Genomic DNA, 41,253 nt, shown 5'->3' on the forward strand with positions numbered 1-41,253 from the left:
CTAGAGTTCAGACCGGTGACAAAATCAAGAAAGGACAGCTGCTGGAATTTGATATTTCCGAAATCGAGCAGGCGGGCTTTCCGGTGATCACACCAGTGTTGGTCCCGGACGACCAGGAAATGGTGAAATCGGTGGAGCCGATGGAAGGCGCTGGGGTGGTAGACGGTGTCCCACTGCTTCGCGTTCACTTAAAATGATGGTGTAGCTTGGATTTATCGGAGAACCGGCAAGCTGTTACAGCACATTTGCCAGTTGATTTTTGCTTCTCAAAATAATATAACCACGGCGAAGGGGCATAGAAAGCAGGGCCTGAAATCTCATGATTTCAGGCCCTGCTTTCTGTTGGACTTCTAATTTTTTTGCTTTAATACATTCATTGCTCGTCGATCTTACTAAACCTCCAGAACAGGCTGATAAAATCCCCTTTTATTCTTGGAAGTGTCAAACCGGCGTACATCAGCTCGTCACCTCCGTATATCTTTCCAGTTTCGTGATGGCGGTACAGGTAACGCGAATTCAATCCTTTGCATTTCAGAATAGGCACCCTTTCACCCGGCTGGCTCAGCACTCGGAAGAAAGCAAGTACTGCTTCGCTCTGGTCATCAGAAACAAAGGCCCAGGCCACCTCGTTGCCCTCGAACGGACTTAAAATGCGATAAAATTCTCCGAATTGGATAAGGGGGCGAATTGCTTTATATAGCGCAACTTGGGACTTGATCGCTATCTTTTCCTGCGGCGACATCTTGGTAAGATCGAGTTCGTAGCCAAGGTTTCCCGACATCGCGACATGTCCTCGGGTGTCAAGGGGAGTAACCCGGTTGACTTGATGATTCGGTACGCCCGAAACATGAGCGCCCATAGACACAGCCGGATAGACCATACTGTTGCCGTACTGGATTTTTAGCCGACTGATCGCATCGGTATTGTCGCTTGTCCACGTTTGCGGCATGTAATAGAGCATGCCGGGATCATAGCGCCCTCCCCCGCTGGAACAGTTCTCGAACAGTACATCCGGAAAGACGGAAGTGAGCTCGTCCAATACCCTATACAGACCGAGGATATACCGGTGTCCCGTTTCGCGCTGGCGCTCCGCCGGAAGCAGGGCAGAGCCGATCTCAGTCAAATGGCGGTTCATGTCCCATTTGACATAAGTAATCGGTGCGGAAGACAGAACATCGGACAGCGCTCCAACAATATAGTCGCATACATCCCGCCGCGACAGATCGAGAACAAGCTGATTTCGCCCCACCGTGTGGGGACGATCTGTCACATGAAGACACCAGTCGGGATGGCGCCGGTAGAGTTCGCTGTCCGGTGAGACCATCTCCGGTTCGAACCACAGACCGAACTGCATGCCCATTCCGGTTATCCGCCGGGCCAGATTGTCCAGCCCCTCCGGAAGCTTGCGACGGTCAACGGTCCAGTCGCCCAGGGAACTCAAATCATTGTCCCGCTTGCCGAACCAACCGTCGTCCAGGACAAAGAGCTCCATACCAAGTTCTTTCCCTTCGCGGGCGATCGCTTCGATCTTGTCGGCGTTAAAGTCAAAGTAGGTGGCCTCCCAGTTATTAATTAGAATCGGCCGTTCGGCGTCACGAAATTTGCCGCGACTGAGCCGCGTGCGGTAGAGCCTATTAAAGACGCGGGACATCCCGCCCAAGCCTTGTGCAGAGTATACCATGACGGTCTCGGGCGTTTGAAAGCTTTCTCCGGGAGCCAACTGCCAGGAGAAGCCAAACGGATTGATGCCGATCGACAACCGAGTCGTCCGGTACTGCTGAACCTCGGCCTGGGCTATGAAGTTTCCGCTGTAAACGAGATTGAGCGCGTATACCTCGCCATTGTCTTCATCAGCGCCAGGACGAAGCAGGGCCAGAAACGGATTCTGCTGGGGACTGCTGGCACCTCGCCGGCTTTCCGCATTCTGGATGCCGGGCATAAGGGGTCTCCGCGCAATATTTCGCTCATTGGTATGCGTACCGTAGAAGGTCAACATGTCATACTCGTCATCTCTGAAATCGATACTGGCGCTGAGCGCGCGAAGAAGGACCAGATTGTCGGAGCCGGTATGGTCGAAACGAACCGACCGAGCGATGGCGTCGTATTTGTTAAAGACAGTATAAATTAAGGTAGCACGCAGACCGGTCAGTGCATCTTCAAGCACAAGCTCCAGCGTATCCGCTTCGTCCTCCCTCTCGATGTAAGTGGCAGGAAGACCTGGAAGCTTTGGCTTGCCGGCGAATATCCGATGAGTCTGGTAACGGAAATCACAGATTTCAGATCCATTAGACTGGCCGACCTGATAGGCGGGTATGCCAAAATCGCCGTTCCCGTAACCCGGATACTCCTGCGGAAGGTTGTCCAAGGAGAACCTTCGGTCAGCAGGGTCAGGATTCGGCGAAAAGCCCCGATCGATAAAATCAAAAGGTACAGAATCCTGGTAGATGGCGATTCGTCGTCCCCAGTATAAATGCCCAAGGTAGCCGTCGCGAACAATCTGAATGCAGTAGCTGGAACCGGGGGTTTGCAGGTGAAATACCATGCGTTTCTCATCGTAATGAATGCCCATAAGTGAAATCGTGCTCCTTTTAGTGTTATAATTTAGTAAGCGTATGAAATAACTGATTATAGAAAATTCGTCTTCATCATTAGCATAAAGGTGCAGAAGAACCGAAACAAGAGTAACTTTATAAATTGAGGAGGGTGAAATATTGCTGTGAATCATGGGGAGGGAAACGGGAAAGAGAAGCAGTCCTCGATATCTTTTCACTTTATAACACCTATGCCCTATATCTTGTTAAAAGGTGCTGGATATGAGCTGATTACTTCGCATGATTATATCTGGGATGGACGGAACCGTACCGGAGACCATTGTGTGCTTCAATATACATTGAATGGTCGCGGTGAGATTGAAACGGGGGGGAGGAGACATTCCCTCGAGCCGGGGGATGCTTTTCTGGCTGATGTTCCGGGCGACCATATCTACCGTCTCCCCTCTGATTCTCCCAGATGGGAAGTGCTTTACTTCGAACTGTCACACTTGGCGCTGCATCTCCTCCAGGAATGGCTGGACATAAGCGGCTACATTTTCCGGATTGAGCCGGGGACCGATTTGGAGCATCTCCTGTGGGTGACTTATCGGGAAGCTATTGAGAACAGCTACCGCGATATGTATCAGTGCTCACGGGCTGCTTATTCACTGGCCATGTCACTGGCGAGTCATCTTGTCACTCTTGCCAGCAGCGTCCCATTGCCTCCGGTTGTAGAACGCTGTAAGACCTTCATTGACAGTAATCTGCATCGGAGCATTGGCCTTCAGGACATGGCGGAGGTCTCCGGATGTTCTAAATTTCATCTCACCCGTGAGTTTGAGCGCAAGCTTGGCCTCTCTCCCGGCCGCTATTTAACTCGTATGAGGTTGGAAAGAGCGGCTGCTCTTCTGCTGGAGCCCGCAAATCTGACATTGGAGCAGGTGGCGGAACAGTCCGGTTTCTCGAATGCGAATTATTTCGGCAAAGTGTTCCGAAAGTATACAGGAATGGCTCCAGGCGAATTCCGCATGGAGGGCGATTTGTATCAAATTCGGCGGTTGATCCGGAGCGATCAATGAAAATAGGGTCTTGAAGATAGTAACAGGTTGCCGAAAATTTCGGCAGCCTTGTTTTAAAGCGGCTTAAAAGAAAAAAGAAGGGTCACGCAAACACTACGTTAATGATTAGGGGGGCGATTGACTCAATAGTATCGATGACAAAAAGATCCCCGTCCCGCCGGAATGGAGTTGGTACTCCTCAGCGGTTCGATTGAATCAGGTGGCACGAAACTCAAATGCGGGGTAGCAATGAAGAAAGTTAGAAAAAAAGCGCTTCAAAGATTATTGAAACGTTTCCAACTTCGTGCTATTATAATTCCCATAAGAGATATGGGGGGGTTAAATGCCAAGTATTAGAGATGTAGCTAAGATAGCTGGTGTTGCTGTGGGAACGGTGTCCCGCGTTATTAATAACTCGGGCTCTGTAAAACCAGATACACGAAGGAAAGTGGAGAAAGCTATACAAGAACTGAATTATTTTCCTAATGAAGTCGCTCGAAATTTTAAAATGAGGAAATCCAAGATGGTAGCCTTGCTGCTTCCAAGTATCTGGCATCCTTTTTTTTCTGAACTGGCTTATTACATTGAGGATGAGTTAGATCGGGAAGGCTTTAAGCTCATGTTATGTAATAGCGGCGGCAAGCCAGAAAAGGAACTGTATTACCTGGATATGCTACGTCAAAACAAAGTGGCTGGTATTGTCGGCATTACTTACAATGATATAGAAAATAGCGTAAGCAATGACATTCCGATTCTAAGTATTGACAGACATTTCAACAAAAAAATCACTTGTGTGACCTCAGATAATTATGAGGGAGGCCGTCTAGCTTTGAGGGAACTTGTTAAGGCAGGGGCCCAAAAACCGGCCTTTATAGGAAGTGTAACTTCAATTTTTAGTGAAACCATGAATCGAAGAAAAGGTTTCATTGATGAGGCGAAAAAATTGGGTGTAGACCATGTTGTATACGAGAAACCAGATCCTATTGTGGACGACGAAGCCTATTTTGGCGAATTTCTATCTAAGCATCGGGATGTGGATGGCATTTTCGCTATTACCGATATGTTTGCCGCCAAATATATAGAAAGAGCAGGTAGGCAGGGTATTCGAGTTCCAGAAGATGTAAAGGTCATCGGTTATGACGGCATTCAGGATCATCGTTATTTTCATCCGATATTGTCTACAATTAGGCAGCCAGTGGAGGAGATGGCACGTCTGACAATCAGACTACTGTATCAAAAGATGGATGGTATAACTTTAGATCAGCAAGTGTATCGTCTCCCCGTTATCTTCAGGCAAGGCGAAACGACATGAGTTTTATTGTATAAATATTAGCTCATTCAGTTGGATCTCAGTCTGGATCTGCAAACTCGCCTTTTTTTTATAATAAATTGGAAACGTTTCATTTGACAATCAGACTACTCTGTTAAAAGATCCAAGGAATAAGTTTGGATCAGCAAATGTATCGTCTCCTGTTATCTTAGGCAAGGTTGTTTTTGACTTTGGAAAAACTTCAGCTCATTCGGTGGATTTATGGTATGGATCACCGACTGAAGTTTTTCTTTTAATAAATTGGAAACGTTTCAAAAATGAAAATATTCTTTTACAAGAAAGGGAGTGTAATGATGAATTCAAGAACTAGTGAGTGGGATCATTCTACGATCAAGCCAAATCGCAAAATATGGAACCAGATCAAACGTAACTATGAACTATATCTGTTTTTGCTGCCAATCATTATTATTTATCTCGTATTTAAGTACTATCCAATGTATGGAATACAAATTGCTTTTAAGGATTTTTCACCAAGTCGGGGGATTTGGGGAAGCGAGTGGGTAGGTTTTAAGCACTTTATTGATTTTTTCGATTCCTATAACTTCTGGACGATCATGACCAATACGCTTACACTCAGTGCTCTATCGCTTGTGTTTAGCTTCCCAGCTCCGATTATTATAGCGATTATGCTCAATCAGATGCTGGCCAAGAGATACAAGAAAATTGTACAGACTGTAATTTATGCACCACACTTTATTTCTACCGTAGTGCTCGTCGGTATGCTTAATGTTTTTCTGTCTCCAAACAGCGGAATTGTGAATCACATCATCACTTGGTTTGGAGGGGACCCCATTATGTTCTTAGCCGACGAAGGGTGGTTCCGCCCTTTGTATATTTTATCAGGGGTTTGGCAAGAGACAGGTTTTGCTACCATCATTTACCTTGCTGCGTTGGCAGGGGTCAATCCAGAATTGCATGAAGCCGCGATCATGGATGGAGCAAGCAAATGGAAGCGCGTAATGCATGTGGATATTCCAAGCATTTTGCCGACGATCGTCATCTTATTGATTCTCGCACTCGGTAACATTATGGGTATCGGTTTTGAAAAGGCTTTCCTTATGCAGAACGATTTGAATTATGCCACCTCCAATATCATTCCGACCTATGTTTATGAAATCGGGATTCAAAAAGCACAATACAGCTTTTCTACAGCAGTTGGCCTGTTTAATTCAGTTGTAAATATTATCCTGATAGTCACCGTCAACCGGATCGCAAAAAAATTGACGGAAACCAGCCTGTGGTAAGGGGGAGTTCATTTTGAATCAATTATTAAAGAGAAAAAGCAAGGGAGACATGTGGTTTGACATCGTCAACTACGTCATGCTGACCATAGTTATGTTGCTTGTATTATTCCCGCTGTATTTTGTATTGATTGCTTCACTCAGTGACCCCAATCTCATCTACTCAGGTGAAGTATGGTTCTTTCCAAAGGGTTTTACGCTGGATGGATACGGGCGAATATTCAGCGATTCATCTATATGGATTGGATATGCCAATTCGATCTTATATGCGAGTCTAGGAACATTAATCGGAGTTGCCGTGACCATATGTGCAGCTTACCCGTTAGCTCGTAAAGGACTGGCAGGAAAGTCGGTGATAATGTGGTTTTTACTGATCTCCATGTTTTTTAGTGGGGGGTTGATCCCGACCTATTTGCTGATTAAAGATCTTCACATGCTGAATACGATCTGGGCACTTGTTATTCCTGGAGCGGGAGGTGTGTTCAATGTCATTATCGTAAGGACTTTTTTTCAGTCGACCATCCCGGATGAAATGTGGGAGGCCGCTTCCATTGATGGTTGTTCCAATACCAGATTTTTTTGGAGCATCGTATTACCTTTGTCTAAGTCCGTTATAGCCGTAATGGTACTGTATCATGTTGTCGGGTTCTGGAATGGTTTCTTTGACGCTTTGATTTACTTGAACGATGAAAGCAAGTATCCATTACAACTGGTCCTTCGCAACATTCTTGTCCAGAATCAGGCCAACTCGAGCATGATGATAGACGTGGAATCCTATGCAGCGAAGATGCGCGTTACAGAGCTTATCAAATATGGTGTCATCATGGTATCCAGCCTACCGTTGCTGATTTTGTATCCTTTCCTGCAAAAATACTTTGTTAAAGGCGTGATGATCGGCTCGATCAAAGGCTAACATTGTCATGGTGCCTGAAAGGGGGAATGTGCAACAGAATACCTAAATTCAGCATTCAGACAAGTAAATAACTAGGACAAGGGAAGTTCTCAGCTTGTGGACTGACATAAGGAGGTTATGTACGATGAAATTATTCAAAAGGGCTGGAATTCTAATGCTGGCTGGAGTGTTTGCTCTTAGCGGATGTTCGGGAGGCGGAGGCGAGTCAAAAAATCAGACGGTGAATCCAGATCAGGATGCAAATTTTAATAAAACCGGTCTTCCGATTGTTAAAGAAGCGGTGACATTAAAGATGGTATCCCCAAAAGCTGCTTTAGCGCCAGATTACTCGAAAATGGAAATATTTAAGCGGCTGGAAAAACAAACAAACGTAAAAATTGATTGGGAAAACATTCCAGACACTGACTTTGCAGAGAAGAAAAATTTGTTGTTGGCCAGCGGAGATTTGCCAGATGCCTTTTACGGAGCTGGATTCACAGATTACGATCTAATCAATTACGGTAAAGACGGAACCATTATTCCGCTGGAGAATTTAATTGATAAATATGCGCCTAATTTGAAGACGCTTCTCGATCGACGGCCTGATATTAAACTAGCCATCACAGCGCCAGACGGTCACATCTATGGGCTGCCGTCGTGGGAAGAGAATAAGCTCGATACCAACCCCTTCTTTCACGTCATCAATAAAAATTGGCTCGATAAACTGGGCTTAAAATTACCTCAAACGCTGGACGAATACACGCAGGCTTTGATTGCCTTTAAAACGAAGGATCCGAACGGCAATGGCAAGGCTGATGAAATCCCATTAAGCTTTATGCACATGCAGTGGTGTAGTGACATTGCTGGCATATTCGGAGCTTTCGGTCTTCCGGATAATTTGGAACATCGGATCGTCCGCGAAGGTAAAGTGATCTTTACCGCTACGCAACCTCAATATAAGGAAGCATTAAAATATATTCATGATAACTGGTATAAGCAGGGGCTGATTGACCCTGAATCGTTCACCCAGGATGCCGCTCAGTATTTAGCAAAAGGCAAAACACCAGATGAAACGCTCGGCTCCTACGTTTGGTGGGAAGTCGAAGAAGTTGTCGGACCGGAGCGTAGTAAGGATTATGCTCTGCTGCCCCCGCTTAAAGGCCCAAATGGAGATCAAATGATTGGTCGCAACAACGGCGGCGGTCCGGGACGAGGTAGCTTCGTGATTACAAAGGAGAACCGTTATCCGGCAATGACGATGCGTTGGATCGATCAACAGTATGACCCTTACATGGCGGCTCAAATTCACTGGGGTCCGTTGGATGTCGTATTCAAGAAGGACGAAAAAGGAAAATTGGTGAACCTGCCGCTTCCCAAGGGAGTCTCCGCAGGTGAATTCCGTCAAAAAGTGGCTCCAGGCACAGGAAATCCGGGCGTCATTACTTTCGATGACTTCGGAAAAGTTGTTGATATGGAACCCCGAGCTCAGAAGCGTGCTGAGTATTTGGAGAAATATTACACTCCATATATGAAAAAGGAAAACTATGCGAGCATCTTCTTTGAACCGGATGAACTAGATAAAATCAATCGGATTGAGCCAGAACTTATTAAATATGTAAATACCCAAAGAGGCAAGTTCATCGTCGATGGCGAGGTAGATGAAAAGTGGGACAGCTATGTGAAGACACTCGAGAAGATGGGGCTGAACGAATTAATGGAGATCTATCAAAAAGGGTTGGATCGATATAATGCAAATTTAAAAAATAAATAATCAAACGATAGGTGGGGAGAAAACTGTGCTTGATGTAATAACCATTGGGGAAGTATTGATAGATTTTACGCCATCAGGTCGTACCACGGGAGGCAACGAGCAGTTTGAATGCAATCCTGGAGGGGCTCCGGCTAACGTAGCAGCTGCTCTATCCCGTTTAGGAGCTAGAGCGACATTGATTAGCAAAGTTGGGGATGATCAATTCGGTTCCTTGCTGCACGATACCTTGATGAACGGCGGCATCGACGTGTCTGCGCTTACGTTTACAGATGAAGCCAATACAACGCTGGCATTTGTTCATCTGGATGACAACGGAGACCGATCGTTCAGCTTCTACCGGAAACCAGGAGCGGATACATACTTGCGCACGCAGGATGTCCCATTCGATAGGATTGAAAACTGCCATGCACTGCACTTTGGTTCTTTGTCGATGACCCATGAGCCGGCCCGTACGGCAACAAGAGCGGCAGTTGTGAAGGCTAAAGAGGCAGGAGTCCTGCTTTCATTCGATCCGAATATCCGGTTTGCTTTATGGGAGAGTAAAGAGGAAGCGAAACAGAATATCCTTTGGGGCATGAAGTATGCAGATATCCTGAAAATATCGGAAGATGAGCTCCACTTTATAATGGGTACAACTGATGTGGAAAAAGGCTCGCTAGAGCTGCAACAGCAATTCGGCATCGCCGGGATCTTCGTAACTTTAGCGGAAAAAGGCTGCTATTACCGATTAGCTGATCATGACGGATATGTGCCGGGTTTTCAAGTAGAGGCCACTGATACGACAGGAGCCGGCGACGCTTTTCTGGGCTGCTTGTTATATAAGATACTGAAAGCCGGTGTTTATTTGAATCAGCTGACCAAACAGCAAATCATCGGTATGCTAACTTTTGCTAATGCCGGCGGTGCATTAGTAACCACACGGAAAGGGGCTCTTCAATCTATGCCGACGACAGATGAAATTACCCAGATAATCGAGACAAATAAACAGCACGATGATGATAGATTTAGGCCGGGTTTTCATTTTTCACCTCACTCCCATTGGTTGAATGATCCCAACGGATTAGTCTATTACGAGGGAGTCTATCATCTGTTTTATCAGCACCATCCTTATAGTAACCAATGGGGACCAATGCACTGGGGTCATGCTGTAAGCCAAGACCTGGTTCATTGGGAGCATATGCCTATCGCTCTGTTCCCGGATGAGCATGGCGCTATTTTCTCCGGTTGCTGTGTGGTTGACTGGAATAATAGCAGCGGACTGTTCGATGGTTCCCATGGATTGATCGCACTCTTCACTCATGCAGACAGCTGTCCGGAGACCGAACAACCTCGCCAGCGGCAAAGCCTGGCTTACAGCAGCGATAAAGGCCGAACTTGGCACAAATATGAGGAGAACCCAATACTCGACGAGCATGATCTGGTCGACTTCCGGGACCCCAAGGTGTTCTGGCATTCGCCAAGTGCATCCTGGATTATGGCTCTTGTCGCGGGAGACCACGTTCGGTTTTATCGTTCCGACAATTTGCGTGAATGGTCGTTGTCAGGCGAATTCGGAAAGAGTGAAGGCTCGCATGACGGAGTTTGGGAATGCCCTGATCTCTTTGAATTGCCGGTTGATGACAGCGGACATTCCAAATGGGTACTTATCATAAGCATCGGAGATAATCCCAACTGTCCAGAAGGCTCACGCACGCAATACTTTATCGGAGAGTTCGACGGAAATACGTTCATTAATGACCATCCGGCCGATCATATCCTGTGGCTGGATTATGGCCGGGACAATTATGCGGGGGTCACCTGGTCGGATATAGCTGAGCAGGACGGACGGCGTGTGATCATCGGATGGATGAGCAACTGGAAATATGCTAACCAAACGCCTACCGGGGCCTGGAGAGGCACAATGACTCTGCCTCGCGTCTTGTCATTGACCAGTCGAGACGAGGGCGTAGTTCTGACCCAAATGCCTGTTCGGGAAATAGAGCAGCTGCGGAAAGGAACGCTCTGCTGGAATGAGGTTAAGGTTACGCCAGAGGTGCCGTTTACGCAAAAAACGAATGATGTTCTGCTTGAAATTGAAGCGGATATCGACATTCGTTCCGAAGACGAGGTTCATATTAAAATGAAGTCCTCTGGGCAAAGTGAGACTATTATCGGTTATGACCCTGTGCGCCAATGGCTATTCATCGACCGCTCGAAATCGGGCCTGAGTGATTTCCACCCGTCGTTTGCGTGCAAGCACGGTGCTAGAATGGTTTCGGAGAATGGGAAGATCAAGCTGCATATCTGGCTGGATCGCAACGCGGTTGAAGTGTACGCGAATGAGGGCTTGGTTGCACTGACGGATCAAATATTCCCTGATGCTCCGATGGATCGTATTGAGATAAGTGCGAAATCAGGGGAAGTTGTAGTGAACTCGTTTTATATGCATGCTCTTAACTCCATTCATATTCCTAATGGTCCAACGGAGCAGACATCCAGGAGGGTTGAAGTATGAGCCATGCAACCGATAATCGGGGATTGATTATGTATTGGGCCTTCAATGAAGGAACCGGTACAAGCGCTCTGGAGAGCGTATCCCAAGTCCAGGATAATATCCAGTACGTGTTTAACCAAGCGGAGTTTACTCAACCTTGCCCTCCACGGTGGAGACAGGGGGTAATTGGAAATGGGCTTCTGTTCGATGGTTATTCGACTTACATTGCGCATTCGTTCGATGAGGGAAATCAGAACACCGAGCCAGAGTATCGATCAGCGTTAAGCATAGGAGTATGGGTAGCCCCACGCTCCTATGAATGGGGGGATGATGGCAAATTGTCCGCCATCGTGAACCGCTACAACCTGGATCGCAAGCAGGGTTATCTGCTCGGCATGTTCCGTCACGGTTCCTGGTCCTTCCAAGTCGGGCTGGAAGGAGGAGACTGGAAGGAACTTTGGTCGCCGGACGGCCATGAACTGCCCAAGAATGAATGGTCATACGTGAATGCTGTGTTCGATGGGAACCAAGGGGAAATCAAGCTGTATTTAAACGGCAGTGAAATCGCTTCAGCTGCCGTGCCTCGTGGTTCCCGCCTGGCTGAGGCGGCGGACACGGATCTTCTTATCGGCAAGAATAACCATAGCAGCCTGCTGGCGGAAGTGTTCAGCCTGCACATGTTTAGCGGTATCATTGATGAACTCAAGATTTATAATCGGGCGCTGAGCGCGGAAGAAGTGGCCGCTTCTTATCGGCATGTGCTGGATACCTTTCATGAAGGTATCCGGCCACAATTAAACTATGACGAGATCAAGCTGGACCGAACGCCACTGCTACTTGATCGGCACAGACCGCAATATCATGTTAGCCCGCCGGCCCATTGGATGAACGAACCTCATGCACCGATCTATTTTGACGGGCAATATCATTTGTTCTATCAGCATAACCCGCAGGGGCCGTTCTTTCATCAGATCCATTGGGGACATTGGGTAAGTCAGGATTTGGTGCATTGGCGTGATCTACCCGTGGCCCTGGCGCCCGAAAAGGATCAGCTCGCACCGGACGGGATCTGGTCGGGAAGCGCAACCTATGATGCTGACGGACTTCCTGTCTTGTTCTTTACGGCAGGTAATGACAGCGCTTCTCCGAATCAGAGCGTAGCGCTTGCCCGAAGCACTTATACCCTTGACGGAAACCCGGATCTGGTTCAGTGGGTCAAACATCCAGAGCCGTTGATCGTGCAGAAGAAGGGAATGGGCGCATTTGGGGATTTCCGAGATCCATTCGTATGGAAGGACGATGACGGCTGGTATGCTCTGGTCGGGTCCGGAATTGAAGGTGGAGCAGCACTGGCATTTGCGTCACAGGATATGCTGAATTGGACGTATAAAGGGCCGTTTTTTAAAGCGGATATTCAGAAGTTTCCTTACCTTGGACCCATCTGGGAGCTCCCTGTGCTTCTTCCCCTTGGCAGTGACAAGCAGGGAGTGAACAAACATCTGCTGCTTGTCAGCCCTGTGGGGAAGGGAGCGGATGTCGAGGTGTTCTATTGGATCGGACAACTTGACAAGCAAAATCTTTCGTTCATCCCCGATCAAGAAGAGCCTCAATTGATTGATGTCGGGGATTTCCATTTTACCGGACCGAGCGGAATGGTTGATCCGAAGACCGGCAGAAATATCGTCTTTACGATAGCCCAAGGCGACCGGACCTCCGAGATGGAATATAAGTCGGGTTGGGCTCATAACGGAGGCTTGCCGTTAAGCGTGTATTTGAGGGATGACGGACGTCTGGGAATAGAGCCGATTCAGGAGCTTCAATCGCTGCGTGGCCCTAAGCGGCTATCGCTTCGGGACCAGTCATTGGCTGAAACTAATGTGCAGCTTAGGAATGTTCATGGTGACATGCTTGAGATTCAATTGGAATTGGAGCCCGGCAGCGCCAAAAAATTCGGAATCAAGGTCCGTTGTACGCCGAACGGAGAGGAAGAAACTCTGCTGTATTATGATTGGAATCAAGCGTTGCTCATGGTCGACCGCTCGAAAACGACCCTGCATCCTGGAGAAAAGTGCGGAGGGATTCAAGGCGGTAAGTTGGAGCTGCTTGGGGAGAATCTGAAGCTTCACATTTATTTGGACCGCTCCATGGTCGAAGCTTATGCAAGCGGATTGAAAAGCCTGACAACCCGGGTATATCCGAGCCGTATGGATGCTTTGGGACTCGAGATTTGGGGAGATGGAGAACCGTTTGTTAAATCCTTGGATATATGGGATATGCAGTCCGTTTGGTAAGACGGTTGTTTAGGCGCTCCTTACGAATGGGGTATGCACAAATGATCAAGAAACTTTGCATTCCTCCGTTTGGAAACGTTTCATTCATATTCTCCCTTCTTCATGACTATTCATCTTTGTACAAGGAGAGCATTTCGAAATGAGGTATCGATGTTCGCAAGTATAACAAGTTTCGAAGGAGGCTCGAGAATGAGGAAAGTCAAAAGAGGAAAATGTTGGATATCGGGAATGGTTATATGGGCTATGGTGCTCCAGCTTGTTGTTCCGGGAATCTCTGTCGCGTCCGAAAATAGAACTGTTGCTGGAGAAACGCTCATTCCTAAGAATGATGTGAAATCATCGGTTACGGATGCGATTTATCAAATCAAGAATATTCCTAAGAATGACATGGGATTGTCAGTTACAGATTCAGTCTATCAAATCCGGAATCCTGGATTTGAAACAGGAGATTTGACGGGATGGACCGTTATCAAAGGCGATGCGTTCGGTCCGAATAGCGTAACCGACGAAACGACTTGGTGGGCAGAAAAAATACCGTATAACCAGGAAGGAGCTTATCATTTAAACGGCTGGAAGTATGACGAATCTGCGACAGGTGTACTTCGTTCCAGCACTTTCGAGCTGGGCGGAAGCGGCTGGATCAGCTTCAAGCTTGGCGGTGCAAAGAACCCAGACAAGGTATTTATAAATATTGTGGAAGTCGATACGGGACAAGTTATTGCCCGATACGGAAATAGCGCATTCGCCGACGTTGGCTTCCCGGATCCTGCGCAGGGCATGCGGCTTGCCAATATGGTGCAATACAAGGCGGATCTTTCCACACAATTGGGCAAGAAACTGTATGTGGAGGTCGTCGATAATGCAACCTCGGATTGGGGAGTCATTTTTGCGGACGCATTCTCCATGTACCATGAGTCGGAGCCAGCTGAAGGAATTGTTGCGACGGATATCAAGCCGGATTTCAAGCGCTATGAAATCGATAATCCAAGCTTTGAAACCGGAAATCTCGATGGCTGGACGGTTGAGGAAGATGCTTTTGAAGTGACTGATGAAGCTCATGCGAGCAAAGAAGGGAACTTTTATGCCAAATCCTCCCTGCAAGGAAAGGGCTCCATCACTTCTAATACTTTCACGCTTCAGGGAACAGGAACAATTAATTTTACTGTTTTGGATATCCTCAAACCGGAAAATGCATATGTTGCACTTTTCGATGCGAACAGCAACACATTGCTTATGAAAACCGGGAATGTCAGCGCGAACGAGAAAATCTCATGGAAAGTGCAAGAACACTACAACAAGAAGCTCTATGTAAAGGTTGTCGATCATTCCAATGAAGCCAGCATTGCCGTTGATAGTTTCCAAGCAAGTGGTAGGGGGACTATTTTCTACTTAAACCTTGATGAAGGCGCAGGAAAGAAAGCGTTGGAGAAAGTACACAATCTTAGGCACGATGTGAACTATGTATTTAACAACGCCAGGTATATGGCATCGAAGGATCCGAGATGGACTCCGCGTGGAATAAAAGGCGGCGCCTTATTGTTCGATGGATCCTCGAATTATATTGAGGTCAATGCAAACGTTACTGTGCCTGTAAGCGACGCGTTAACCATCGAAGCTTGGGTTGCACCGCGTAGCTATGAGTGGGGAGACGGAAACAAGCTGTCTGCGATCGTAAACCAATCCGACCAGGATAAAGCGGAAGGCTTTTCTCTTGGTATGTATCGGCACGGTACATGGTCGATGCAAGTAGGCATCGGCGGTCAGTGGATTCAGGTATGGGTAAAGGATCACCCGTTGGAAAAATACAAGTGGAATTATGTGGCCGCTACTTTCAGTAAAGAAGATGGAAAAATTAAGTTATATCTAAACGGTGAGGAAGTGGCTTCCCAAGCAACCCCCGTCAACGTTCCGATCACACCATCTACCGAAAGCCTGATCATCGGGAAAAATAATAAACCTGTAGAGTTAGCAGGGGTGTTCTCCTTCAATATGTTCAGCGGACTCCTAGATGAAGTGAAGCTGCATAATAAAGCCCTTACGAACCAGGAGATACTTGCTGGATATGAGAGCGTGAAGGCGCTTCATGGAGGTTCAATTCCGAAAATTCCGAATGCGGACATTGATGAGGATCCAAGTGTGTTTGACGGAGATCAGCACCGACCCCAGTACCACGCGATGCCTCCGCAAAACTGGATGAATGAAGCACATGCACCGATTTACTATAACGGCAAATACCATTTATTTTATCAACATAACCCGCAAGGTCCATTCTGGCATCAAATCCACTGGGGGCATTGGGTGAGTGACGATATGGTGAACTGGGAAAATGTAAGACCTGCTCTTGCGCCCGAAGCGGGCACCCTAGATCCGGACGGCACGTGGTCAGGCAGTGCAGCGTATGATCGAAACGGCAATCCTGTTCTGTTCTATACCGCTGGCAACGACTCCTTGTCGCCGAACCAAAGAACAGGGTTGGCAACTCCGGCGGATTTGTCCGATCCCTATTTGGAAAAATGGGAGAAATATCTTAAACCGGTAACGGAGCAGAACGGAAAAGGCATCCACAACGAGTTCCGCGATCCGTTTGTATGGTACGACAAAGAGGTGGACAAGTGGTATCAGTTAGTGACATCTGGTCTTCCAGACTTCAGCAGCGGCACAGCTTTGGTGTATGTATCCGATGATATGTACAATTGGAAATATAAGGGGCCGTTATACGTTAGTGACAGAAGCCGTTATCCGGAGTTGGGTACGGTATGGGAGCTACCAGTGTTATTGCCGTTAGGCACGGATAGTACGGGCAAGCAAAAATATATTTTCATGATTAATCCCCATGAAAAGCCGGAGCATGTTCCTCCAGCGAACGATGTGCAAAGAGATGTTGAGGTCTTTTACTGGATCGGGACCTGGGACCGGGATAACTTTAAATTTATTCCTGATCAGGAGGCACCCTCCAAAATGGATGTAGGTGACGGCTATTTAACCGCAGAGAGCGGTCTGGTCACACCCGACGGAAGAACGGTCGTATTCTCTATGGTGCAAAATGTAAGAACACCGCAAGCCGAATATCAATCTGGATGGGCTCATAATTTATCTTTGCCGGTTTCCCTAAGCCTCGATAAGTATGATAAATTGCATATCGAACCGATTAAAGAACTGCAGAGCCTTCGAGGGGAAAAATGGGTTGATTTTTCGGACAAAAATTTGGAGAGTGCCAATCAATTGATTAAGAATGTCAAAGGCGACATGCTAGAGATTGTGATGGAGATTGATCCGCGTGAAGCCCAGAAATTTGGTCTCAAGGTGCGACGCTCGGAAAAAGGCCAAGAAGAGACGCTCATTTACTACGACAAGAAGAACGGGACGTTTAATGTGGATCGAACCAAGAGCAGCATTGATCCGGATGTGCGTGTAGACGGCATTCAAGGAGGATATGTAGATCTTGAAGGAGAGAACTTGAAACTCCATATCTTTCTTGATCGCTCGGTCATTGAAGCCTTTGCAAATTACAAGAAGAAGCTGACAACTCGTGTCTATGTAGGCAGATACGACTCCTTAGGCTTACAGATCTGGGCCGATGGCGATATCAATATCAAATCCATGCAAGTATGGGATATGAATGCCTTAACGGGTAAACCGGCTGCTCCGGTCTATGTACCCGATAAGTGGGATAATTCTGTGTATAAGGATATTACAGAGCTGCCTAACCATGATTTTGCTACGGGCGACTTAACAGGATGGATGACGGAAGGAGACGCCTTCCAGAATGTCCATGTGACCAATACCCAGTTCTTCTGGGACAACATTTTCTTCAACCCGTCGCATAAAATTCCGGGCAGCTACCATTTGTGGGGCTTCAACGAGCAAGCCGGCGGCGACAGCTTAACCGGAGCGCTAAGATCTCAAAATTTCGTCCTTGGTGGGAACGGTAAGATCAACTTCCTTATCAGCGGAGGCCGGGATATAGATCGTCTGTATGTTGCGCTGGTTCGGGCGTCGGACGACAAAGAGTTATTTAAAGAGACAGCGACCAATTATGAGGAATATCAACGTAAGATTTGGGATGCGACGGATTATATCGGGGAGGAGCTTTATATAAAGGTGGTTGACCACTCCAAAGGCGGGTTTGGACATATTAACGTCGATGATTTTAATGTACCTGTTCAGGTAAAGAAGAAAACTAACAACTGACTCTTGTTAATACAGAATACCCGTGAGTCCTGTAGTCACTCCAAGCAAATCGAATAGTCAAATAGCTTATCATTCGAAATGGCATCGGTATTGTATCTGATTCTGGAATTGAGCTTTTGATAAATGGGAAGTAAATAATGTAAATCTCGAAACCCCTTATCTTATCTATGGATAGGGGGTGAATTATTGTTGTCAGAATGCAACGTATTGTGTAGAATTAAAGAAAATTATGGAAACATAATTGAGGTGGGGGTGGTCCCTCTATACTCAACTTATACAGAGGAATGAATAAAAATGCTTGGGAGAGGGGGGGAGTGTGTATATAAAGAGCTTCTGAGCATAGCACAGCTAATGGGGGAAACAATGCGATTGGTTGGGTATGCCCGATACTACAAATCCCTTAACATTGATGGTTTACATTACATACATCAAGTAGAAGGTACCCAAGTGATCGCTATTGTTAAACCAAATCATAGTACTCATCATGAAGCTACAACATTTTTAATGAATCTATTATTAACGGAAAAGCTAAAAATGAATACGGTTACAGGGCATGCCCAGAATCTGAAAAAGTTCTTGGATTACATGATGTTCTGGAGGCTAGAGGAAGATTTTGAACATATCCATAATATCGAAGTAAAAGCAGGTAAGACCGTATCCTATTGAAGTAATATTACTGGGATTTGCGGATTACCTTCGATGTATTCCAAAAGGTTACAAGCCATTTGAAGATTTAAAGGTGGCGACTCACGGGATTCATTGGTCTATGTTAAAGAATATCCCCCTTAACAAACATGCAATGGCAGAAGGGAAGCTATCAACCGTAATTCGAAGCAGTCATAACGATTTAAAGAAAACCAACTGGTGTGAGTACCCGTCTGGTGCACTTGCTCCGATCATCTATACTGCATGTGCATATCTGAAGTTCTTGCGTGATAGAACAACAAGATTTAAATACCTGCCATTAGAGCAGGTTCCGAGAAAAGAAATAAGAGATAATCATTCATTAATAGCGGGTACTGCGGGTAGTAGGGTGCGGATAGTGTTTGATGTGGAAAATATTGCTCGAGATTCCGGTACTGCAGGACCTGGAGGAGGGAAGAGCAGGCAAGCCTCTCCCATTAACCACGACAAGGTCTTTAGTGAGACCGAAGCAGACATGTTCTTTGAATTGATCGATCCGTATGAAAATGCTTTGGATCTTCTTCTCTTTGCGATATTGCGTTACTTTGGATTACGCCCTGGTGAAGCAGCTGAGATTCGAATTGAGCCGTCAACAATTCCTTCCAACTTAAACGTGTATCATACAGCAAGAGAGGAATTAACCGAGTCTCTTTCCGGGAACTTGCAGTTTATAAAAGAACGCGGGTTGCGGGGGAATTGGGTCATTGATACGGGATGGAAAACGAAGGCTTCCTGCAGGGACGTGGCGTTGATAACTCACAAAACAATTGATCCATTTAGCAGGAAAAATATCCGATTTCCAACACAAGAGGAGTTCACTGATCTTCTGTATTGGGCACTTCTTCAGCGGCGGGAACTTTTGTCTTATTACACAAGTGAAGATCATGGCTATCTATTTGTATCAGAGTCAAACAATTCAAAAGGGAAGCCATTAAGTAAGAAAGGCGTTTACAGTAAGTATAATAATTTGGCTGATGACTTATTTCAACGAACTGGGGGAAGCGTAGACCTACGTTCCTACTATCCACACACCTTCCGACACTTATTCGCGACATCACTTCTCCTAAGATATCGCAGACCATTCGAAGAGATCAGCAAGTGGTTGGGGCATTCTTCTGTCGTGATTACGCGCGATACATATATTCATTAGATACCTGAGTCAAATAATGACACAGAAAAAGGTAAAGTAGATCATTTAGGGAGGGTATTTATGCGACAGGCGGAGATCTCAGAGGGAATCCACGCGCATGAGGAGGACTCGGAATGACACTAGAATGGACTCCATTATCGGAATTTCGCAAATTTTTAAAAAACACGCTGCGTTTGAATCATGTGAATCAAGTATTTTCTTCTATAAAAAATCCCGTCCTTCAATTATTTACTACATTTCCGGCCCCGGATAACTGGTTAGCTGTACCGCCTGAAGAGAGACCAACCTTTCGGCATCGCGACAGTCGAGACCTATGGTATGTCATTTTCTGGGCTTGGCATACAGGTTTTTGCAAGGGAAATGATGTAGTAGCACAATATCGTCGAAACGACTTGGTTTGTTACCTGTCAACCAGAGGTCGTGTTAATCTGTCGGATTTCCCCGTCAAAATGGGCCTCCTCAAAAATTCAGAAGCAGAAAACATCCGCAAAAAAGACTCAAACCGTATAGGTTTGTTCAACAAACTATCTATACACCTTCTAGGTGTTATGAAACCGCTGGGCGATTTCACGGAAGAAGATATAGCGTTAGTGGATGTAATGCGTCCGAACGACAAACGTTATAACGCCAAGTGTTTAAAGGACATTCTTTTTGAGCTTGGATATTCGGATGAACCAGGAAGACGTAGGCAAAGAATACTGTTTGACGATTGCTGTGAGCATCCAAAGTGGGGGGATATCGCACGTGAGTTTCGCGAGCATTTAAAACGAAGTAATTCGCTAGACTATTATATTCGTAAAGCGGGCAGTGCTTTGCATAAATTTTTCAAATGGCTTGACCAGCACGGGGAGTCGGATGCTTCATCTCTCGAGTATGAAGATTTTCTCGATTTGTTTGATTACATTTCAAAGAATAACGATGGAGAGGAGTTTTCAGCTAAGTATACCGGGAACAATCTTCTACACATAAAGTTATTCTTTGATTGGGGGAAAGGTTCTCATACATTTTTTCCAACATACGTTGACTGGCCCAGTGATTTATATTCTGGAATTCATCGTGAGGCCCAAGAAGAAACATATTCCGGTGATGGCCTCGCTTTTGATGACCCAAACTTCCCGATGCTCATGAAGGAAGCAATTGAAAATTATCATCCCGAAGATGATGTTGAAGTTTTATGTCGCGCTTTTTGGTTAATTATTGCCTCATCACCGGTGCGTAAAACGTATCTGCTCAATCTTCAGGCTGAAGAATGTATGCTGCCATTGCCTAATGCTCCATCAGCGGTAGGATTATACAGCCCATATTCAGGTATTGAGAAAGCTAAACATCGTAACGGCCAATTTCCTATAATTGATTCTGCAGGTCTTAGAGCGGTCGAATTTTTACAGAAAAGATCGAGCGATAAAGCCTTCCGACCGATACGGAACGAAAGAGCGGATGCATCGTATGTGCATCTTTTTCAATTGGAGAAATATCCCTGTATTTTGAATGTAAGACAAATATATAGGTTTTTTGACAAGATAGCAGAATTTATTGGACATGGAGATAAAAAAGGGAAGGCTCATGGTTACAGACACTATCTCATAACTCACATTGCAATCGAAACCGGGAACAGTGAGTTAGCACGACTTGCTGCAGGTCATGAAAATCAAACCATGCTGAATCGATACTTACGAAGTAATCTCTCCCGTCAAGCATTGTTATTTGCTACTATTAAGAAATATCAGGATGGTGAGATTGCGGGACGGTTTATTTGGCGAATCTTCGAAGCACTTGCCAGCGAACAAACTGAGCCTGACGAATTGATAAAAGCTTTGGGATCTGAAGAGCTATCTTTAGATGAATTCTTTGCAAAATTCGGGCTTCCAGCTCCTACAGGTGTAGGAAGATGTTTAATACAGGGGGCTTGCCTTTTTGAGGCAAAGTGTTTTTCCTGTCATCATTTCGCCATACGAAAAAGTGAAGCAGCACAGGCATTTCATACTTTGGCCAGATTAACCAAGGACATGTGGAACATGATGCGAGGCAGTCGGGATTTTACAACCAAAAACGCCAAGGCGGCCGGATTAGCTACGCAAATAGCGTTGCTTGGGGATATGATTCGGCATTTCGGCTATAGTGACGAACAGATTCAAATAGAGGTTATCAGTCGACTAGTCTGAGCTTAGATTGGAAAGAGGTGAAATCGTGTCGCAAATATTAGCTTGGCAATCCCTGAGATTTGGACCCATTACTGTAAGGCGAAAGGGACAATTCGAGAGTAGAGAGCATCTGACAAGATCGGAGTATGAACAATACAGATCGGCAGAGACTTGGGGACGGGTTGAACCTATTTTATCAAGCTCCTTAACGGATTTGGTACAACCCACAATATTTTTCAAGTTACCCGGCACCCAAAGAGATTACGTATTACTGCTTGCCATTTTACAACGGATCAGTTTGCCTTTAGAGATCGTATTTCCAACCAAGACCGAATTCAATAAATTTCCTTTTCCCGAGTTACCGAATTTTGAGTACTTTGATGCGCTTTACGATAAATACTATCCGGTATTGTATCCGATGGATAGCGAAAAACAACTACAAAAGGCAAAGAAAAGGATTCCTTTGCTTCGAACTGTAGTTTGCTTATGGTTCGCAGGTTACGCCCTTAAGGAAGGGTTAGAGGGTAATCATATTATTACTTCCTCTGTATTAGCAAAAGCAAGTAAGATCGCTAAAATATCATAGAAGTAGTTTAACCCTCCTAGGTAAGATGTTAGCTAAAGAAACAGATTCCTTGATTGAAAATAAACCGGTCATACCTTGCGATGAAGCGGAAAGAAGTCTCTGGATAGCCGCGGGAATATATCCAACCCAAACGCCGTTTGAGGAGAGTCTCTATACCTTTGCATTTTCTTACTTGAGGCAACGTGTGAATGATTCAATAACTGATGATTATTACGACGATGAAGGAAATTTACTTTTCAGATACGGTAAAAAAACTATAAGCATAAATTATTGGAAAGCGATAGTCAAGTACATCCGGTATTTTGCAATCAAATGTCGATCAAAAGGTCTTACTGACATAAGCGAGAATTCAATATCAGAAGTATACACAGAGATTTTTGGCCAGATGAAGGGACAAGAAGATAAGACGTTTTTCCGAGTGGCGCTTCGACATTGGCTTAGGTGGCTTATAAGAACTACAAATGCTTCATACAACATAGAACGGATTATGCCAAGACCTAGACGTGTTATGTCAAAAGATCATGGACGAGTATTTAGTATGTCCAAAGCTTATATTCTTGTGCAGACCTTAATGAACGATCAAACTCCTTTAATTAACGAGAACATTCTGATGGACTTTCGTCATAGGCGGGCTTGCCTGTTGATGTTATCAACTGCAGCAAGGCCTCATGAAATAGTTAATTTGCTTCAGAATGCTTTATTTATAGATTCGCAGGATAATTCCTGGATTCGTTTTCACAAAACCAAGACCATTCGCAATCAACCCGATCGAAACGGCTATGAATGGGTTCATCACGCTCTAGTGAAGAGCGATGCTACAAGATGGTTTAACGAATTGATTCATTTTGCCCCATCAGAACCTATATTTTTTCCAAGAGAGTGGGGTGGGGATGGCCTTACGGAACTTCGTTTACTGGCTTCAAAACATAATGATGGCCCTATACGAACTAGCGGACTGTATAATTTTTTAACTCGCATTCAATCGAAGTTATGGCCTGAACTTAGGAAGCCATATTTCACACCCCATAATCTAAGAGCGCTCCATCTTACTTATCGGCGTATCTTAGGAGACAATGATGAGCTACTAGAGAGGCAGGCCGGACATAGTCATCCTTCCTCAAAAAAGCCTTATACGGAAACAATGCCTGCAGAAGAAGTTGCAAAGTTTGGTCATCTACTTCAAAAAGGCGTTTGGAGAAAGAAACCGGAAGGGGAGGATGCTGATAAGACAGAAGGGGCTGGAATTTCGTCTACTGAATATGTAGCCATTGATGAGATAACCGAAATTTCATCTAAGTTTGAGGTCACGCCTCAAAAGCTAGATGAAGCATATAAATTAACCCAGAAAATTATAGAGGAATCACCACGTTTCCAAGGTAAAGTTATTGATTTGGAAGATGAGTTACACGAGGTTAACGTAGGTGGTTATACGCATAATTGTAATGCACATGTCTTGCTAAACTGTGGTCATACACCCGGGCATTGTAGAGCATGTGATGATTATAGTCCTGATGAGGGTACAGAAGATGCGCACAAGGCCGACATATTTCGTGAAATGTTGCATTATTACTATTGTCTCGATGCAGAGAAAAATTTCAAGTCCACAGGACAACGAAAAATGGTTTTTCAGAAGGCTGAGGATATAAAGGAACGGTTGAACAAAACAGAAAGAAGTCTCTGGGTAAATAAATTTAAAATGCCGCCAAATGAGGCGAAAAAACTGCATTCATTGCTCTTTAAGAAAGCAAAGGCATACTTTCGTGAACAGTCTAAAGAGAAGCCTAATCCAACTAATGCAGAAGTGCTTTGTTATATTTTAAGTGGGGAGGTAAAGTAAATTGGCTCGTCCGGTTTCTTTCAGTAGCAGCGACTTGGCATGGGAATGTGCACAAGTAAAAAGAAAGCTTTTAAATGATGTCAAAAAGGGGTGATTATCGCGTCTTTCAAAATCAGATGTGTACGATATGATTGCAAAACGCCCGCGAATCAGATTGAAAAGCTCGCGAATGTTGTGGACGGGTTCCTATAAGGAATATTTGGGAAAATGGTTCACCAAATTGAATGAGGAAATACAATTAATCCTAGACTCGGCCTCTGAAGGAGAACCAACGATTACAAGTCCTGAGATTGTAGCCCAGGAGCACCGGGAATTGCAAGCCAAGCTTACTCATTTAACACAGCTTATAAGTACGTATAAAGATGCTTTGGACGAATTACGCATAGAGAACGAACAGTACCGAGAATTAATCAGCCAGCGTTTCGGAGATATTGACTTATTCTAATGATCCTGAATGTCCCGTGTACTGATACCCTTCGCATACATATGTGCTCCTCAATGCCGGTCACATTCGTTTGATTTTTCTTCACGACTACAGGTTCAAATTCTACATCACCGTATTCGGAGGTTACGGTTTTCTTACTGTTGTAGCCGTCGCGGCTGTTTCTCGTTTGTTTGTTTTTACATCATGTTTCTCATAACCGGGATGCGTATCCAGTTCGGCTTCTAATGCTTCTTGAAGTACATCTGCAAATAATTCCTTTAATGTCCATTGAATATCTTCTGCCGATTGAAAATTATGCTCTTTTACGAATTGACGTAATTCTTGTTTTGACAATAATCCGCTTCAGGTCACCATGTGCTTATTCCTCCAACTTTGATCTAGTAGTCAGTATTGACAAATTTACCTCAGTTGAAGTAAAGATTATGTCCAAACTAAATTGTTACTTCAATCCTTGTACGGAATTGAATTACAAATGGGTGAATCTCTCCCGGAGCGACTATTCTTTGGTGTGACGGTTCACTCGCAATTAATGAAAGCAGGCCGCGTGATAGATTTGAGGGCTGAACGCATTCTTATCATTGGAAATAAAACTGTATTTCATGAATATATCCAATCGTTATCGAGAATTGGTAATTTGTTAGAGAAGAAGATCATTGTTGTTTATCTTGGAAGTTTTCCAGGACCGGATAAACGATTTTTTCTTCGGCAAATCCAAGATAAATTTGATAAAAATGGTCTTCAAATTGAAGTTCAGTTTTGGGGCGACATCGATTGGGGAGGGTTCCAAATATTCCGGCATTTGCAAAAATCAGTGTTTCCACAACTACGACCCTATCGTATGGATAAGACTACTTTCCATCAGCATTTGGATTGGGCAGAAACCTTCACTGCAGATTATCAAGTCAAATTGGAGCAGCTACTGGAAAACACGGATAATTCCTAGTTTCACGGATTAATTCGAGAGATGTTGTGTACGGGCAAGCGTTTAGAGCAAGAAGCTATACTATTATAAACTGTATTTCAGCCACTGGTTGTTGCCGAATTCTATAAGATTCGTGGTAATACTTTGTATTGACAGTGTATTTCACAATAGCCGCGACTTTTGCGGCTTTTTTCATTTATTGTTATTAGTTGTTTTCTTGGACTGGGACAAAAATCAAAATTGAGCCTTCTATTTTTACCATAAAAATGCAAGTAAATCCGTAACTGGCCGATCAAGGAAACAAGGTTGTTACCAGGTTGGTGTAGAGCAAGGTAACGTCTGGGTATCTTGGCGGCTTATTTAAATGGGGGATGAAGAGCCAGTTGCAGACTACATTCTCAGTTCCCGGCTACAGCAAGCGATCAAAGCGTGATCGTGTGCTGACACCGGCGGTTACTCCTATTCGTGGTCGGTGGAAATTTCTCTTACGGGGTCACCGCTTGCGGCATGTTGTTAATCGGGGTCGGGACCGGTTTATTCCTTACCCCCAATACGACGGAGATCATGTCAAGCGTTCCGGAGCAAAGCCGCGGGGTGGCGAATGGACTGCGGTCCATGCTATATAACTTGGGTCAAGTGCTGAGTACGGCTCTTTCTTTAACCATCGTCGGCGCAGCGCTGCCAGCCCACCTGAAGAACGTGCTGTATTCCGGAAAGAATAATGTGATTTCTGCCGTTGATTTTGCTTTCGTCATTCACGGTTACCGCTGGGTCATCATCGCACTAATAGGGACTTCTCTACTCGCTCTTGCTGCCTCGTGGTTCCGTCCGCAACAGAAAAAAGCTTACGAAAGCTCTTCAGCGGCCTCTTGACTTTGACGCATTGATGCCGCGTCAATCCGTCCGATCCTCATCGATCGGTCCTGCGGCTGCCGCCATAACCCCAGCGCGTCCGGTAAGCCCAAACTTCTGGAGCTAGCGATATATATCCGGCGGGTAGTGGAGCGTTGACGATAATATTGCTTACCAACCTGTAACTAAAGAAGTTTTTATTAGAAGGATACCTTTTTACTTCTACAAACCCGATACACGCTCAAAAAATGTAGGTGGCTTCCTTGCTATAATACGTTGCTCTCATTTTAAGATTTCCAGCCTGATAAAAATTTCAAGTAAAGTAGAACTTATGACCTATTGGAATTATTTTCATATTACTGTATTATCATTGAGTGTAAACATGATCGATCAGGACTTTTTAAAAGAACACATAAAGGATAAATACGGATACGAAAGACTCATCACTTATTTCTCAAGACATGAAGTAATTGGGGAAGAAATTTTTCCGTATCTTGGTACTGCCATTCACTAAACGGACTGGTATATTTGCGTTTATGGGAGGATTTCACGGAATGTCGCTGGGGAGTCTGGCTGTTACCAGCAACATTCAGAAAAGATCTTCCTCCGGCATAGCATTATCCGATGTTACCTTTTTCCCATACTCCGAGAGTCCAATTGACTCATTCGATACTATTGAATACATGGAAGCCGTTCTAAACGACGGTCACTCGGGAATCGAAAAACCGGCGGCTATTATATTTGAAACCATTCAGGCGGAAGGCGGCGTAAATATAGCTTCACCCGAATGGATGCTCAGGCTGAGGGAACTTAGCGACAGACACGGTATTCTACTGATTTGCGATGACATTCAGGTTGGCTGCGGACGCACCGGACCGTTCTTTTCATTTGAACGTGCCGGGATGATCCCTGATATTGTACTGCTTTCCAAGTCAATCAGCGGGTATGGCCTTCCCATGTCTATTCTGCTGATGAAACCGGAACTTGATGTCTGGAAGCCTGGTGAGCATAACGGTACGTTCCGGGGAAACCAGCTTGCTTTCATTGGAGCTACAGCTGCGTTGGAATATTGGGAAATGAATAATTTGGAACAGTCTGTGAAATATAAGGAAGCATTTGTAAGAGAATATTTAACCAAGCAGATTTTGTCATTACATAAGGGCCTGACCATTCGGGGTGCAGGTTTGATTTGGGGTATTGATTTTTCCAATGTGGAGGATGAGCGAATCACGCAAAAAGTAGTAGAGGAATGTTACCAAAACGGTTTAATCATCGAAAGCGCAGGAAGAAAAGACAGTGTTATAAAACTTATGCCTCCGTTAACCATCGAGCTTGAACTTTTGCAGCAGGGTTGTTCAATTATCAGACAAGCTATTCAAGAGAATATAAATAAAGTATTGGAGGTCGAAAGTTATGGATAAAATCGCCATTATAGGAATAGGATGCCGTTTGCCAGGAGGAATAAGGGGGCCTGAGGAGTTCTGGGAAGCATTGACTGCGGGAAAAGATATGACTTCCGATTTACCCGAAGGCCGCTGGGATTTAGAAAAGTTTTATGATCCTGACAAATCAAAGCCAGGCAAGCATTACACCTGTCATGGTGGATTTTTAGATAAAATAGATGAGTTTGACCCTTTGTTTTTTGGTATTTCTCCAAGGGAAGCGGCCTTTCTTGATCCACAGCAAAGACTGATGCTGGAGACATCATGGGAAGCAATGGAAGATGGAGGCTTGGATCCGGCCAAGCTAGCAGGAACCAATACCGGTGTCTTTGTAGCGGGCTTCACCCTTGACTATCAAGCAATACAATTTAAAAACGAATCGGTTGAAAGTTTAGATACACATTCGGCAACGGGTATGATGATGACAATGTTGTCCAACAGGATTTCATATATATATGATTTCAGAGGTCCAAGTTTGTCTGTAGATACAGCGTGTTCGGGCTCTTTGGTTGCAACACACCTTGCATGCGGGAGTTTATTGAATAATGAATGTAATCTCGCAATAGCAGGCGGAGTAAGTGTTATAGCTACACCTGAGTATACCATAGCGGAAAGTAAGGGTGGTTTTTTATCTCCCGATGGACGGTGCAAAACTTTCGATTCCAGTGCAAACGGTTATGCAAGAGGAGAAGGAGCCGGCGTTGTGGTTTTAAAACGCCTGTCAGATGCTATCGAAGACGGAGATAGGATTTATGCCGTAATAAGTGGATCGGGTGTAAACCAGGACGGCCACACAGACGGGATTACTGTTCCAAACGGGCAGGCTCAGGAAAACTTAATGAAGGAGGTATACAAAAAGGCAGGAATATCACCTTCAGATATAACATATATTGAAGCTCACGGCACCGGCACTCCGGTTGGAGACCCTATTGAGGCTAATGCAATAGCACGAGTGGTTTCAACAGACAGGCCAAAAGATAAAAAGTGTATTGTCGGATCTGTTAAGACAAACATTGCCCACCTTGAGGCCGCTGCAGGAGTTGCCGCACTGATAAAAGCTTCACTAATCATAAAGCATAAGCAAATACCTCCACATCTGCACTTTAAGAATCCAAACCCTAAAATTCCCTTTGACGATTTATGTATACGAATTCCTCAGACCCTGGAGCCTTTGCCGCAACCCGCATTGGTTGGCATAAATTCATTCGGTTTTGGAGGAACAAATGCCCATATCCTCTTGGAGGAAGCTAAAGATCTCCAAAAACAGGGTACTCCTGAAGTTAATGTAAATACCGGATGGCCATATATGATTCCCATATCTGCGCGCTCAGAAAAGGCGCTAAAAAACTATGCGCAAAAGTATGTTGATTTTATTAATGGAAGTGGAGAAAGTATTACTTTATATGATATTGGAAGCATGATGAGCAAAAAGCGCACCCATCATGACTATAGACTAGCGGTTTCGGCATCTTCAAAGGAAGAACTTGCAGGAAACCTGGAAGCGTATATTAAAGGACAAGCACGCCAGGGGATGTCTGGCGGAAATGTTGAGGCAGGAAAGTACAATAAAGCTGTTTTTGTATATACAGGTATGGGGCCCATATGGTGGGCTATGGGCAGACAGCTCCTTGAAAAAGACCCTGTGTTTAGAAATATGATAGAAAAATGCGATAAACTTACACGTCAGTATGCTGGATGGTCTCTACTGGAGGAACTTCTCGCCGATGAGGAGAATTCACGTCTGGACCAGCCCCAGTTTGCTCAACCTGCCAATTTTGCTGTTCAGGTGGGTTTGACTGAAGTATGGAAATCCTTGGGTATTATACCCCATGCGGTGGTAGGACACAGTGTTGGAGAAGTGGCTTCTACATATGTTGCAGGAATTTACAGCCTTGAAGATGCCATGTTGGTAAGTATTCACAGAAGCCGTGCACAGCAAAAAGCAGTAAACAAGGGCACAATGCTGGCGGTAGGTTTACCAGAAAAAGAAGTTGTGGCCCTGCTGGATGAGAACATAAAAGGTGTTTCAATGGCAGCAATCAATAGCCCAAATTCGGTAACTTTGTCAGGTGATCCTGATGCCCTTGAGCAGATCCAAAAACAGTTGCAGGATAAGGGGGTTTTTGCGCGGCTTTTAAAGGTCAATGTAGCGTATCACAGTTACCAAATGGAACCATATGAGCAGGAGCTATTGGAGGCATTAAAAGGAATAAAGCCCCAGCCTGCCGGGATACCGATATATTCCACGGTTACAGGGAAAATGCTGACGGGTACAGAGTGTGATGGACATTACTGGTATAAAAATGTAAGAGAGCCGGTACGTTTTGAAGCAGCAATGTATGAAATGATTTCGTTGAATTATAACTTATTTATTGAGGTGGGCCCTCACCCTGTTTTAGCAGCTTCTATTTCTGATTGTCTGTCAGCTAAAAACGTTGAAGGTAAGAAGTTGTTCTCTATAAAAAGAAATGAAAACGAACAGGTTTCAATACTGGAGAACTTAGGGAATCTATATGCACTGGGATACCCTATAGATTGGAACAAGATTTACCGGTACCAAGGTGAGTTTGTAAGTCTCCCTCTTTATCCATGGCAATGGGATAAATACTGGATGGAAACGCAGGAATCAAGTGAATTTAGGCAGGGAAAAAATAAGCACAAGTTTTTAGGACGCCGTTTGAAAACTTCCAGCCCTATATGGGAGATTGAACTTAATACTACCTATATGACGTATCTTTCTGATCATAAAATACAAGGTATAGAAGTTTTCCCCGGAGCAGGGTATGTAGAGCTGGGAATGGCTTGTGCCAGAAGCTATTTTGGAGAGGGTTTTTATACAGTTGAAGATATAAAGTTTGAAAATGCTTTATTTTTAAATCAAGGAGTATCACCTGTGGTGCAGGTGGTTTTGGATCCAAAAACCGCGAAATTCGAGATTTCAAGCAGGATACCGGGACAAGATAAGACTTGGACATGCAATGCATCCGGCACAATAAGAAAACGGCAAAACATAAAGATCACTGCTAAAGATGAGTTGATTCAAATACTTGGCAATTGTACCAAAGAATACGGAAAAGAAGTATGTTATAAAACCTTCTATCAAATGGGTTTCCATTATGGTCCTTATTTCCAAGGTATAGACAAGATATGGAAAGGTGATAACGAAGCTCTTGGCAGGATCGAGATCCCTAAAATACTGGAGATTGATAGCTCTATCTACGGTCTTCACCCGGCGGTATTGGACGCCTGTTTCCAGGTTACCATTGCGGCAGTTGCACCACTTAATGAAGATGAAAATAACGAAGGCCAATCATTCCTACCTGTAGGAATAGACAGGGTGCAGCTTTATGGAAGGCCGGAGCCTGTCATGCTTTGTCATACGCAGATGGTAGATAGGAAAGATAATAATTTGAACGCCAACATCCGTCTATATAGTGAGGACGGAAATCTAATCGCCGAAATACTGGGCATAAGAACTAAGGAACTTGGAAATAGTGGAGGGTCTGATGCTGGAAGAGTTAAGGATTATCTTTATGAGATAAACTGGGAGCTTCTAAAAAGTGAAGAAGTTGATACCCGCACAGCTGCTGCTAACTCTGGAGCATGGCTTATTTTTGTGGATCATAAAGCAGCAGGAAAAGAACTGGCAAATCTCCTTGAAAAAAGGGGAGAAGAATGCTTTATGGTATATCCTGGTGAGAATTTTGGTTGGCAGTATGAAGAGCGTGAGATATATATAAACCCTCGAAGCATTGAGGATCTTAGAGCGTTGTTTGGTGAATTCTCAAAAATTAAAACGAAGCTAACAGGTATTGTATATATGTGGAGCCTCAATATCCTTGAGATCCAGGAAGTTAGCAATACAGCTATAGAAAAAGCTTGTTTTGAAAACCTGTTTGTATTAAAACACCTGGTACAAGCAACCACAAATCTGGGATTAAATTTTAAGCTGTGGGTTATTACAAGAGGAGCCCAAATGATCAACAGGGCTACTCCAAATTCTGCATTCTTACAGTCGTTGGTATGGGGCCTTGGCACCGTCATAGGTTACCATGAGTTGCCTTCAAATTGGGGAGGCCTTGTAGACCTTGACATAGAGGCCAATGCGGGTGAAATGGAAATGCTGTTAAAAGAAGTCTTAGGTAATGGAGAGAACCAAATTGCTTTCCGTAATGGGAATAGACTTGCAGCAAGAATCGATAAACTGCGGATTGATATGCAGCATCAAGTACCCGTACATCTTCGCCCCGATGGAAGTTATGTTATTACAGGTGCTTTTGGTGGCATAGGTATGATTACAGCCCAGTGGATGGTTGCCAAGGGAGCAAGACATCTGGTACTGCTTGGACGCGGAGAATTTCCAAAACGTTCTGAATGGAACAATGTAGAGCCAGGCAGCAGCCTTGCAGAGAGGATTGAGTTTGTTCGTAAGCTGGAGTCCCAGGGGGCAACAGTATATATTGGATCAGTGGATGTAACTGATGAGGAAAAGCTTGCTGGATTTTTTAAAGATTTTGATAAGGAAGAAAGGCCTCCTATTCGAGGTGTTGTACATTCTGCTGGTATTACGGATGATCAATTTCTTGAGGTTAGTAAAGATGAGACTTTTTATAGGGTCCTTTCGCCTAAGGTAAATGGTGCATGGAACCTTCACCGTATGACAGAGGGACGGCCTATTGACTTCTTTATTTTATTTTCTTCAGTTGCTTCTGTATTTGGTTCACCAGGCCAGGGAGCATATGCAACTGGGAATGCCTTTTTGGACTCACTTGCACATTACCGTTTATCGAGAGGACTTCCTGCACTGAGTATCAATTGGGGACCATGGTCAGAGGTTGGAATGGCTGCAAGGTTTATGGAACGTGATCCGGAGTATTATATACAAAAATCCATAGAATCTGTAACGGTAGAAAAGGGAATTAGGGCTATGGAGCACCTTGTTGGAGAAGCTGTTGCACAGTCTGTGGTTCTACCTATACTCTCGTGGCAAACGTTTGGGGAAAAATGGTTCTCACCCATGAGTTCTCCACATGTGCTTAAAACTCTTTTGCAAGATGAGTCAGGACAACAAGAGAATATAAATAAATCAAAGGTGGATGTTGATATCCTGGAGGATATTATTTCATCTCCAATACAGAGCAGGCAGAATATCGTTGAAATGCATATTAAAACAATAGTAGCGAAGGTTTTGCGTTATAATCCTGAGGATCTAAGTACCAAACAACCACTAACTGTTTTTGGGATGGATTCATTAATGGCCACCGAAATAAAAAACAGGATGGAGGTTGCCTTTAAAACACCTGTTTCCATAGTAGAACTTCTTAAGGGTTCCAGCATATACGATCTCTCCGAGCAAATGATATCAAAGCTATACGAATCGGGAAAGATTTCAGAACAGGGTTCCCTAAATATGGGTAAGGCTGAGCTTGAAAGAATACCTAAAGTTTCTGAAAAAGAGTACTATGAAACCTCATCTGCACAAAAGATGATGTATATCATTAATAATCTTGAGGGTAACAACATTGGGTATAACATACCTGTGGGAATTTTATTTGAAGGTGGGATTGAAAGGGTTGCCCTTGGGGAAGCATTAAAAACATTGATACAAAGGCATGAAGCATTTAGGACATCCTTTGAGATGATTGATGGGGAGCTTGTGCAAAGGATACAAGATGAAGTTGATTTTACTATAGAATATTTTGAGTCTGAGGAAGACGGAGTAGAGAAAATAATCGATGAATTTGTAAGACCGTTCGATTTAAGCAAAGCACCCTTAATAAGAGTAGGTCTTATAGAAATCCATGCTAGCAGGCAAATACTTTTGCTTGATGTACATCATATAGTCTCGGATGGAACTTCAATAATCAGGACTTTTGATGAAATAGTTTCTATATTAAGTGGTGAAAGCCTTCCGGCAATGGAGGTGCAATATAAGGATTTTGCCCAGTGGCAGAATGGCTTGTTTAGCACTGAGGTTTACAAAAAGCAGGAAGAATACTGGCTTAATAGGTTCAAGGGTGAAATTCCTATCCTTGATATGCCTACAGATTATCCTAGGCCTGTCCTTCAAAGCTTTGAAGGAAATAGGTTGCTATTTGATTTAGACAGTCATTTGATGGATAAATTAAATGTACTTTCCTCCCAAACAGGAGCCACCGTGTATATGATACTTCTTGCGGCATTAAATACACTAATGTATAAATACTCAGGACAGGAAGACATAATTATTGGTACTCCTATAGCGGCAAGAACTCATTTTGATACTGAAAGAATACTGGGGATGTTTATAAATACCCTGGCATTAAGGAATTTCCCAGAGGGAAATAAGGCCTTTACTGAGTTCTTGGAAGAAGTAAAAGAAAGCTCCTTAGAAGCATATGAAAATCAGGAATACAGGTTTGATCAGTTTGTGACAAAACTTAACGTAAAGAGAGATTCAAGCAGAAATCCTTTATTTACTGTTATGTTTAATATTGTTCCTTCTGATGAGCATATTATGGAACATCGTGGTGAATTAAAGTATTCCAAATATCCGGTTGAAAGTAAAACATCAAAATTTGACCTAACATTCCAGTTGATACCAGATGGTCATAATATAATATTATGGATGGAATATGCTACACGTCTGTTTAAGAAGGAGACGGTAGAAAGGCTTGTTCAGCATTACTTTAATATCCTTGAAGAGATAACCTCAAACCCTGAAAAAAAACTATCAGAAATCAATATGTTATCCCAAGAAGAAAAGGAGCGAATAATATACGGCTTTAACGATACGAAGGTTGAATTTGAACATCACCTGACGGTACACCACCTGTTTGAGCAGCAGACGAAAGTACGTCCAGACAATATAGCAGTAGCGTATGAAGGCCGTAGATTTACATATGGCCAGATCAACCAAAGGGCAAACAGGATAGCAAGGTACATGCTAAAGGCTGGCACTGGTAGAGAAGAAGCCGTAGTTGTCATGCTGGAGAGGGGACCCTTATTTGTAGAATCGGTACTTGGTATATGGAAAGCAGGGGGGGCTTACATACCTGTAAATCCAAAATACCCTACACAAAGGGTGCTTGATATATTTAAGGAATCTAAAGCTGCCTATGTGTTGACCTTATCAGATTATGTGACCCAGCAGCTTAGTGAGAACTATAAAGGCCGAATTATATACCTTGACCAGTGTGAAAAAGAGATTGAGGCTGAAAGTGGCGAAAACCTAGATCTAGATATAGACATAAATAGTTTGGCCTATGTTATATATACATCTGGTTCAACTGGTGTACCAAAGGGAGCTATGATAGAGCATCTTGGCATGATAAACCACATCCATGCGGAAATAAAGGAACTTTGTATAACTAACAACAGCATAATATCCCAGAACTCGCCTCAATACTTTGATGTATCTGTATGGCAGTTCTTTGCAGCCCTAACCATAGGAGCTCAAATTATCATCTATCCAGATGAAATAGTAAAGGATGTTGCAAGGTTTACGAATCGGATCATAGAAGATGGCATAACGGTCCTTGAGGTGGTACCTTCATACCTTGCTTTAATGCTTGAGTATGTGGAAAATACAGGGAATAAACCTGAAAAACTTCATTACTTGCTGATAACGGGAGAAACCGTAAAATCCGGCATAGTAAGGAAATGGTTTGACCTATGTCCAAATACTAAAGTAGTTAATGCCTACGGACCTGCAGAGGCAGCGGACGATATTACTCTATATACTATGGAAGCTGCTCATGAAGGAGAGAACATTCCTGTAGGCAAGCCTATACAAAATATGAATCTATATATAACAGATAAAAACATGAACCTGTGCCCTATCGGAGTAAAAGGAGAGATCTGCGTCTCTGGAACAGGTGTAGGAAGGGGTTATTTAAATGACCCTGAAAAAACAGCCCATGTATTCCTTGAAGATCCTTTCAGAGAAGAAAAGGGGATAAGGCTGTACAAAACAGGAGACCTGGGAAGATGGCTGCCTGACGGGAATATCGAATTCCTGGGCAGAATAGACCATCAGGTTAAGATCCGCGGATACCGAATAGAGCTTGGAGAAATAGAAGCTCAGCTTCTAAAACATTCTTCAATAAAAGAAGTTGTGGCAGCAACAAGGGAAGACCCCCAAGGGAACAAGTACATCTGTGCATATATAGTTGGAGAAAGTGAATTGACAATACCGGAATTAAGGGAGTATCTCTCCAAAGATCTGCCAGACTACATGATCCCTTCATATTTTGTACAGTTGGAAAAACTGCCTTTATCAGCGAATGGCAAGGTAGATAGAAATGCCCTGCCTGCCCCTGATGGAAATATTAATACAGGGGTAGACTATGCTGCACCATTCGGTGAAATTGAGGAGAAGCTTGTACTGATATGGAGCCAAATCCTTGGAGTCCAGAAGATTGGAGTAAATGATAACTTCTTTGAATTAGGAGGAGACTCATTAAAGGCAACCAATCTTGTATCAAGGGTTCATAAAGAATTTGACATAGAATTTGCATTAAAAGAAGTGTTTATGGGTCCTACAATTTCGGCAATAGCAAAAAGTATTAAAAATAGACTTAACGATACAGTGGAAATCGAAGAAATTTTAAGCATGATTGAAAATCTATAAATAGGAATTAAAAGAGATGAAATAGAGAAGAGGGACGAAGTTATGGATAATTTGATGAAAAGAATAGAATCTCTTTCTCCAGAAAAAAGAAAGCTATTTGAGACGATGCTAAAAGAAAAAGGAAAAGATGTTTCAAAATATACGCCAAATGCCTTTTCTGGAATACCTTCTGCCAGAGAGCAGGAATTTTACCCTATGTCATCTGCCCAGAAAAGGCTGTATATACTAAACGAGCTTGAAGGAGCAGGTACTGCATATAACATGCCAGGCGTCGTACTGCTGGAAGGAAACATTGATGCAGTACGCTTCGAACAGGCATTCAAGGAGCTAGTAAAAAGACATGAGGCTCTGCGCACATCATTTCATATGGTTGAGGGTGAACCAGTACAAAAGGTTCATGATTACGTGGATTTCAGTATTACGTACCTGGAACTGGATGAAGAAAAAGCAGCAGAAATAGTCAAAGAATTCATAACGCCCTTTGATCTTAGCCAAGTTCCATTACTGAGAGTAGGACTTGTAAAAACGAACGAAGACAGGCGTGTTATGATGTTTGACATGCACCACATAGTATCAGATGGTATATCAGTCAATATACTTATGAGTGAGTTTTTGGATTTGTACCAAGGGAAGACCCTTTTGCCACTACGGATACAGTACAAGGATTTTTCTGTATGGCAGAAGGAGATGTTTGCCGGAGACTCAATAAAGAAGCAGGAAGAATACTGGCTCCAGACATTTAAGGGTGATATACCGGTACTGGATATGCCTACTGACTATCCAAGACCGGCGGTACAAAGTTTTGAAGGAGATGCTGTAAGCTTTGAAATAAACCCTGAACTTTCAGTCAAACTAAATAAGCTTGCAACAGATAATGGAGCTACCTTATACATGGTACTGATGGCTGCATATAACGTACTCCTGTCCAGATACACTGGACAGGAAGACATCATAGTTGGAAGTCCTGTAGCCGGAAGGCCCCATGCTGACCTGCAGGGTATCATTGGTATGTTTATAAATACCTTGGCCATAAGGAACTATCCTGAGGGAGAAAAGACCTTCGTCCAATTCTTGCAGGAAGTAAGGGAAAATGCGTTTTTGGCTTTTGAAAATCAGAACTACCAGTTTGAAGAACTTGTAGAAAAACTTAATCTCATGAGGGACATGAGCAGGAATCCTCTTTTTGACACTATGTTTGCACTGCGCACTTCAAACAAGACAGAATTTGCAGCATCGGGTATAAACTTCAAACAATACAACAACTGGCTGGAAGGCAGAAAGGCAAAATTTGACCTTATGCTTGAAGTGGTAGAGGGTCCAGAAGGTATAACATTTAACCTTGAATATTGTACCAGGCTGTTTAAGAAGGAGACAATAAAAAGGTTTGGTACCCATTACATTTCCGTTCTTGAAGAGATAACGGCATGCCCTGAAAAAAGGTTGTGGGAAATTGATGTACTGTTACAGGAAGAAAAACAGCAAATCCTATATACCTTTAACGCTACAGAGGCACAGTATCCTAAAAACAAGACTATCCATCAGCTTTTTGAAGAGCAGGCAGAGAAGAACCCTGATCATGTAGCTGTGGTATTTGAGGGTAAAAAGCTTACATATAGTGAACTCAATAAAAAATCAAATGGGTTGGCCCATGTATTAAGGGCTAAAGGAGTCAAACCGGACAGTATCGTAGGTATTCTGGCAGAACGCTCACTTGAGATGATAGTAGCAATCCTAGGGGTATTAAAAGCAGGAGGGGCATATCTTCCCATAGATCCAGATTATCCTGAGGAAAGAATAAGTCATATGCTGGAAGACAGCCGGGCAGTGATCCTGTTGACCCAATCACATTTTATAGACAAATATACATCAATAGGTACAGTAATAAATTTAGAAGATGAGCAGGAATATTCAGATGAACAATATAACTTATCGGAGGTAAATAAACCTTCCGATCTAGCTTACTTAATATATACCTCAGGCTCTACAGGTAAACCCAAAGGGGCAATGATAGAGCATAGAAACATAGTAAGGCTGTTATTTAACAGTAAAATGCAGTTTGATTTTAACGAAAATGATGTATGGACTATGTTTCATTCTATGAGTTTCGATTTTTCCGTATGGGAGATGTACGGGGCGTTGTTATATGGGGGCAGATTGGTGGTAGTTCCTAAAATGACAGCACGCAGCAATGTAGAGTATCTGAGACTTCTAAGGAATGAGAAGGTGACCGTATTAAATCAGACACCTTCAGCCTTCTATAATATAGCCAATGAAGAAGTATCATATGAAGAAAAAGAACTTAAGATAAGATATGTCATATTCGGAGGGGAAGCATTAAAGCCTGCATTGTTGAAGGAATGGAGAAAGAAGTACCCGCAGACTAGACTCATCAATATGTATGGAATAACCGAGACAACAGTGCATGTCACATATAAAGAGATAGAAGAGGAAGAAATTAGATCTAATGTGAGCAGCATAGGAAGGCCTATACCAACCCTTACAACATATGTAATGGATAAGAACATGAAAGTTGTTCCCATTGGAGTAGCCGGAGAGCTTTGTGTAGGAGGAGACGGAGTTTGCAGAGGATATCTTGGAAGACCGGAGCTTACAAAGGAAAAGTTCGTTCAAAATCCGTACAAGCCGGAAGAGAGGTTATATAGATCTGGAGACCTGGTCCGGTTATTATCTGATGGAGAAATGGAATACCTGGGTAGAATAGACCACCAGGTAAAGATAAGAGGCTTTAGGATAGAGCTTGGTGAAATAGAAGCACAACTGCTAAAGCATCCTTCAATTGAGGAATCTTTGGTGATTGCAAAGGAAGACCATCAGGGCAGTAAATACCTGTGTGCATATATAGCGGGAGAAAATGAGCTGACAATATCAGAACTAAGGGAGCATCTCTTAAAAGAACTGCCCGAATACATGGTACCATCATACTTTGTGCAGCTTGAAAAAATGCCATTGACAGCTAATGGCAAGATAGACAGGAAGGCATTGCCTGAACCCGAAGGTAATATAAATACGGGAATAGAGTATGAAGCGCCTATAGGCGAATTTGAAGAGAAGCTTGCACTGATTTGGCAAGACATCCTTGGAATTAAGAAGATAGGAAGAAATGACAACTTCTTTATGTTAGGTGGACACTCTTTAAAGGCTACAAGCCTTGTAGCGAGAATTCACAAAGAGTTCAATATAGACATGCCTCTTAAGGAAATATTTAAGGCTCCAATTATAGCGGAAATAGCAAGGTATATGAAGGAAGCAAAGGAGAGTATATATCAATCCATCCAAACTGCTAAAGAGATGGAATACTACCCTATGTCATCAGCCCAAAGAAGGCTGTATATATTAAATCAGTTTGAAGGAGCAGGGACAGCATACAATATGCCAGGCAGCTTGCTGGTTGAAGGCAGTATTGATCTGGAGCTTTTTCAGAAGACCTTCCAACAGCTTATAAATAGGCATGAGACCCTTCGAACATCTTTCCATTTCATAGAGGGTGAACCCGTCCAGAAGATCAATGATCCTGTGGGTTTTAGTGTAGTGTATCTAGAATCTGACGAAGAAAAAGTGGGGGAAATCGTAAAAGAATTTATAAAGCCGTTTGATCTTGGAATTGCTCCGCTGCTAAGAGTAGGCCTTGTGAAAACGGGAAAAGACAAGCATGTCATGATGTTTGACATGCACCATATCATATCTGACGGTACGTCCATGGATATACTGGTACATGAGTTCATGGATATGTATGGAGGAAATAACCCTTCTTCCCTCCGTATACAGTACAAGGACTATTCTGTTTGGCAGAAGGAACTATTTGCTGGGGACAAAATAAAGAAGCAGGAGGAATACTGGCTCCAGGAATTTAATGGAGAAATTCCTGTGCTGAATATGCCAGTAGATTACCAAAGGCCTGCGGTTCAAAGCTTTGACGGAGGTTTTATCCGTTTTGAAGCAGGCAGTGAGCTTACGGGAAAACTTATTAAGCTTGCAAGGGATAATGGGGCTACTCTTTACATGACATTGCTTGCTTCATACAACATACTGCTGTCTAAGTATACGGGGCAGGAAGATATTATAGTGGGAAGCCCTATAGCTGGAAGACCTCATACAGATTTACAAGACATAATAGGTATGTTTGTAAATACTTTAGCCATGAGGAACTATCCCCAGGGAGAAAAGACCTTTGCTGAGTTTCTAAAGGAAGTAAGGGAAAACTCTATAAGGGCTTATGAAAATCAGGACTACCAGTTTGAAGAACTGGTGGAAAAGCTTAATGTAAAGAGGGATATGAGCAGGAATCCTCTTTTTGATACTATGTTTGTATTGCAAAATACCGGCTCATCAGAATTGAAGATAGATAGGCTTAAGTTTATACCCTATACAAATGAATTTAGAATATCCAAATTTGACTTGACATTAAATGCTCGGGAAACCCAGGAAGGTATTGCATTTGATTTGGAATATGCCACAAGGCTGTTCAAGAAAGAGACTGTAGAAAGGTTTGCAGCCCATTACCTTAATGTTCTGGAAGAGATAACGGTTTATCCTGGAAAAAGGTTGTCAGAAATTGATATGCTTTCACAGGAAGAAAAGCAGAAAATACTATATGACTTTAACGATACAAAGGTCCGGTATCCTAAGGATAAGACTATACATCAACTGTTTGAAGAGCAGGTAGAAAAGACACCCAATAATATTGCTGTAGTGTTTGAAGATAAACAGCTGACTTATAAGGAAGTAAACGAAAAGGCAAACCAACTGGCCAGAAAATTAAGAGAAAAGGGAATAAAACCTGATAG

Annotated in this window: 19 protein-coding genes and 2 pseudogenes; 19 read left to right on the top strand and 2 right to left on the bottom strand. The window is 43.7% G+C overall.

Translation table 11 applies throughout. The features are described 5' to 3' along the window. Positions 1–373 precede the first annotated feature (373 nt). Positions 374–2,569, bottom strand: coding sequence for an alpha-galactosidase (locus G9G53_RS23720; protein ID WP_165150657.1), 2,196 nt, complete (start codon positions 2,567–2,569; stop codon positions 374–376). Between the two features lie 147 nt (positions 2,570–2,716). Here G9G53_RS23720 and G9G53_RS23725 point away from each other — a divergent pair, with 147 nt between their 5' ends. From G9G53_RS23725 to G9G53_RS23790, 14 genes are all read left to right on the top strand, one after another. Then, positions 2,717–3,610 (top strand): helix-turn-helix transcriptional regulator, encoded by an 894-nt coding sequence (locus G9G53_RS23725; protein WP_165150659.1) that lies wholly within the window; start codon positions 2,717–2,719, stop codon positions 3,608–3,610. 322 nt (positions 3,611–3,932) lie between these two features. Beyond that, a complete protein-coding gene (locus G9G53_RS23730; protein WP_029515279.1) occupies positions 3,933–4,901 on the top strand; it encodes a LacI family DNA-binding transcriptional regulator in 969 nt (322 codons plus the stop codon). A gap of 311 nt (positions 4,902–5,212) precedes the next feature. Continuing rightward, positions 5,213–6,163, top strand: coding sequence for an ABC transporter permease (locus G9G53_RS23735; protein ID WP_185156377.1), 951 nt, complete (start codon positions 5,213–5,215; stop codon positions 6,161–6,163). A 13-nt stretch (positions 6,164–6,176) separates the two neighbouring features. After that, positions 6,177–7,073: a carbohydrate ABC transporter permease gene (locus tag G9G53_RS23740; protein WP_069012408.1), complete on the top strand. Its 897-nt coding sequence runs from the start codon at positions 6,177–6,179 to the stop codon at positions 7,071–7,073. A gap of 124 nt (positions 7,074–7,197) precedes the next feature. Then, a complete protein-coding gene (locus G9G53_RS23745) occupies positions 7,198–8,823 on the top strand; it encodes an ABC transporter substrate-binding protein (protein ID WP_165150663.1) in 1,626 nt (541 codons plus the stop codon). A gap of 25 nt (positions 8,824–8,848) precedes the next feature. After that, a complete protein-coding gene (locus G9G53_RS23750; RefSeq protein WP_029515272.1) occupies positions 8,849–11,317 on the top strand; it encodes a PfkB family carbohydrate kinase in 2,469 nt (822 codons plus the stop codon). After that, complete coding sequence (locus G9G53_RS23755) at positions 11,314–13,587, top strand: GH32 C-terminal domain-containing protein (RefSeq protein WP_165150665.1); 2,274 nt, start codon at positions 11,314–11,316, stop codon at positions 13,585–13,587. The genes G9G53_RS23750 and G9G53_RS23755 overlap by 4 nt, the downstream gene beginning before the upstream one ends. A gap of 189 nt (positions 13,588–13,776) precedes the next feature. Continuing rightward, a complete protein-coding gene (locus G9G53_RS23760; RefSeq protein ID WP_165150667.1) occupies positions 13,777–17,778 on the top strand; it encodes a GH32 C-terminal domain-containing protein in 4,002 nt (1,333 codons plus the stop codon). Between the two features lie 447 nt (positions 17,779–18,225). Next, positions 18,226–18,444, top strand: a complete 219-nt coding sequence (locus tag G9G53_RS23765) for a hypothetical protein (RefSeq protein WP_165150669.1) — start codon at positions 18,226–18,228, stop codon at positions 18,442–18,444. Between the two features lie 100 nt (positions 18,445–18,544). After that, a complete protein-coding gene (locus G9G53_RS23770; RefSeq protein WP_165150671.1) occupies positions 18,545–19,612 on the top strand; it encodes a tyrosine-type recombinase/integrase in 1,068 nt (355 codons plus the stop codon). Positions 19,613–19,725: 113 nt separating this feature from the next. Beyond that, positions 19,726–21,774 (top strand): site-specific integrase, encoded by a 2,049-nt coding sequence (locus G9G53_RS23775; protein WP_165150673.1) that lies wholly within the window; start codon positions 19,726–19,728, stop codon positions 21,772–21,774. Positions 21,775–21,799: 25 nt separating this feature from the next. Then, positions 21,800–22,339, top strand: a complete 540-nt coding sequence (locus tag G9G53_RS23780) for a hypothetical protein (RefSeq protein ID WP_165150675.1) — start codon at positions 21,800–21,802, stop codon at positions 22,337–22,339. A gap of 49 nt (positions 22,340–22,388) precedes the next feature. Continuing rightward, positions 22,389–24,176, top strand: coding sequence for a site-specific integrase (locus G9G53_RS23785; RefSeq protein WP_165150677.1), 1,788 nt, complete (start codon positions 22,389–22,391; stop codon positions 24,174–24,176). Between the two features lie 127 nt (positions 24,177–24,303). Continuing rightward, positions 24,304–24,621, top strand: coding sequence for a hypothetical protein (locus G9G53_RS23790; RefSeq protein ID WP_165150679.1), 318 nt, complete (start codon positions 24,304–24,306; stop codon positions 24,619–24,621). Here the strand turns inward: G9G53_RS23790 and G9G53_RS23795 are convergent. Then, a pseudogene (locus G9G53_RS23795) lies at positions 24,621–24,954 on the bottom strand (transposase); the annotation flags it as partial. The gene G9G53_RS23790 and the pseudogene G9G53_RS23795 sit on opposite strands and share 1 nt — an antisense overlap. A 139-nt stretch (positions 24,955–25,093) precedes the next feature. Between G9G53_RS23795 and G9G53_RS23800 the strand changes: the two are divergent. The 5 genes and pseudogenes from G9G53_RS23800 to G9G53_RS23820 form a co-directional block, all read left to right on the top strand. After that, the gene (locus tag G9G53_RS23800; RefSeq protein ID WP_029515261.1) at positions 25,094–25,564 is read left to right on the top strand and encodes a Wadjet anti-phage system protein JetD domain-containing protein; all 471 of its coding nucleotides are present in this window, start codon (positions 25,094–25,096) and stop codon (positions 25,562–25,564) included. Between the two features lie 543 nt (positions 25,565–26,107). Then, complete coding sequence (locus tag G9G53_RS23805) at positions 26,108–26,416, top strand: hypothetical protein (protein WP_185156378.1); 309 nt, start codon at positions 26,108–26,110, stop codon at positions 26,414–26,416. 491 nt (positions 26,417–26,907) lie between these two features. Next, positions 26,908–27,816, top strand: a pseudogene (locus G9G53_RS23810) (aminotransferase class III-fold pyridoxal phosphate-dependent enzyme); the annotation flags it as partial. Next, entirely contained in the window at positions 27,809–36,448 is an 8,640-nt protein-coding gene (locus tag G9G53_RS23815; protein WP_165150681.1) for a non-ribosomal peptide synthetase/type I polyketide synthase, read from the top strand. The pseudogene G9G53_RS23810 and the gene G9G53_RS23815, both read left to right, overlap by 8 nt. A 42-nt stretch (positions 36,449–36,490) precedes the next feature. After that, on the top strand, positions 36,491–41,253 hold a 4,763-nt coding region (locus tag G9G53_RS23820; protein ID WP_165150683.1), incomplete at its 3' end, for a non-ribosomal peptide synthetase.

Source organism: Paenibacillus sp. EKM206P (assembly GCF_011066155.1).
Classification (GTDB): domain Bacteria; phylum Bacillota; class Bacilli; order Paenibacillales; family Paenibacillaceae; genus Paenibacillus; species Paenibacillus polymyxa_D.

Bases quoted from the DNA above. Each gene is read 5' to 3' on its own strand.
- G9G53_RS23790 (WP_165150679.1), top strand. From the start codon at position 24,304: ATGATTGCAAAACGCCCGCGAATCAGATTGAAAAGCTCGCGAATGTTG.
- G9G53_RS23805 (WP_185156378.1), top strand. From the start codon at position 26,108: ATGTCAAGCGTTCCGGAGCAAAGCCGCGGGGTGGCGAATGGACTGCGG.
- G9G53_RS23800 (WP_029515261.1), top strand. From the start codon at position 25,094: ATGGGTGAATCTCTCCCGGAGCGACTATTCTTTGGTGTGACGGTTCAC.
- G9G53_RS23720 (WP_165150657.1), bottom strand. From the start codon at position 2,569: ATGGGCATTCATTACGATGAGAAACGCATGGTATTTCACCTGCAAACC.
- G9G53_RS23815 (WP_165150681.1), top strand. From the start codon at position 27,809: ATGGATAAAATCGCCATTATAGGAATAGGATGCCGTTTGCCAGGAGGA.
- G9G53_RS23745 (WP_165150663.1), top strand. From the start codon at position 7,198: ATGAAATTATTCAAAAGGGCTGGAATTCTAATGCTGGCTGGAGTGTTT.
- G9G53_RS23760 (WP_165150667.1), top strand. From the start codon at position 13,777: ATGAGGAAAGTCAAAAGAGGAAAATGTTGGATATCGGGAATGGTTATA.
- G9G53_RS23755 (WP_165150665.1), top strand. From the start codon at position 11,314: ATGAGCCATGCAACCGATAATCGGGGATTGATTATGTATTGGGCCTTC.
- G9G53_RS23730 (WP_029515279.1), top strand. From the start codon at position 3,933: ATGCCAAGTATTAGAGATGTAGCTAAGATAGCTGGTGTTGCTGTGGGA.
- G9G53_RS23770 (WP_165150671.1), top strand. From the start codon at position 18,545: ATGTTAAAGAATATCCCCCTTAACAAACATGCAATGGCAGAAGGGAAG.
- G9G53_RS23735 (WP_185156377.1), top strand. From the start codon at position 5,213: ATGAATTCAAGAACTAGTGAGTGGGATCATTCTACGATCAAGCCAAAT.
- G9G53_RS23775 (WP_165150673.1), top strand. From the start codon at position 19,726: ATGACACTAGAATGGACTCCATTATCGGAATTTCGCAAATTTTTAAAA.